Genomic DNA, 57671 nt, shown 5'->3' on the forward strand with positions numbered 1-57671 from the left:
TGGCCGGCCTGACGAAGCAGCTCGGCGATTCGCTCAAGCCGATCCCGATCGGCGCGGGCCTGCTGGTCTATCTCGACCAGTCCAAGCGCCTCGAATTCCTCAAGCAATGGCAACAGTCGATCAAGCGTTAAGCACGCGCATCTGACCAACATGTCCGCGCCGCCACGCGCGGGCGGACACAAAACCTTCCTTCACGACCTTTCGATATGCGGCTTATCTGCCGCAGGGGGACACTCATGCTTTCCACAAGCGCAACCGGACACCGCGACGCCCCGTTGCTCGCGGCCGACGGCGGCTCCATCGGCGCGCTTCCGCGCGGCGGTCTGCAGCCGTTCGCGGGGCTGCTGCGCTGGCTCGTCGTCGCGGTGCTGACCATCGCGGTGGCGCTGCCGCTCGGCTTCATCCTGTTTCAGAGCGTGTTGAACGCACCGTTCTTCGACGCCAAACGCACGCTCGGTCTCACCGGCTTCGAATTCATTTTCAGCGATCCCGACTTCTGGTCCGCGCTGAAAAACTCGTTCGTGATCGCCGCCGGCATGCTGTTCATTTCGATTCCGCTCGGCGGCGTTCTCGCGTTCCTGATGGTGCGTACCGATCTGCCCGGCCGCCGCTGGCTCGAACCGCTGCTGCTCACCCCCGTGTTCGTCTCGCCGATGGTGCTCGCATTCGGCTACGTGGTCGCGGCCGGTCCGGTCGGTTTCTACTCGGTGTGGTGGAAAGAACTGTTCGGCACCGCCGAAGCGCCGTGGTCCGTCTACTCGATTCTCGCGATCACGGTGATCGTCGGCTTGACGCATGTGCCGCACGTGTACCTGTATTCGTCGGCGGCGCTGCGCAATCTCGGCTCGGACGTCGAGGAAGCGGCACGCGTCGCCGGCGCGCGGCCGTTTCGCGTCGCGCTCGACGTGAGCCTGCCGATGACATTGCCCGCACTGCTGTTCGCCGGCGTCCTCGTGTTCTTTCTCGGCTTCGAAGTGTTCGGCCTGCCGCTCGTGCTGGGCGACCCCGAAGGGCACCTCGTGCTGGCCACCTATCTGTACAAGCTCACCAACAAACTCGGCGTGCCGTCGTATCACCTGATGGCCGCGGTCGCGGTGTGCATTGTCGCGATCACGTTCCCGCTGGTGCTGCTGCAACGGCGCTTGCTGAAGAGCGCGAATCGCTTCGTCACCGTCAAAGGTAAGGCGGGACGTCAGACCGTGTTGCCGCTCGGCGCGTGGCGCTGGGTCGCATTGGCGATCGTCGCGCTGTGGCTGATGCTGACCGTGTTCGTGCCGCTCTCCGGCATCACGTTGCGCGCGTTCGTCACCAACTGGGGCGAAGGCGTGCATCTCGCCGACGTGCTGACGCTCGCCAACTTCACCGAACTGTTCGAGCAGGACAACCTGGTCCGCGCGATTCTGAACACGCTCGGCATGGGTGTGCTCGGCGGCGCGCTGGCGGTGGGCTTCTATTCGCTGGTCGCGTTCGCGGGGCATCGCCGCAACGATTGGGCGACACGTCTGCTCGATTACCTCGTGCTGCTGCCGCGCGCGGTGCCGGGCTTGCTCGCCGGTCTCGCGTTCCTGTGGATCTTTCTGTTCGTGCCCGGCCTGAAGGAACTGAAGAACTCCATGTGGAGCATCTGGATCGCGTACACGGTCGTGTGGCTCGCATACGGCATGCGTCTGATTCAAAGCGCGCTGCTCCAGGTCGGCCCCGAACTCGAGGAAGCCGGACGCAGCGTCGGCGCCACGCGTGCGCGCGTCAGCCTCGACGTCACGCTGCCGCTCGTGCGATTCGGTCTGCTCGCGGCGTGGCTGCTGATTTTCATGATTTTCGAGCGCGAATACTCGACCGCCGTCTATCTGCTCTCGCCCGGCACCGAAGTGATCGGCGCGCTGCTGGTGTCGCTGTGGGCGACCGGCGCGGTCGATCAGGTCGCCGCGCTTTCTGTCATCAACATCGCGATGGTCGGCGTCGGACTCGGCGTCGCTCTGCGCTTCGGAGTGAAATTGCATGGATAAGCTCTCGGTCGACAACCTCTTTCTGAGCTATGGCGACAACCCGATTCTGAAGGGCGTGTCGTTCGATCTGAACCCCGGCGAAGTGGTTTGCCTGCTGGGTGCATCGGGCAGCGGCAAGACCACGTTGCTGCGCGCGGTGGCCGGTCTCGAACAACCGTCGTCGGGACGTATCGAACTCGACGGCAAAACGTTTTTCGACGGCGCGAAGCATGTCGATCTGCCGGTCGAGCAGCGCTCGCTCGGGCTCGTGTTTCAGTCTTACGCGCTGTGGCCGCATCGCACGGTGGCGGATAACGTCGGCTATGGATTGAAGCTGCGGCGCGTGTCCGGCGCGGAGCAGAAAAAGCGCGTGCAGGCCGCGCTCGATCAACTCGGCCTCGGCGATCTTGCAGCGCGCTATCCGTATCAACTGTCGGGCGGTCAGCAGCAGCGTGTGGCAATTGCACGCGCGCTGGTCTACAACCCGCCGGTGATTCTGCTCGACGAGCCGCTGTCGAATCTCGACGCCAAGCTGCGCGAAGAAGCGCGCGCGTGGCTGCGTGAACTGATCGTGTCGCTGGGGCTTTCCGCGCTGTGCGTGACGCACGACCAGACCGAAGCGATGGCCATGTCCGATCGCATCCTGCTGTTGCGCAACGGCCGTATCGAGCAGGAAGGCACGCCCGCCGAACTGTATGGCGCGCCCCGCTCGCTCTACACGGCGGAGTTCATGGGCAGCAACAACCGCATCGATGCGCGCGTGGCGTCCGTGGACGGCGAACGCGTGACGCTCACCGGCGACGGCTGGCAATTGCAGGCGCAAGCGCGCGAAGCGCTCACCACGGGACAGAACGCGCAGGCTGTGATTCGCCTCGAACGCGTGCAAGTTGCCGATGGTCCCGGCGCGAATCGCCTCGAAGCCGATCTGATTACGTCGATGTATCTCGGCGACCGTTGGGAATACCTGTTCCATTGCGGCGATCTGCGTCTGCGCGCGTTCGGTTCCGTGCCGCGCGCGGCGGGCCGTCACTGGATCGAATTTCCCGCTAACGATTGCTGGGCGTTCGCCCAGGCGAGTTGACGCGCGCGCGTCGCTCACGAAAAGCAGCAACCGAAGCAAAAAAACCAACCACCGGAGACAGTAGATGAAGTGGAGCATGAAGAAGGCGACCCTCGGCGTGACCTGCGCCGGCCTCGCGGGATTGGCAGGATTTGCCGGGTTCGCGACCAGCGCCCAGGCGCAATCGAGCGTGACGTTGTACGGCATTGTCGATGCGGGTATCGAATACGTGAACCACGCGAGTGCGGACGGCAGCGCGACGCGTCTCGTGTCGGGCGGCAAGAACACCTCGCGCTGGGGCTTGCGCGGCGTCGAGGATCTGGGCAGCGGGCTGAAGGCGATCTTCCAGTTGGAAAGCGGCATCAACATCGCGAACGGCCAGTTCGACGACAGTACCGGCGCGATCTTCGACCGTCGTGCGACCATCGGCCTGAAGAACCGCTTCGGGCAAATCACGGTGGGCCGCAATTTCACGACCACGTACGACTACATGCTTCAGTTCGACCCGATGGGTTACGCGCCGAACTACTCGTGGGCGAGTTCATCGACCGCGACGGGCGGCCGCAAGGACGGTCTGTTTTCGCGTTCGTCCAATGCAGTGCGTTACGACGGCATGTTCTCGGGCGTCAAGATCGGTGCGATGTACGGCTTCGGCAATGTGCCGGGCAGTCTGAAATCGAGCTCGAAGTACGACTTCGGCCTCGGCTACGAAACGGGTCCGTTCGCCGCGGTCGTGACTTTCGACCGGCAGAATGGCGCGTACGACAGCGTCACGCCGATCGACAGCACCAACTACATTCAAGGCATCCACGCCGGTTTGAGCTACGACTTCGGCGCGGTGAAGGCGATGGCGGGTTACCGGAATTACCGGCGTACGTTCCATACCTCCGCGCCGACGCAGCGCAGCGATATGGTTTGGGTCGGCGGGCAGTACGATGTGACGCCGTTCGTCTCGGTGTTCGCGGCGGTCTACCATCAGGACATCAAGGACGCGAGCGACGCCGATCCGACGCTATTCTCGCTGCGCGCGCAGTACGCGTTGTCGAAGCGCACGGTGCTGTATATGGCGGGGGGTTATGCGATGGCGAAGCATGACAAGGCGGTGAGTCTGTCGCGCGATCTGACGGGTGCCGCGGATACGCAGACGGGGGTGACGGCGGGGATTCAGCACCGGTTTTAAGTCGGCGGTCAGCTTGGATAGTCACTAAAGCGTACGAGGCGTGCCGGGAGTTTTATCGCCCGGCACGCCTCGTCCCTTGCTAAAGGCTTTTCCGCTTAGAAATTGAAGTTGTCGATATTGCTCGAATCAAACGTGGTCGGCGGTCCGAGAATGATTTCGCCTTTCGGTCCGATCGTCCGCTTACCGAGCTTGCCGGCGTCGAACGACTCGCCTTCCTTACCCGTGATCGTGCCCGACGCCAGCGCTGCCGCCGCATAAGCCGCCAGATAGCCCAACTGGTTCGGATCCCACAACTGGAACGCCTTCACCGTGCCGTTCTTCACGAACGCGCGCATCTGGTTCGGCGTGCCCAAGCCCGTCACCGCGACCTTGCCCTTGCTCGACGACGACGAGATATAACGCGCCGCCGCCGCGATACCCACCGTGGTCGGCGCGACGATTGCCTTCAGATTCGGATACGCCTGCAACAAACCCTGCGTCTCGGTGAACGACTTCTGATCGTCGTCGTTGCCGTAGGCGATCTTGACGAGCTTGATCTTCGCGTACTCAGGCTTCTTCAGTTCCTCCTGCATCCACTTGATCCACGTGTTCTGATTGGTCGCGTTCGGCGTGGCCGACAGCACCGCGAACTCGCCCTCGCCGCCCATCAGTTTGGCAACCAGTTGGACCTGACTGCGCCCAATCCCTTCCGCGTTCGCCTGGTTGACGAACAACTGGCGGCCTTCCGGCGCCGTGTCCGAGTCGAAGGTCACGACCTTGATGCCTTGCGACATCGCTTTCTTCAGATACGGCACCACCGCATTCGCGTCGTTGGCGGCGATCACGATCGCGTCCTGCCGTTGCGTGATCAACGTGTTGATGTATTGCACCTGCGACGACGCGCCCGCGTCCGACGGCCCTACTACCTTGCCTACGCCGCCGAATTCCTTGATCGCGGCGAGGCCGCCGTTGTCGGCAGTCACTTCGTACGGGTTGTTGATCTGCTTCGGCACGAAAGCGATTTTCAGGCCGCTTTTCAGATCCGCGGCGGACACCGCGCAACTGATCGCGAGCAACGCGACGCAAAGCGCGGCCGCGCCGGTGTGACGTAGAGGTTTGAACATGAAGTGTCTCCTGCTTGTTGTTGGACGTGTTGGTGTCCGGGTTATCGGTCGTTGGACTTTCTCTTCGTGCACAGGGATAAAAACGTCATACGGAAGACGCGGACTTCGCGATGAAACGCCGGTCGCGCGCCGCGCGCCAGCGGGCCACCAGATTCGGAATCAGCACCGAGGCCAGCAGCAGCACGCCGGTGACGATGGTCAGCGTTTCGCTGGAGACGTCGTCGAGCGTCAGCGCGTTTTTCAGCACGCCGATAATCAGCAGCGACAGCAGCACGCCGATCATCGAGCCGCGTCCACCGAAAATGCTCACGCCGCCGAACAGCACTGCGGCAATCACCGACAACTCGAAGCCTTCGCCGTTGTCGCCGCGCGCACTGGTGAAGCGCAGCGTGTAGACCACGCCCGCCAACGCGCTCATTGCGCCGGACAACACGAACAAACGCAGCCTGAGTTTCGCCACTTCGATGCCGGAGAACGCAGCAGCGGTCGGATTCGCGCCGATCCCGTAAAGACTGCGGCCGAATGCGGTGGATTGCAGCAACACGGTGAACAACACCGCGCCGACGATCACGATCACGAACGGCAACGGAATGAAACTCGCGCCGAGCGTGTCCATGCCGAACGCCGTATAGCCCGCCGGAAAATCCGCCACGGCCTGATCGCCGAGCAGCACATAGGCCAGCCCGCGAAACAGCGCCAGCGTGCCGATCGTGACCGCGAGCGAAGGCAGATTGAGCTTGACGATCACGAGGCCGTTCAACAAACCGGCCAGCGCGCCGGCAATCACCACGAGCACGATCACGACGGGCATCGGCAAGCCCATATGCCACAGCACGCCCATCAACGCGCTGGAAGCGCCGAGCACGGACGCCACCGACAGATCGATTTCGGCGGCGACGATGATCAGCGTCATCGGCAGCGCCATCAACGCGATCTCGGTCAGATCGGCGAGCACGTTGCTCAGATTCGCGCCGCTCAGGAACACCGGCGACAACGCGCGGCCGAGTATCAGCGACGCAATCAGCACGATCACCAGCAACACTTCCCATTGCAGCGGCGTTTCGCGTTTGCGCGTGAGCAGCGCGGAATCGGGTTTAGCCATGATCGCGTTTCCTCATCATGCGTTTGGCGACGGAGCGGGCCAGCAAGGTATCCGCGGTGATGGCGGCGACGATCAGCGCGCCTTGAATCGCCTGCTCCCAGAACGGCGACACGTGCAGCACGACCAGCGCGATGCTGATCACGCCGAGCACCAGCGCGCCGAGTGTGGCGCCGAGAATCGTGCCGACGCCGCCGGTAATCGCGACGCTACCCACCACGGCAGCGGCGACGACCTGCAGTTCGATGCCCTTCGCGGTACTCGCGTCGACGGTGCCGAAACGGGCCAGCCACAACGCGCCGGCAAAACCGGCAATCGCGCCGGAGAGGAGAAAACCTGCCATCACGCGACGCTCGACGTTCACGCCGGCGAGTCGCGCGGCTTCGGGATTCGAACCGATCGCGTAGTGCTCGCGGCCGCCGCGAAACTGCTTCAGATACACGGCAAGGCCAAGCAGCACCACGAAGGCGATCAGCGCGAGCGTCGGAATGCCGAGCAGCGTGCCGGTCGCGAGCCGCGAATACGCGTCGGGCAAACTGGTCGCGTTGATCTGGCCGCCGTGCACCCACGCGTAATCCGCGCCACGAAAGATGTACAGCGTGGAGAGCGTCGCCACCAGCGACGGCACGCGCCCCACCGCGACCAGCAGCGCGTTGATGCTGCCCGCCACGAGACCGATCGCGAGCCCCGCCACCAACGCGACAAGCACGGGCATATGGGGAAACGCGACATACAGACTGCCGACCGCATACGCGCTGATGCCGACCGTCGAGCCCACCGAGAGATCGATGTGCCGCATCAGGATCACCACCGTCATACCGGCGGTCAGCAAACTGATGATCGACACGTTGAGCAGCACGTCGCGCAGATTCTGCAGATTCAGGAACTGGGGCTTCGCGAGTCCCGTACCGACGATCAACAGAATCAGCACGACGAACAGCGTGGTTTCCCGGCTCTTCGCGATGCCCGCCACAAAACCGCCGGGCGTGCCCGCATTGCGCTTCGACAGCGGCGGCTGAACCGGCGCGGGATGAGTGGAAGAATGGCGCATCATGCTGCGTTCCCCAACGGTGGAATCGGTTGGCCGAGTGCCGCCGCCATGATGCGTTCCTCGTCGGCTTCGGCGCGTGCGATATCCGCGCTGATCCGCCCTTCGTGCATCACCAGTACGCGGTCTGCCATGCCGAGCACTTCCGGCAATTCACTCGAAATCATCAGCACGGCCATGCCGTCGCGCACCAGTTCGGCGAGCGCGCTGTACACCTCCGCTTTAGCGCCGACGTCTATGCCGCGCGTGGGTTCGTCGATGATCAGCACTTTCGGGCCGGTGGCCAGCCATTTACCGAGCACGACCTTCTGCTGATTGCCGCCCGACAGCGTGCCGACCGGCGCATTTGGATCGCCCGCTTTGAGGCGTAGCCGCGTGCCCCATTGATTGGCGAGTTGCGTCTCGCTACGGGTCGAAATCAGACCGTGTTTGACGAGCCGCCCGAGTACCGTCATCGACGCATTGCGCGCGATGCTCAACTCCAACGCCAGCCCCTGCTGCCGACGATCTTCCGGCACCAGCGCAAGCCCCGCTCGCACGGCGGCGGCCGGCCGGCCCGCCGTCAAACGCTCGCCTGCAATCCAGATCTCGCCCGAGTCGAGCGGGTCGATACCGAAGATCGCCCGCGCCACTTCGCTGCGCCCCGCGCCCACCAGACCGGCCAGCGCGACGATCTCGCCCGCGCGCACGTCGAACGAAATGTCCTTGAATACGCCGACGCGCGTGAGCTTGCGCACCGATAGCCGCACGTCGCCCGGTGGCCGCTCGGCCTTCGGATAGAAGGTCTCCAGATCGCGGCCGACCATCTTTGCGACGATCGACTCCGTGCTGAGATCGGCGGTCAAACCGTCGAACACTTTGGCGCCGTCGCGCATGATCGTGACGCGCTGTGTCAGCGTGAACACTTCGTCGAGCCGGTGCGTGATGAACAGAATCGCCACGTCGCGCTCGCGCAGCTTGCGTACGATCGCGAAGAGCCGTTCCACTTCGGGCAGCGACAAGGCCGCCGTGGGTTCGTCCATGATCAGCACGTTCGCGTTCAGCGACAAGGCCTTGGCGATTTCGATCACCTGCTGGTCCGCGATCGACAAACCGCGCACCAGTTGATCGGCGCGCAGATCGACACCGAGCGACGCGAGCAGGCCGTCCACCTCGCGACGCATCGCGTCGTACTGAATGCGGCCGATGCGGTCGACCGGCTGCCGTCCCATGAAGATGTTCTCCGCGATCGAGAGGTCGAAGAACAGCGTCGGTTCCTGATAGATCACCGCGAGCCCGGCGTCGCGTGCTTCGGCGGGTGTCGCGAAGCGGCGCGCCACGCCGTCCACCAGCAACTCGCCGGTATCGGGTTGATGCACGCCGGCGAGAATCTTCACGAGTGTCGATTTGCCCGCGCCGTTTTCGCCGAGCAACGCATGCACCTCCCCCGGCCACAGCGAGAGATCGCCTTCCGAGAGCGCGCGGACCCGGCCGAACGATTTGCTTGCATGCCGCAATTCAAGCCTCGGCACGGCGGATGTGGATTGCTGCACTGCGTGTCTCCTTCCTGTTTCTCATGGCCGACCGTACGGGATGCATTGACTACATTTGAATGCATTTAAATCCGGTAACAACGTTCTGCATTGCGGCGAAACAACGCCTCTTTTTCCGCGACACTCGCGCCGTCGACAATCGACGCATACGCGTGCCACAAGTCCGCGTAAGAACCAAACAACCGATCGACCGGGAAGTTCGACGCGAACATCGCCCGCTCCACGCCGAACGTATCGATCGTTTCGAGCACGTAGGGCCGCAGGCTTTCAACGCTCCACTGGTGATCGAACATGGCGAGTCCGCTGATCTTCACGGCGATATTCCTGCAACCGGCAAGCAAGCGCATGCCGTCGCGCCATGCGCGATAACCGGCCACGCTGTCGCGGTCTACGAACATGCCCGCATGGTTGATGATAAACAGCGTGTCGCCATGCGCGCGTGCCAGCGCTGCCGCGTCTTCCATCTGTGACGGATACAGTTGCAGATCGAACGACAGGTCGTAACGGCGCAGCAGCGCAAAATGTTCACGCCACTGCGGTTCGCGCATGTAATGGCGGCCGACGTAATCGAACAGCTTGTTGTCATGCACGTTCAGAATCTGACGGATGCCGCGCGTATTGGCGAATGCCGCGTGTGCTTCGAGCAGCGCCGGTGCGTTCGGCGCGGACAGATCCACCGCCGCGACGATCGCGTTCGGCATGCCGCGCGATTCTGTGCGGTCCGCGATGGACTGCAACCAGCGCGTCTCTTCGACCGGATCGGCGGGATCGTGATTCGCCTCGACGTGCACCAGTTTCAGCACGTCGATGTCGCCCGCTTCGCCTAACAGATCGTCGAGCAGGTAGTCGTGTTTCAACTCGCGCGCGTCGCCGACGAACGACACGCCCGGGTTCTCCAGCCACGGATAGCGATGCGTTTTCAGATCCCACAAATGGATATGCGAATCGACCACCTGCATGCGAGTTTCTCCGTGCGCTGTTGATCGTGGCGAACCTGCTGAGAGAGGCGCGTTCATCGGATCACGTCAAGCTCAGCGAGTTCAGATGAAAGACCGGTTCGAGCGGCTGCTGAAACGGCGTGTGATCGGGCGCGGTTTGCATGATGTCGGCCATGTAATCCCACCATTTGCGCATCACGTCGAGTCGCGGCAGGTCGTCCATGGTGTGATGCGTGGTGCGCGTCAGGATGGCGAACAGATGGTTCGTGTCCGCGTCGAAGAAAATCCGGTACTCGCGCACGCCGCCGTTGTGCAACGCATCAACCAGCTCGGGCCAGATTTGCGCGTGACGTCGCTCGTATTCTTCGCGCATGCCGGGGTTGAGCACCATCCGGAAAGCGATTGTCTCCATTGCGGCTTGTCTCCCGTCGTATTCGGGCGCTTGTCCGGCGATGCGGCTCAGCGTCTGATGCGACTATAATTCCTGCGTCGATAGCATCTCAATCCGTTCTTGGGATTGGGCGATCCACAAACCGAATCGCACAGAGCCATGAGCCAACACTCCGCTGCCGTCGCACTCGTCAATCGGCTCAAGTTCAAACATCTCGCGCTGCTCGTCGCGCTCGACGACGCCCGCAACCTCCATCAGGCCGCCGAGGCCATCAACGTCGCGCAGCCGAGCGCGAGCCGCATGCTCGGCGATATCGAAGAAGCGTTCGGCTTTCTGCTGTTCGAGCGCAACGCGCGCGGCATGACGCCCACGCCGCTCGGTGTCGTGACGCTCGCTTACGCGCGGCGCGCACTGGCCGAGTTGACCCGCTTCGCCGAAGACCTCGAGGTCAAACGGCGTGGCGGACATGGACAGTTGACCGTCGGCGCGATCATGGGCGCCGCGCCCGATCTGCTCGCCATGTCGGTCGCCGCTTTGAAAACCGAAAGCCCACTGCTGAACGTGCGGATTCTCGGCGAAACCAGCGACCAGGTCGTGCAATTGCTGCATCGCCGCGAAGTCGATCTGGCGCTCGGGCGTCTGACCAATCCTCTCCAGCACAACGATTTCAGCTTCGAACCGCTGGCACGCGAAACCTTGCTGTTGGTGGTGCGCGCGGTGCATCCGCTGGCCGAGCGCTCGCGCATCACGCTGAGCGAACTGATCGACTGGCCGTGGGTCGCGCAACCCGTCACCAGCCCGGCGCGCGTGCTGTTCGAAGAAGAACTCGCGCGGGCGGGACTGGCCACGCCGGTCAACCTGACCGAATGCGCGTCGATCTTCGCGACACTGCAATTGCTCGAGAATTACGACGCGGTGGCCATGTTGCCGGAGTCGGTGGTGCGCGATCATTTGCGCGGCAAGCTGCTGGTCGCGTTGCCGCTCGAAATCGGCAAGAGTCTCGCGGGCTTCGGCATTCTCACGCGCAAGGAAGAACCGCTCGCCGAACCGGCGCTGCGTTTCATCGACCTGCTGCGCGGTTTCTCGCGCAAGCTCGCGCGCGACGATGTCGATAGCGTGCCCGCGCCGCCCTCCGCGACCGCTTCGGTTCCGGTGCATTGACGGCGGCGGCATCGGTATCGGCATCGGCATCGGCATCGCGCGTTACTGCAGGTTGACGAACAGGCCGCCGTCCACCAGCAACGCGGCGCCGGTCACGTAGCGCGCGCGGTCGGAGGCGAGGAACACCACGCAATCGGCCACGTCTTCCGGGCGGCCCAGGCGGCCCAGCGGAATGCGCTTTTCGAAGTAGGCTTTCTTTGCTTCGTCGGCGAGATCTTCTGCGTTCAGGTCGGTGGCGATGGTGCCGGGCATCACCGAATTGCAGCGAATGCCGTACGGTCCCAACGCGACCGCGCATGATTGCATCAGCGAATGCACGCCGGCTTTGGTCGGCGTGTAGTGCGTCTGCATGCCGCCGCCCACCAGCGCGCTGATCGAACTGGTTGCAACGATCGCGCCGCCCGTGCCCTGCGCTTTCATTTGCTGCGCGGCGGCTTGCGTGACGTAGAACGCGCCATTCAGATTGACCGCTACCGTCGACTCCAGAATTTCCGCCGGCATGTCGAGAAACGCGTGAAACGGACAGATGCCGGCATTGCTGGCGAGCACGTCGACCTTGCCGAACGCTTCGACCGTATGACGCACCAGCTCCTGGCCGGTTTCGCGCGCGGCGACGTTGCCCTCGATCGCGATCACGCGCCGCCCCAGCGCCTCGATTTCCTCGACGACCTCCGCGACCGCCGAACGGCGGCCGTACGATGCGTCGTTATCGCCCCAGTAGTTGATCGCCACGTCCGCGCCTTCGGTTGCGCACGCAACCGCTATCGCGCGGCCGATGCCTCGGGAACCGCCGGTGACGATCACGACCTTGTCCTTGAGCAGCACGTCATTCTCCTTTTCGATTTCAGCGCACAGCACGCACTCTGCGTGCGTTCAACGCGGATACGGCCGCACCAGCGCGCATTCCGGATTCAGTCTCACGCCGAAGCCCGGCGTGTCCGGTACTTTCATGCGTCCATTCACGGGCACCGGTTCGTCGAGCAACAGCGGCGTGAACATCGGCACGACTTCGTCGGCTTTGGGCGCCATCATCAGAAACTCGGCGAACGGCGAGTTGTGCCGCGTGACGACGAAGTGATAGCTGTACACCGACGAACCGTGCGGCACCACCATCACATTGTGCGCATCGGCCAGCGCGGAAATCTTGATCAGTTCGGTCATGCCGCCGCACCAGCCGACATCGGGTTGAATCAGATCGCAGCATTGCATCTCCAGCAACATGCGAAAACCCCAACGCGTCGCTTCATGCTCGCCGGTCGTCACCATCATGCCGCGCGGCACGTTGCGGCGCAGTTCGGCGTAACCCCAGTAGTCGTCGGGCGGCAGCGCTTCTTCGATCCACTTGAGGCCATACTCGTGCGCCCCGTCCGCGAGCCGCTTGGCGTACGGCACGTCGAGACTCATCCAGCAGTCGTACATCAGCCAGAAGTCGTCGCCGACGCGGCTGCGCATTTCGGCGAGCTTGTCGAGATTCTGCTTGAGACCCGCTTCGCCTTCGGCGGGTCCATGTTGCAACGGCAGCTTGCCGCCGATGAACCCCATCTCCTTCGCGAGGTCCGGACGCGCGCCGGTCGCGTAGAACACGAGTTCGTCGCGCACCGGTCCGCCCAATAGTTGGTACACCGGTTCCTTGCGCACCTTCGCGAGCAGATCCCACAGTGCGAGATCGACGCCTGAAATGGTATTGAGCACCACGCCCTTGCGGCCGTAATACAAAGTCGAAAAGTACATCTGATCCCACATCTTCTCGATATCGGTCACGAGTTGCCCTTCGAGAAAACGCGCGAGATGTTTCTCGACGATAAACGCGCCGATCTCCCCACCCGTGGTCACGGCGAAGCCGACGGTGCCGTCACTGGCTTCGATCTCCACGACCAGTGTGCCGAGTACATTGATCCCGAACGACTGGCGGCTCTGCCGGTACTCCGGATAACGCGCCATCGGCGTGGAAATATGATCGTCGATCCAATGTCCGCCGGGTTGGTCGTGATAGTCCGCTCCGCCGCCGCGAACAGTGAAGGCACGCACGTGCCGGATAGTGGGCATGGCCATGAGAGAGGCTCCGTTATAAGTGCGTCGACGAACCGGCCGACAATGCGCCTAGCGGGCGCGATGCAATAAGGTTTGGAAAGAATCGTTCGCCCCGCTCGCGTCGCGGCGCAACAGCGTGCCGATCAGCAGCGCGGCGAGCAGACTGGAGACGCCTAGCACCACCAGTCCCGCCGACGTCGACGAAAACGCGCGTTCCGCCGCAGTCCGCAAGCTCGGCGCAAAGAAGCCGCCGAGTCCACCGAGCGAATTGATCAACGCGATGCCGCCGGCAGCAGCAGCGCCCGTTAGATGGCGAGTGGGGAATGTCCAGAACAGCGGTTGCGCCGCGATGAAGCCGCTCGCCGCACAGGACAAGGCGATCAACCCGAGCACGGGGTTGTGCGCGAGTCCCGACGCAGCAATGCCGAGCCCGGCAAGCACCAGCAATGCGACGGCCCAACGCCGATGTCCGCCTGTGCGATCCGCGCGGCGCGGCACGTACCAGGTGACAGCCAGCGCGCACAACCACGGCAGCGCGGCGACGAGACCCACGCGCAAACCGACGGTTGTCCCGAGCAAAGCGGCGACCTGTTGCGGCAGATAGAAGATCACGCCGTACACGCTCATTTGAATCAGCAGATAGATCGCCGACAGCAGCAACACGCGACGATCCACTAGCGCAGCGAGAATGCGATGCGGTCCATGCGCCGACGCGGCGCGCGCATCGTCTTCGAGTGCGGCACGCAGACTGGCGCGCTCTTGCGGATCGAGCCATTGCGCGTCGTCGGGACGGTTGTCGAGATACCAGAACGCCCACACGCCCACCGCCGACGCCAACACGCCTTCCACCAGAAAGAGCCATTGCCAGCCGGCGAGACCCCACGCGCCATGCAATTCGAGCAGCGAACCCGACAACGGACTGCCGAAAATAAACGCCAGCGGCGCACCGAAATAAAACACGCCGACCGCCCGCGCTCGCGCGCGTTGCGGAAACCAGTGAGTCAGGTAATAGATCACGCCGGGAAAGAAACCCGCTTCGGCGACGCCGAGCAGAAAGCGCAGCGCGTAGAACGTGGTGGCCGAGTGCGCCAGACACATCGAGGCTGAGACGAGCCCCCACGTGACCATGATCCGGCACATCCACACCCGCGCGCCGAAGCGATGCAAGAGCAGATTGCTCGGCACCTCGAACAGCGCATAGCCGACGAAAAACACGCCCGCGCCAAACGCGAACGCCGCGTTCGACAGACCCGTATCGTGCTGCAATGCCTTCTGCGCAAAACCGATATTGGCGCGGTCGAGAAACGCCAGCACGTACATGAGCAGGAGAAACGGCAACAGCCGGCGCATGACCTTGCTGTTGATCGCCTCCAGCGAACTGTTCGCCTGCGGGTCCATGTCGTCTCCTTCGCGAAGCTCGCCGACGGGCGGCGGCTATGCGCTTTTATCTTGAGTACGGCGAGTCATGCGGCTAGTACGGGTAATGCGTGTATGGCGACCGTCGCCATGTTGCCGCGGCTCAGTAAGTCGCGCGGCCGCCGGACAGATCGAACACGGAGCCTGTGCTGAACGCGCAGTCTTCCGACGACAGCCACAGAATCAGCGAGGCCGCTTCTTCCGGCAACAGGAAACGGTTCATTGGGATCTTCGACAACATGTAGTCGATATGTTGTTGCGACATCGAATCGAAGATTTCGGTTTTGGCCGCGGCGGGCGTGACGGCATTGACGAGAATGTTCTTCGTCGCGAGTTCCTTGCCGAGCGATTTGGTCAGGCCGATGAGCCCCGCCTTGGAGGCGCTGTAGTGCGAGGCGTTGGGATTGCCTTCCTTGCCGGCCACCGAGGCGATATTGACGATGCGTCCGTAGCCCTGCTTGAGCATTTGCGGCACGACCGCGCGGCAGGTGAGATACGGGCCGATCAGGTTCACGTCGATCACGCGGCGCCACACGTCGGGCTCCAGTTCCCACGTCGCGCCGTTGCCGCCGGTGATGCCGGCGCAATTGATCAGCACGTCGATCGCGCCGTGCGCGGCGACGGTTTGCGCGACCGCTTCAGCAACGGCGGCTTCCTGCGTGAGTTCGACACTGACGGCGGTGACTTTGCCGAGTTCGCTCAACTCGCGCTGGCTGCGCGCGAGGCGGTCCGCGTCGATGTCCCAGAGCGCGACGGACGCGCCCGAGTTCAGCGCCCGTTGCGCCACCGCGTAGCCGATACCGCGCGCGCCGCCGGTAATGGCGACCACGCGTCCGTCCAGATCGATCCGATTCATCGCTGTGCTCCTGGGCAGGCCGGGCGGCTTGCCGTTGTGTTTTTGTCTATGTCTATGGGCTGGGCGAGCTTGCTGCTCACTGTCCGGCCAATATACGAGCGGGGCGATGTGCTAACAATCCGAGTATTGGAGGGGGTGATAACAAAAGTGGATCGGGGGCTCCGTCGTTCTATGGGGCGCGGAATTCTCTAACCGTTCGCTGCAAGCGAAATCTGGCAGCACGGAAACAACGCCGTCCAGCCAGCCTGCGGCCGCCCCACCCCATGCCTCATAGGCATGCCACCCCGCTTATAAAGTCTTTTTAAATTTTCCAGGCCAGGCCTAAATTACCCATCAGACGGCAGCGACGCGTCGCTCCACCCCGCAACACGGAGCACCCCCCACTCTTCGGCCATGCATTCGATCTATCGCCAGGTTTTGAAATGGGGGCAACGCGGATCGCATTCTGTTACTCACTTCACCGCAAAGGAAACGATCATGGCCCGCTTGTTCGCTCCGATCACCGTCGGCGCTTACCCCCTCTCGCATCGCGTTGCGCTGGCGCCGATGACGCGCCTGCGCACCATTCAACCCGGCGACATTCCGAGCCCGATGATGGCCGACTTCTACGGCCAGCGCGCCTCCGAAGGCGGACTCGAAATCATCGAAGGCGTCAGCATCTCCGTCACCGCCCGCTCCTATCTCGGCGCGGCGAGCTTCTACCACGACGGCCAGACGGCCGGCTGGAAAGCGATCGCCAATGCCGTTCACGCCAAAGGCGGCCGCGTATTCATGCAACTGATTCACGGCGGACGTCAAAGCCACGTTGAAATGACAGGTGGCGTGGACCCGGTTGCACCGTCGGTGGTTCCGTTCGACGGCGTCGCGTTGACGAAGGATGGCTTCGTGCCCGCGTCCCCGCACCGCGCACTCGCTATCGACGAGATTCCCGGCGTCATCGAGGAATTCCGGGTTACGGCACAACGCGCGCTCGATGCCGGCTTCGACGGCGTGGAACTGCATGGCGCGAACGGTTATCTGGTCGACCAGTTCATTCAGGACGGCACCAACCAACGCAGGGACGCTTACGGCGGCCCGATCGAAAACCGTGTTCGCTTTCTGCGTGAAGCAGTCGAAGCGCTGATCTCGGTGTGGGGTGCGGATCGGGTCGGCGTGCGCATTTCGCCATCGGGTGAATGGGGCGGCATTTCGGACAGCAATCCCGAAGCCACCTTCAGCCATGTCGCCAAAGTGCTCGACGAGTACAAGATCGCTTACCTGCATGTGATCGAACCGCGCATCAAGGGCGACGAGACGCTGCACGAAGGTCATCCGCCGGTTGCGGTGAAGTATCTTCGTCCGCACTTTTCCGGGCCGATCATCGCAGCGGGTGGCTTTGACGGCGATAGCGCCGAAGCCATCGTTGCAAGCGGTGACGCGGACCTGGTCGCTTTTGGCCGCCATTTCTCGTCCAACCCGGATTTGCCGTATCGTCTGAAGCACAAGCTGCCGCTCACGCCGTACGTCCGCGCCGCATTCTGGGGCGGCGATGAAACGCACTACTCCGATTTTCCCGCCTATCAGCCTGTCGCAGAAGCCGAAGCGACCGTCTGAGTCGATTCGTGTTTCGTTATCCATCAACGTAGGAGGTTTTCATGTCACGCACTATCAAGTTCGCCCAGGCCGGCGGGCCGGAAGTTCTCGAATTCGTCGACACAGCGACACCCGAACCGGGTCCGAGCGAGATTCGTATCAAGGTGAAAGCGATCGGCATCAATCGCGCGGAAGCGATGTGGCGCATCGACCAGTACATCGAACCGGTGAAGTTTCCGGCGGGTCTCGGTTATGAAGCCGCCGGGATTGTCGATGCGGTCGGCAAAGACGTCAGCGGCTTCGCGGCCGGCGACGAGGTCAACGTGATCCCGTCGTTCTCGATGAATCAGTACGGCACCTATGGCGAAGTGATCGTCGTGCCGGACTATGCTGTCGTCAAACATCCGCCGTCGCTGTCGCATGCCGAGGCAGCCTCGGTGTGGATGATGTTCGTGACGGCGTACGGCGCGCTGATCGAAGATGCGAAGGTGCAGAAAGGCGACTTCGTGATCGTGCCGGCGGCGTCGAGCAGTGTTGGACTCGCGGCGATCCAGCTTGCGAATTACGCCGGTGCGACTTCTATTGCGCTGACGCGTGGTGCGGCCAAACGTCAGCAGTTGCTCGACGCGGGCGCCGCTCACGTGGTGGTGACGGACGAAACCGATCTGCTCGACGAAGTGATGCGAATCACGGACGGCAAGGGTGCACGCGTGGTGTTCGATCCGGTCGGCGGGCCGAACTTTGCGAAACTGATTTCGGCGCTGTCGTTTCAGGGCATTGCGTATATCTACGGTGCGCTTAGCGATGAAGTCACGCCGCTGCCGGTGCTCGAGATGATCGCGAAGATGATCACCGTCAAGGCGCACAACATCTGGTTGACGAGTGGGGATGAGACGCGTCGTAAGGCGGCGGTGGATTATGTTCTCAAAGGGTTGGCGAGTGGCGCGCTCAAGCCGGTGATCGATCGCACGTTCTCGTTCGATGAGATGGTCGAGGTGCACCGGTATCTGGAGACTAATGGTCAGTTTGGGAAGATCGTTGTGACGGTGTGAACGGCTGAGTGAGTGTGACTGAGACGTTCGCCGGGGAGTGGCGAACGTCCTGGCGTGGCTGAAGGTAGCTGGGGATACGCATTCGGCGCCCGAATGCCAACGCACCAGCTACCCTAACCTTCTTTCCGATATCGAGTGTGAAGGTTGGCGATTCGAGCATCGAACGCATTAGTCAGACACGGCATATCGGTACATTGCTTCGTTACCTGATCGAGCCAGTTCTGCTGTTCGATGCGGACCCCAACGTCCTTGCCCCCTATACGGCTCTGCGCCGCCTCGTACTCTTTGATTTCCTGATCGTAGGCGGCTGCTAGCGTCGCGCTCCTGCAAATGTTGGCACCAAAAAAAGTCCCGTCGTCAGAGCAACTGACAGCCTCTGAGGTCGCCTGCGTCGAGGCGCTTTGAATCTGGACAGGAGGGGCATCTGGAACCGGATTCGGAACCGTCGCCACCGGGTCAGCAGCGACAACCCTCTCGTTTGATCCGAGCGCGGATCCACTGTCCGGCTTCTGCTCGGCTTGCTGTGGGTCAAGCGCGACAACCGGATTCGATACCGTTGCAGCAGAGGTAACGGTAGCGTCCTGTGGCGAACTCACCGTATTAACCGGCGCCACTTCCGATGAAGGTCGGGATGGCGAGGTCAACTGGTTAACCGCGGCGCCCGCAATGCATATCCCAATGCCGCACAAAATGCGCTTCCCTGAGCGACCAAAGTCTCTGGTATCAGGTTCGTTGTTCTTGTAGCCCGTCTTAAAGCGACGGTCGACCTTGCGAGTATCGAAGAAACCGCCTATCCCCACCAGCCCGGTGACAACGCCCAGAAAAACTAGCACTACCCCGATATTGTCCATGTCTTTTTACTTTTATTTAATCTGAAAAAGATCGCGGAATCACAACGCCGACAGTCGGCTAGCCGCAAATCCTTCGTAGCACTGAAATCGCTCTTGAGATATCACCGGGTACTTTTCGCATTCACTAGCGGTCATTTGCTCAAAAGACTGCTCGGAGGACACGAGTTCGGGTGCTCCCGCTGCGCCACCGGCCGCCTTCAGCCGCTTCAAATACAAGGCATGCTCGGTTCCCTGCGCGCTACCGCGCTTATATTCACCGGACACGTTGAGTTTAAGCAATGAAGAGACAATCTTCTGAGACCCCGCCAAAGATTGTGCTTCGTCCGTTGCACAGTACAGAAGCGTGGTCGGCTTATTTGCGGCGAGGAAGAATGCATACACGCACGATTGTGAGGCAGTAGCGGAAAACGACGAGGGTGCCGCCGCGGCGCCTCGAATACCGACAGCACCCGGCAAGTCGACAGGTGAAAGAAGTGCGGCATTCGTGAAACCGGCCTTGGACACGCGGTTCGCCTCGTTACCCAACTGACGCGTCAGCACGTCAGGCGGCAAAACACGTAACGCTTGAATGGCGCTATCGAACCATGATATCGGTACATACCTGTCGCGCTGGCTCACTGTCCGGATTTGCCAAATGGAGGTATCCGTCGTTCCCACTGACGGCTGACACATCGCAACTTCGTCGTCCGCGGGACCAGGAAGCATGCATTTTGCATTGACGCCGTACGATGGAAGGCTTGCTTTCAAACGAAGGCTTCCTAAATTTAGCGTCTGCGACTTCCATTCAATCACTGGAACGGGTGGCGACTCGGCAGGCGAAGACGCTACCGTTGCCGATGTACTCGGGACGTCCAGTTGCGCGCTTGCATCAGGCTTCGAACTCCTGTTCGCGCCGGACAGCAAAACCCCGATTGCCACCGCGCAAACCAAAGCAAAATAAGCGGGCGCTTTACTTGTCCACATGATCATGGTCTATTATCGAAGGCTCAAATACTAACGCGCGGATCCGAGCTTAGCCAGCGCCGCATAGCGAGAAGACCATGACTGAGAACAACGACTTCGCTACGCAAGTAGCATTCGGCACGGACAATTTCGCCGAAAATCCTGAGCAACGCTGTCCATGCGTGCTTCTTCTGGATCGTTCAGGCTCCATGGCCGGTGAGCCAATCGCTCTGTTGAACGCGGGGCTGACAACGTTTAAAGACGAACTTGCGGCTGACTCGCTCGCCATGAAACGAGTCGACACGGCGATTGTGAGTTTCGGGCCTCCCGCTCTTGAAATGCCCTTTCACACAGCACCGAATTTCTTCCCGCCCACGCTGACCGCCCAAGGCGATACGCCAATGGGCGCGGCGATCAATCTGGCGCTCGACACACTCGATGCGCGCAAGGCGGAGTACAAAGCCAACGGCATCTCATACTACCGCCCGTGGGTCTTTCTTATTACCGACGGCGGCCCGACCGATGCCTGGCAATCGGCCGCGGCTCGAATCCGCGAAGGCGAAGCCTCCAAGAAATTTGCGTTCTTTGCCGTTGGTGTGAAAGGCGCAAATATGGACACGCTCGGCCAGATTTCGACTGCTCGCCAACCACTGGAACTGCAAGGCTTGAAATTCCGCGAGCTTTTCCAATGGCTATCCGCCTCTATGGCGGCGGTCTCGCGCTCGACGCCGGGCACGGAGGTGCCTCTTACAGCTCCCACAGGTTGGGCTTCGGTGTGAGCTGGCGAGTCATCGGCGCTTCCGTTGTCGGCAGTTCACATCTTCAAACATCCGCGCCCTGCCAGGACAGTTGCTTTTACCATGTCGCGACCGACGCCGAAGGAGCCAGTTATCTGGTCGCCCTCGCATCCGACGGGGCGGGCAGCGCGCAGTTCGGAGAAGTCGGCGCGGAGATAGCGTGCGAAGCTGGCGGCAAACTCCTGCTCGCAGCGGTCGAAGCGTCTGGCGAAGCTGGGCTAACTGTCGAACTGGCTGGCGAGTTGCTCCAGCGCGTTCGTGCCGACATTTCGGAGGCTGCGAACGCGCTGGACGTCGCAACGCGCGCTCTTGCCTGCACGCTGCTCGGTGCGGTCATCGGGCCGACGCAGGCCCTCTATTTTCAGGTAGGTGATGGTGCGATCGTCACGCGGAATGAAGACGGACTCGCGCCTGTCTTCTGGCCGGAATCTGGCGAATACGCAAACATGACGTTCTTCGTCACGGACGCCGACGCCCAGGACCATCTTCGCGCCGAAGTTCGAAACACGACCGAAGAGGCCGCCCTGTTCAGCGATGGCCTGCAGCGCCTTGCCCTTGTGTTCTCCAATGAAACAGCGCACGAACCGTTCTTCGAGCCTATGTTCAAGGCGCTGCGCACTTCAACGGATGAACAGACCGACTCATTATGCTCAGCGCTTGAGCGGTTTCTGGGGAGCAACGCAATCAACGAACGAACTGACGACGACAAGACGCTGATTCTTGCCACCCGTGCGCTGGGAGTGGTCGATGTCAGTGGCATTTGACGAATCTGGAAACCCGTTGAACCTGGGCAAAAAGCTTGGCGAGGGCGGCGAAGGCGCCGTCTTCGACGCCATGCACAACGGCGAAAATGTTGCCGCGAAGATATATTCTCATGCGCTTCCGCCGGAGCGACAAGCCAAACTGCGCGCCATGGCACAGGTCGGCGACACCTATCTGAAGCAGATTGCAGCATGGCCAATCAGCGTATTGCTGGCGCATAAGCCCGGGCCAGTCGCCGGGTTCACGATGCCGAAGTTCTCCGGCTACGAACCCGTCCATCAGCTTTATGGGGTGGCAAGCAGACGCCAGACCTTTCCCAAGGTCGATTTTTCGTTCCTGGTGGGAACCGCACGAAACATCGCCGCCGCTTTCGATGCCATACACGCGCACGGGCACGCGATTGGCGACGTCAACGAAAACAACATCATCGTCAGCCATCAAGGGACAATCAAATTACTCGATTGCGACTCGTTCCATGTGAATACCGCGACGACCAGCTTTCCATGCACCGTCGGCGTTCCCCACTACACTCCGCCCGAACTGCAGGGGCTTGGATCGTTTCACGGCGTGACCCGCACTGCGAATCATGACAATTTCGGCCTTGCCGTCCTTGTTTTCCAACTCCTGTTTATGGCGCGCCATCCGTTTTCGGGGGTGCCGAAATTAACCGGCGACTTGCCGCTGGATCGGGCCATCAAGGAATTCCGCTTCGCGTATGGCGCTGACCGGCTTGCGCGGTTGATCGATATGCCGCCTAGAGCTTTGGGCCTCGACTACTTGCCACCGGCAATGGGTGACCTCTTCTGGCGTGCATTCACCGAATCCGGCGCGCAATACGGTCGCCCCAAAGCAAAAGAATGGGTTGCAGCGCTCGACGGCCTGTTGCACTCATTGAGGTCATGCAGCACCGAGCCTCGTCACAAATATCCGGGCCACCTCAAGTCCTGCGTGTGGTGTGAACGCGACAAGCTCGGAACGCCATACTTCACCCCGGCATCCGCGACCGGACCAACCATCAACTTTCAGGTTGCCGGGGCGAACATCGGCGCGCTCTGGTCGCAGATTCAGGCGCTAAGCGCCCTGCCGCCGTTACCCGCTTACAGCCCACAGTCTTTCAACGTTAGTGGGCGGCCCGCGCCGGCATCCGTCGGCAAGGGCATCACCAAAACACGGCTGACCTACGCGGCCATCTGTTTCTTTGCGTTCCTCGCGGCGCTCGTTGTCCCCACGCTCTGGCCTCTATGGTTCCTGATTGGCGCCTTTGCCATCTACGGCGTAAAGGTACCGATACCCGTCGAACTCGTCACACGGAAAAGCGTTGCCGACAGCACAAAGCGTGCATATGAGCAGGCATTGGCCAACTACGAGAGTCTGAGAACCGACCGAAGGCTCTCGGATAAAGCGCGCGAACTTGGGCAAATCAAGGCCCAACTCGACGGCTTACCGCAGGTCCTGGCTCAGGAGCTGAAACAACTGCAAGCATCTCTGGTAGCTCGCCAGTTGCACGATTTCCTGGATCGTCACTTCATTCACGCCGCAAAAATCGCTGGCGTCGGCGAGCAGCGCAAGCAGACTCTGGTCTCGTTCGGTATCGAATCGGCCGCGGATGTTACTGCGTCCGCCATCGCTGTGATTCCCGGCTTCGGCGCTGGGCTTACAGCAAATCTTATGACATGGAGACGCGGAATCGAACAGCGCTTCGCTCCCGTTGCTAGCGCCGCTCCAACGCCTCAAGACATTAGCGCAGCGCACAGCAGAGTTGCGTCGATGCGAGCCAGACTGGAACAACAACTCAAGGATGGCGCGGCCCGGCTGCAAGAAATCCGCAACGATACTGTCGCAAGACAGAACGGCGCCAGGAGTGCGCTTGAGGCAACCTCGCATGCACTCGCGCAGGCAGAAGCCGACGTCGCCATTATGCAGGCGCGGAAATGACGAGGCCCATTGAGTTGAAAAGTAAAATACTCATTGCGTGGTGCTTCAGTATTGTTCTCGGTTTGAACACCATTCCAGCTCACGCACAGGATGCATCCAACCAGGTTGACCAGTTTCTCAACGCTTTCCGCGGCAAGCCTGTTGGGCCGATCTCGCCGCCTCCCGCGGCTATCGCATCGACAGAGCCGCAAACCCCGAGTCCAGCCCAAGCCCAAATGGCCGGGACAAGTCAAAGCGCTCGCACAGATTGTCCTGCCGGGATGGGGCCAGGCCCGTACGGCTGCGTGCCGACAGCGATGCCGCCAAACGCGCATCGCGTATCCCCGGATGGCCAGTGGCAATGTGACGACGGTTATCTGCGATTCGGCGCGGTGTGCATGTCAATGCAGACGCCGCCGAATGCGCATCTGACAGGCACAGGCAGCAACTGGGAATGCAACACGGGGTATCGACGTCTTGGGAACGTTTGCGTCGCCATCAATATGCCGCCAAACGCGCATCTTGCCGACACTTTGAACGGATGGACATGCGACTCGGGTCATCGGTCAATCGGCAATCTGTGCGTCGCACAATAGGGATCAGAAACGCCAGGTTTCTATCGGGCTTCTACAGGAAATCACTTTCGCGTGGGCCATCCCGCTTTAGCGCTACGGAACACCGCGGAAGCCTCTTGCACCTGCCAGATTGCGTCAACTCCAGGCGCGTAAACGACAACGGCCCACGGGGTTAGCCGTGGGCCGGTCGCACCTGAAAGCAGGTGAAAAATGCAATTTGCGTTAAAGGCTCAGAGTAGTCTAACGACTATTCACTCATGTCTAATGATGGAATTTCCACGGTCGGGGGGCAATGCCACGCCATGCCGTACCGTCTAGTCTTCCCATCAAGCCTACTTGGGCGCAAATCCCGAAGTTGGCTACTCGCGAGGTGCATCGCCGGTTTCTTGAAGAAACAAGGTAAGCACACATGGAACCCATGGCGCACCATATTGGTGCCAACCCAAAGACTATAGCACATGCCGTCAATCGCGCTGACAGTTTCAATTTGCCTCGATCGTATGAGCCGCCCTGCGATCACGACCCAGGTCGCAATCGGCGCAGAAGCATGCCTTGGCGACGAAGGTCCGAGCGGATAAAGCGTCCTTTCGAAGGCGCAGCACACGCGGCGCTTAACCCATCTCAGCTTGAAAGACGAATGTTATCGTTAGGCGCAATGTTGATATGTTTTTTGACCGACAGCGCTTCCCTCTTGTTTTCATGGCAATCAAAAAACAGTGCGCTAAAAGGTTCGCCCTTCTGGCAGTCGTAGTGAAGCGTCGGATTGTAGGCTGCGCCCAAACGCCTCTTTGCACTGATGTAGCAGATTTCGTTATGCTCGCCGCTCGGATGATGCAGGCCATGTAGTTCATGTCCTGGCGGTTTGAACTGAATTCCGCGTGCATCGACAAAGTAGCGTCTGCCTGCCTTATGCCCCTCCTGAATCTTTTGCGGCGGGTGAAGATGCCGGAACTTTGCCACGGCCTGTTCAATGATCGTAAACTTGTCGCTCTTCGCCAGCAGCGATGACTGCACGTATTTCAGATGACCGAGGAGATGTCTGGATTCAAAATTTCTATAAGGCAACAGAAGCGGCGTTCGCTGCGCGCCTTCACTGAACTCCCGCTTGATGGCGGGCAGTGCCTTTCGCACCTCAGTGCAAACGAGTCGAAGCTTTTGAACCAATTCGTTCTTCGACTGACCAACCCCATGCTTATCCGCTTTCGTCATCGACCAGTCGATCGGAACCATAAAAACATGGGGGAAAAGCGCCGCCTCCAGCACATCCGCATTCATACCGTCGCGCTGTACGTAGAAAAGTGCGATGGATGCATCAGGTTTTACAGATGGCACCTTGGCTTTGAGATGTTCGGCGAACTGGTTCGTCGTTCTGGTCAGATGTTTATGCTGATACGGTGTGCCATTGGGTCCGTGTTGCACGGTAAAGAACCCCGCGCTCTGACCGACGATTGATTGTCGTTCCTTTCTCACGCCGTCCAGAACTTCATCCGGAATACCGGCAAAGCCAAATACGAAGTCCATCGTCTAGAAACGATTAAGAAGTTTTTCGACGATATCAAGAGGTAACTGGACTCGCTTGAGATCCTGCTCCGAAAGTGTCTCGATGATCTGCTCGAGCAACGACTTTCTACCTGGTCGCTCGGACACCCTAGGCTTAGGCGAGATTGTTCCTGGTTCAAGTTCCGACTGGGCTCGCCATTCTTTGATATTGGCGATGAGTTGTGCAGTAGCCTGAGCGGGATCAGCAACCCCTGAAGGATCGACAATGAGATCTCGTGCGATTGGCTTGGCAGACGCCGGAATTTCCGCATCAAGGTCGATATCATCAAAGCGGACTTTCGGCGTCAAATGAACCACACGTTGTTTGTCCGCAGCCAGCGGGCGGGAAAAAGCCGTAAGAATTGCACCGCTAACCCCAGTTGCAGCGGCAGCCTTCTTCGTTGGATCTGCGTGCGGGAAAAGCAAAACCGGGTCACCTGCCACACCAACTTCCGCGGGAATCGCAACGCGGACAATCGGATTATCTGGAGATACAAAAATTCTCAGTTCGTCCTGTAGTTCCTCTTCCAGATAACTTGTGAGCTTCCTGCTCCCCATTTCGGCCCTGGCAAGTTCGGGATGGCCGCTAACAAGCGAGCCAATCTGTGAAAGCAGCACGCCGACGCGCTTCTCATTCCATGTCGCTCGAACGAGAGCAACGATCATCGATCTGATCGAGTCAGTCTGGGCGTCTTTATTAGCTTCCATTGTTCCTCGGGACGACGGACTGTGAGAGTTGGAGAGTTTAGAACAACTTGCCGGAGGAAAACCCTGTCTCAAGATAATTTAGAAGCCCTACAAGGCACAAGTCTCATCTGTGAAGGTCGCTCGCCGGTCTCACTACCGTCTGCCTCCCAGCATCCCCGCCATCGCGGACAACCCCGCTATCCCCGCGGTAGCCGCGGCGCGCACCGGCATCGAAGTCGCCAGAGACGTCATCACCGCTGCGCCCGCCACCGCTCGGACCGCACCGATTCCCGCTCCGGTCCATGTTCCGCCCAACTGCATGTTCTGCACGAACTGCCGCGTGCCGCCGACGATCGACGAAGCGCCCGAGCCATGCCAAAGCGCCGTGCCGGCCATGCCGGATATCTGCCCCATTGCCTCCCACGCACGGCTTCGGGGAGGCGTAGCGACCGGCGGCAAGGCGTGTGTCGATCCCGATACCGACGACGACGCAACGACCGGCGCCATGGTGAAAGATGTCGGCGCCGTCGGCACAGGAACCGGTGGCAGCACGGCGGGAATATGGGCGGAGTTCTGTAGAACAGGGTTCTTCGAACTCGCCCCGATCCAGTCGGCGCCGTTGATCATCTTGTCCTTACTCACCACCTTTTCCGAGAGCATGGTGCGCTTGCCCTCCTCAACCCGGACGACCGAGCCCACCGAAGCATTCGATGTCGGGTCGACAGCCGCCTGCTTGTTATCGCGCGTATGGATACGGATAACGAAAGGGGTCGTGCTACCTGTCTGAGGCACGGAGAAATTTCGTCCCGTGCGTATCTGCTGGCGGCCTTGTCTCTTATTCGGGTCCCAAGGGACCTCGGTCGACGGATGGAGCAGTCCCATCAACGCGTTCGCATCGATCGAACCACCGTGCCGCACGCCTTCCAGTTGAGCCCTGGAGACGTGCGTCGCCGTCCCGGTCGGTTGCAACGCGTGAATCTCGTGCGCCTGAGTGATCGAGTTCCGTCGCTGCAAGCCACCGTTGAAAGCAACCGCGGCCGTATGTTCGGCCGAGCCCGTGCCGCCGTTTCCGTGATGCATGGTGAGCTTCCCCGTTGTACGTCTATCGTTGATGTGATTTCAGATCGGCGTGTCCTTGTCGTGGCATGTCACGCTGCTTCGGCGGCGAGTTCGACCGGCGCATCGATCGCCTCGCATAAATTCGTGAAGCGCGCGATCGTGTCCTGTAACGACACGTGCGCCGCGGCGCCGGCCACCGCAGTACAAAGATGGAAGAAGCCGACCTCGGGCTCAGTCGCCGGGCGCACCGGCAGACGGTTGAAACCGAGTCGCCGCAACGCGGCGTGCGAGCGCGCATTTTCCGCATACGACGCCGTGAAAATATCCGCGATGCCATCCGCTCGCGCCTGCTCGAACAACAATTGCGCCGCGCGCGTGCCGAAGCCCTGCCCTTGCGCGTGAACATCGATCCAGAAGTAGAAGTGCGCGGCGTCGCCCGCACGGCACAGACTCACGACACCGATGAAGCCGCACCGCGCGTCCATCACCGCGTAACTCATGCGGCCCGCTTCGGTGGCGTCTGCTTCGAGCCACTTCTGCACGTCTTGCGGTTCGTTCAGCGACGGCAGATTTGCCAGCGCGGCGAGATGCGGATCGGTGAAGGCCGCGAGCAGCGCGTCGGCATGTTCGACGCCGAGCGGCTCGATCGACAGTGCGGCGTCGCGTGCGAGGTCGGGGCGATACCACGGTAGCGCGCGTCGCCGAGTCGCGCGTGCTTCGAGTTCAATTTGCCACGCGTGCACGTCCGGGTCGTCGGGATCGAGCATGTGTGCGTGCTCGACGTGCGTGCAGGCCGCTGGAAGCTCGCCGCTCGATGCCAGACAATGCGCGAGATGCAGGTGGACGCAAGCGCGCCAGCGAGCATGGTGTTGTTCGTTTGCTTCGTGGGTTGCTTGCGTCTCGTTCGCTGCTTGCGCGCCGAACGTTGCCTTCGCATCGTTCACTGTCTGCGCTTCGTTCGCGCCATTCACTTCGCTCCAACGCCGCAATTCACCCGCATCTCCCACGCTCCCCAGGCGCGCGTTCTCATCGACCGCCAACACGCTGCGCCAGATCTCCTTCGCGAGTTGCCAATCGCCTGACGCGGCCGCTGCGCTCGCCAGTTGCGCATCGAACTGCACGGTCTGCGTGTCGGGCAAATGATGCCGCCACGTTTGCGCGAACGCGTGCCGCCACAACTGCACCGTCTGATTCGACGCACCCGACAGTTGCGCGGCGCGCGCCGGCCAATGCGGCAGCATGGCGGCCAGCACGGCCGGGTCATAAGCGGAGGCGCGCAACAGCGTGGCCAGGGTATCGAGCGGCGCGTGTTCCGCAACCGACTCGGCAACCTGCGCAAGTCGTCGCGCGTCGCACGGCTCGCATCGTTCGATAATGTCTGTCAGCTTCAGCCGTGCCGTCATCGGCGGTTCGCTGCCGGCACGCGACCAGCCTGCCTGAACCGCCAGATCGTGCGCGTCGGTCTGGCGCTGCACCACCCATGCGGACGGTTGCCGCCAGGCAAGCGCGTGAAAGTTGACGGGCGCCCTCGTGTCGCCGGGCAGCCACGTGTCGGGCGCGCTCAGCGCACCGTCGCGCAAGTCCGCTTCGCTCGATGCGCCAATGTCGCACGCGAGCATCAGATAGCGCTCGCCGCTCAATCGTCGCAAGGCATCCGCCAGCGCCATCGCGCCGGTCGGCAGCAGCACGCTGGCACTGACGAGACTTGCGACATAACGTTCGGCGAGCGGCCCCCACAGTGGCGCAAGATCATCCGTCGACGCCGGCTGCCATCGATAGGACAGCGTGTATGCGGCGGCGTCTGCCGAGACGTCGATGTCCGCTTCTACGTAGGCCTCAAGCCATTGCCCGTAATGCGCCGCATACAGGTCGGCAGGCTGCCGCGAAAACCAGCCGGCCGCGACGGCGACAACTGGGTTAACGAGTCGTTCGATCACGGTTTGCTGGCCATCGGGTCGTAACGCGCCATCGGTGAAGAGTGACCAGCTCGCTGTGTCGAGACGTCCCGTTTCGATCAGTGAAGCGAAGCGGGAATGCGTGCGCAGATGCTGCAGCGTTTCGTGCACTGGACTCGCTGTCGCAACAGCATTCACCTCACCCGCTTCACGCCCTTCGTCACATCCTTCATCACAGACGAGATAACGCCAATCGACTCCCGCCACATCACTCGAAGACAGACGATCTTCGATCGCCTGCACCAGCAACCACGCCAGCACCCCGCGTCCTGGCGAGACATCGAGCACATAAAGCGACTGGTCCGAATCGAGCGTGCCGAGCGCGGACTCCGTTTCCCAGAAACAGACGATCGCATCAGCCCACGCATTGGCCCATCGCGGTCCCGCCAGCATATCGGCGAGCGGCCCGGCCACCGGCAGCGTCGCGCAAACGTCGGCGAAACGCAGGCCGGTGTGCGCAACTTGCGTGTCGTTACCATCATCGCCGCCGTCAACACCACGCGCCAACTTGTCCTCGACCCGCAGATCCGTGTCCCTCATGCCGCCCTCCTCACCCCGTTATTTTTCCGTGCTGCTGGTCAACTTCAGCCCAGTCGTGGTGGTCGTGAAAATACCTGAGCGGTAGTTGCCGCCTCCGCCCTGCACCTTCTGTGCGGTCTCCATCGACGGCATGCCGAACGTCAGGTTCGCCTGATACAGCCGTTCGCCGCGCGCGGTCGGCGTCATGCTGCTGGTCAACGGCACATCGAGGCCGGTGCTGACACGGCCATTACCGGTGCCGTGCCCGAGCCGCAGATTGCCGAACGAATCGAAGGTGTTCTTCAGGTAGCTCTTGTAGCCGCCGAAGCGCTTGTCCGGTGTGTTCCCCTGAAATGCGGTCAGCACGTTTTTCATCATCGTGTCGCGCTTCACCAGATGCTCATCGCGAGCCGAACCGCTGGCGCCGCCCGGGTTGCCGCTCACCGCTCTGGCAAATGGGCCCTGCGGCGCTTCCTCGCTCTGGATCGCACGGCCGATGCCGGTCATCCGGCCGACCGCCGCCGCCTGCTCCGCGATGCCGTTAAGCATGCCGCCCTGGTCCTTGCCGAACTTCGCGGTGCCGAAACGCGAAACGCCTTGATGGAACTGCAACGTCATCTGGTTCATCAGGTTCTGACCGGTCCCGCTCGCGATCACATGATTGATGCTGGTGGGACCGGGGGCGATGCCTTGGCTGACGTCGTACTCCTGGTGAGTGAGCGGACGGCCGGCCTCGTTCGCCGCGCGGACATAGTGCTCGCGGTTCGATGAATACTGCGACAAACGCGGCCTGGTTTTATCGCCGTAGTGCGTATCGAGCCCGCTTTGATCGACCGATTCGATGCCGGCGCCTGGGCCGTACTTCACCTGATGCTCGAGCTTCACGCCGCCTTTGTCGTAGAGAAAATTGCTGAGTTCCGGCGACGGCCGGTTGACTGGCGCGGGCAGGCCCATCACGTCGCGGCGACGCTCGGTCGCCGAGGTCTCGCTGAATTTGGCCCAGGTTTTCTGCGGCATGCCGAGCGTCTGCTCGGGCGTCGGCGGCAGCGCCAGTTGCGGCGCGTGCGGTTGCGCGTGGGCCTGCGGCAGATGCATCGGCGACAACGGCGCGCTCGACGGCGCACTGTGCGGCGTCATCTCGACATCCATCGCCGACGACGGGTGCGGTGATTGCAGCAGCGGTTGATGCGACGGCTGCGGCATGGAGAACGGCGATGGCGACGTCATGCTGTGCTGTGGCATCGAGAACGGCGACGGCGGAAACGGCGAATGGGATGTCACGGGGTTCGGCGCAACAGGCGCTGAGTAACGTCGCGCGTTGATCAACTCCTGCCGTCGGTCCGACGAGCGCTGGACCGCCTGCTTGAACCGCTCCGCCCGCCTGTCCGCAGCCGATGGTAACTGCTTGATCGGCATGCGAGACGGCTTCGAACCTTTGCGCGATCCATTCATGATGTATGCGTCTCCGGAAGCTGATGCGTTGAATGCTTGTGCGTGTGTTTCAAAATGTTCCGGTCGAGTGGCTCCGCGTCGATCACGCTCGCCAAGCGGCACGTCACTGTCTATGATTGAGGCCGCTGTTCTAACGAACCTCTTGCCCGCTTATTGCGCTACCAGAATGCTTAAAGTCTTCTTTCTGCTGTTGCTGGTTGCCTTCGGCGCCGTGATGTTCGCCGCCGGCACCCTCGCGCCTTCGAACCTCAAAGCGCCGATCGAGCGGCTCGCCGCGCAGGCCGCCGCGCTGCTGCCTGGTGAGTCTTCGAAAGCGGCGGCTACGTCGTCTTCAGCGTCGTCTTCCAACGGCGGCTCGACCGTCGCGGGCGGTGCGGTGATCGCGAAGAGCGCCACGCCCGCGGGCGCCGCCAATCCTGCCAGCCCGGTCGTTGCCGCATCGACGCCGATCGCCAGTCTGCTGGTGCCGGCACCGCCTCCCGCGCATGGCCATTACGCGTTGCAAGCCGCGACTTTCACGTCGAGCGACGCCGCCTCGCTGTTCGCCGGTTCGGTCAGCGAGCAGGGCTACAAGGCGACCATCGTGCCGATCACTGATAGCGGCCAGCCGCTGATCGTTGCGGTCGGCGACTACCCGTCGCCGGAAGCCGCCAGCGCCGATCAACTGGTGGTCGGCCGGCAGTTGAAGTCGACTGCGTTGCCGCCGGTTGTCCTGTTGCCGCCGCCAGCGCGTTGAGCGCGGAGAGTCGTCCATCGCCCATTGCGCACCGTGCCCCTCCGTCAGCCTCAGCCCGCACCGCACTCGCATCGCCCGTAGCACGCCCATAACACACCCAACTCACCGCCCGAGCCGCCCTCTCCACCGATGCGGCCGGTCATGCACCCAGCCCGCTTCGCCGCGCGTCGGCACGAAACACCTTCAATTGCGCGAATCCTTCGCTGCAGAAGAACACGATGACATTCGCGCTCTGCCGCTGCGGCGTGATGAACCACAGCGCATCGCCGACCGCCAACCCGTAACTGCCGACGCGATTCACCAGCAGATCCGCGCGTCCTCGATCGGTGACCAGCGCCACGCGCAGATCCGCTTCGCCCATCGTCTCAGCCTGGTAGATACGCGCCATCAGCGGCTCCTTGCAGTTCGCGCCGGCGCTGCAAGGATCGTCGTCACGATGCCTGCTCCTCGGTTTGCGGCACGCCGAGCCCGAGCAGATCGAAGACGTTCAGTTGCCCGCGTCCCTGAATGAACAGTTCGTCGTAGAGTTGTGCGGTATTGAGCGTGCCCCACTCGACCGCCTTGCGAATCAGATACGGCACCGGACTATGCGGTTCGAGTTCGGCCAGCGCGGCGGCAGCATCGGCCAGTTGCGCGTACGCACGCTTGCGCGCGCTGACCGAATGCGGCAATGCGCTGGCTTCGTCGCGAAGCGTCGGTGTCGCCGCGTGGTCCGGTGCGTGATGACCGGCCGCCTGCGTACCGCTGTCGACGTTCGCCGCAGCCGCCGGGTGCGTGCTGGTATCCGCGTATCCGACCGCCGCCGAATGTGCCCCGCCATCGGCGTATGACGTCGTGGCCGAATACGCCCCGCCATTTCCATTCGCAGCAGTCGCAGCCGAATACGCCCCGCCATCCACGTTGACTGGCGCCGCCATCGACACCGCCACGGAAATCGTCTCGGTCAACGGTACGACACCCGCTTCGGCATGCGACCCATAGCCATGTCCTTGCTCCGGCGTCGGCGCTGCAGCGACCACACTCGCCACACGCGTGGCGACGCCGAACGGCATACCCCGCTGCACCAGTTGCGCGCTGACAAAAGCATGAATCTGTTCGAGCACGCCGCGCAGCGCGCCGACGCCCGGCGGGTCGCCGTCGAAGCATTGATCGAGCGTCCCGCCCAGCTTGGCCAGCGCCGCGAGGGCCTGGCTCAGTGCCGCGTGATGACCGATGAACACTTCCGTCGATGTCGCCGCGAGGGCTTTATCGAAGTCGGCGGCATCGACGCCACCCTCGTCGTCGCCGCCACGCGAGCCGCTCTGTGGCGACTGTTGCTGGCGTCGCAGTTGTTCGCAATCGGTCCAGGCATAAAGCCGTTCCGGCTCGCCCATCGGCGACTGCTGCTGCGCTCCGCCCGGCCACTCCGCAGACGCGAACCCCGCACCATTCGCAGCAAGAGCCGCAGAACCCACCACCGTCAGCGGCACCAGCCTCACCGGCGCAATCAACTTCTCATTGAGCCAGCGAAACAGATTCGCCCGATGCTCAAAATCGCCGTCCGCCGCACCCGGATACAGCACGTCCCAATAGCGCTCGCACAACGCATCGACAACGGCGACACCCGCCGCGAGTCCCGCGAAACCGTGCTCATGCAGCAACGCTTCCGTAAGCCAGACCGCCAGATGCAGATCCTTGCTGCGATACGCGAGCGCATCGAGCGAACCCGACGCGACTTCACCCCAGTTCGCGCGCTTGAGCTGCCGCACCCACGCGCCGAGCGGCAGCGACGCGTCATCGGCTTCGCGCGCGCGACGAATCGCTTGCCACAGCGGCGTGCCGCGCAGCGTCTCGCCCTGCGGCTGCGCGATGCTGACCGGCGCGAGCAGCGTCGCGAAGGTCATGCCGTACGCCGCACTCAAAAAACCGTTCGCATAATCGAGTGGATGCTCCATGTCTAACTCCTTCACGTTCAGTGGCTGCCTGGGGACATTGCCGCGGCGTTGGCGACCGGCGCGGGGCCATCCATGCCCGGCGGCAGCGGCGGGATCGACGGAATGGTCGAAATCTGCGCACTCGCCGCGCCGCCGCGCGACGTCCGCGACGACGCCGGCAGCGCGGGTGAACCGGTCGGGAACGCCGGGAGTTTCAGCGGCGCAGCCGCATGACTCACCGGATCGATGCCCTGCAATTGCAGATTGATCAACAACTGCGCGGTGCTGGCCGACGACAGCGGCGGCGTCGCGGCACGCGCCGCGCCCGCACTCGTCGCAGCACCCGAAGTACCCGATGTACCCGACGCCCCCGCTACCCCCGCGCCCGCCGTCGCCACCGAAGCCGCAGCCGCCACGCTCGCCGCACTCGCGACCGGCACGCTGAAGCGCAACGTGATGCCATCGGCGGCCGCCGCGCCGCGCTCCATTGCGTGTTGCTGGACCAGCCGCATCAGCGCCCACGTGCCGCCCGCGCCGAAGGTCGCCGTGCGGCCTTCCACATCCGGCGAATTCGGCACGGCCGGATTGACGTACGGCGCCCAGCGCGACAGTTCGGCCCACGTCAGATCCAGCGCGAGCGGCTGGCCGGCGACCCAGTCGATGCCGGTCTGCCCGTTCGGATACGCGGCCGACTGATTCGCCGAACTGAGCATCCAGCCGACCAGTTGATCGGCGCCGCGTTCAACGCTCTGCCGCACGTTGAAGGCGACATTCAGATGCACGCCGAGACTGCCGTCGGCGCGCAGCGTCTGCGCAAAAAACTTCTGATCGTCGTCGAGCTGGCCGAGGAACGCACTCGCCGCCGTGCGCTGCGTTTTCGGCAGCCGGGTCAACTGCGCGCGCAGCGCCGCGCTCTGTTGCGCATAGACGGAGAAAAAGTCGCGCACCGCGAGCGGCGACGCTTCCGGCGCGCCCGCGAGACCGAACGGATAACGGCCGCCTAACGTCGCGTCGAACAGCGAGAACAGGTTCTGGAACGCCACGGCGTCGCTACCCTGACACAGCGATTGCGCCACCTTGACCAGGTCGCGGCGACGCGCGGCGAACAGATCGTTGGCGCCGTCGTCGGTGGAGCTGGCGGGGTCCTGCAGACGCGCGTTGCAATTCTGCGTCGTCATGCCGTTCAGCCGGTCGACGAACAGCGACGCCAGTTGTCCCATCTGGCTGGCCGGATCGGCCGACGGCACGTAGCGATTCACTTCGGCGATCGAATTGCCCCAGTACGCGGCGGTCTGCACGTTCGGACTGTTGGCGGGCGCATTGCCGGAGTTTTGCGCAAGCGTCGCGAACGGCGCGGCGTACGCGGCCAACACCTGGGAGCGTGCGACCTGGCGCGCGAGATAATCGCGCGTCACCGGCACCGTGCCGAGATCGAAAAATTCGCCGCCGGTCGTGTCGCTCTGCGGCTGGTACAACTGGCTCTGCACCGCGAGACTGCCGACCGTGGACAAGCGGTCCGCCGCATACTGCTGCAGGCAGCCGGACAACGCACTGAAGCCCTTGCTGAAGCCGAACTCGCTGTACGCGCGCTCCACCTGGATCAACGGCCCGAGCGTGCGCGACAGATCGCGGCTGGCCTGCGCGAGCGCCTGTTCGTCGAACGGCACCGCACTCAACGCGTTCGACGTCGTCGCGGCCGGCCACACATCCGGGCCCGGCGGCAGCGGACTTTGCGCTTCGAGCAACGCGTCGTTGAGCGCGTTTTCCAACTGCGTGGCGGCGATCTGCGCATACAGCGGACGCGGCCCCGCTGAAGACGTCCCACCCGACGACGTCGGCACCTTGGCCGGCTGAAATCCAAACCGCTGCGCGAAGCGCCGGTATTCGTCGATGTAGGTGGCGGCATCGCCGAGCGGGCCGGCATTCCAGCTACGCGCGCCAGTAGCGCCCGCGCCGTTGATCGAGCACGCGAATGCCGTGCGGCGCTTCGTGACCTGCATGAAATGCAGTTGCGACAGCGCGGCAAGACCGGCGAATTCCTGCATGAACGACGCATTGAACGCGCGCCGACCCTGGTCCCGCACGATCAGCGGGTTATACGGCGGCACCGAAAGCGCGTCGAGCTTCTGATAGACCTCGTCGTCGCATTCGGCCGCGGAGAAGGTGCTCGCGGTCGTCTCCAGCAGTGCGGCGTAGGGTGACGCGCGCGCGGCATCCGTCGCGGTGGTGCCCGGCACATAGCGTCCCGACGACGCATCGACCAGTACCAGTTGACGGATCTGTTGACGCAGGTCGGTGCGAATCTGCCCGCACAGATTGCGTTGCGCTTCCTGCTCGACCGCGCCGAGCCAGTTGTCGCGCGTCCACGCGAGCCACGCGACCAGTTGGCGCGTCTGCGCGGCGGGGTCGCCGTGGCCGGTCTGCAGATTGACCAGCAGTTGCTGGCCGGAGCCGGCCTGCGTTACTAGCGCGTCGCGCAGATCCGTTTCCATCTGCGCAAGCTGGTTCCGGTAGCCGGCGGCAAGATTCTCCGGCAGATCGGGCCGGTAATCGGTCGAGGCCGAACTGAGCGACGCGGCCAGCAACCCGCTGTCGCCGTCGCGCATCACGAGCGACACCGGCAGTCCGTACGCGAAGTTGACGAGCCTCGCGAAGCGCACCACATCCTGTTCGGTCGAGGCGCCGGAAAACGGCTCGGCGATCTTGTAGAAGGTGCCGAGCCCGGCTTCGAGATCGGTCACCTCGCGCAGTTGCCGGTTCAGGCGGCTGCGCGCGTTGCGGGCGTCTTCGCCGGGGTCGCCGGTCATGCGGGGCGCGTCCGTGCCGCGCAAACTCAACGCTTTGGCGCGAACCGCCAACTGGCAACCGAGCCCCGGCAGCACCAGGCCCGCGAAAACGCGCCCTGCCACCACCTGCGCCGCACCGTCGCGCAACGGATGCCAGAACCACGGCCAGGACCACGGATTGGCGAGGTCGAATGAGCGCGTATTGAGTTCGTGTACCGACATCAGCACCGTCGAGATTTCGCTCGCACTTGGACACACGCCGCCGCTGTATGGGCGGATGGTTTGCAACTGGACCAGCGCGCGATCAAGCTGGCCGACCGTCGTGTAAAGCCGCGCGCCGGCAAAACCCAGCGCGATCGTGAGCGCGGCAGCCACGCCGAGCGCGGCGACCTGGAAGCCCCGCAGATAGCGATTGCGCGACCACGCCGAGGCGCGCACCACTCGCGCGTTGCCGCGCTCGGCGAACACCTTGTCGTCGAGCAGGCCGGCCACGAACGAGACGTTCGTGCTCGCGCCGACCCCGGCGCCGTCGAGGTCGCCGGTGAAATAGACGCCGCGGCACAGGTGGCCGGGCCGGTCGAGCGTCGCACGGAACGCGCCCGCGAGCCATTGCGCGAGCGGCGTGCGCAGTTGTTCGAGACGGGCGGGAAACAGCAGCATGCCGTCGCGGTCAACGTCGTTCGCGACCGCTTGCACGCTGGCCGCGGTCGAAATCTGCAACGCGCGCAATTGTTCGATCACCACCCGGAACGCTTCATGACACCAGTCCTGCGGCGTGTCGTTGCTGGCCAGCACCGGCGCGGACCAGCCGAGCATCTGCTGGCGCAGCGCGTCGGGCTGCGCACGCCAGAACGGCGCAAAGCCGTCGATCCGGTCGCATTGCGTGACCACCACGCTGACCGGCTGCACGAAGCGGAACGCGTCCTGTACGTCGCACAACTGGCGGTAGGCGTCCGCGGCAAGTCGTTCCCGTTGATCGGGCGTGGCGCTCAGCAGGCTGCGCGCCGATACCGTCAGCACGATGCCGTCGGCCGGCCGTTCGGGACGCAGATCGACGAGCGTGCGCAGCAGCGTCTCCCAGCGCGAACGTGCTTTCTTCGCGTTTCGGGTGGTGACGGGCGGGGTTGGCGATGCGCTCGCGGCGGGGCTTGCGGGCCGGCTTGCTGGCGTGCTCGGGGAGGCGGTGGCGGCGACGTTTGCAGCGGATGCGCCTGAGGCGGCGCTTAAGGTGGCGCCCGCGCTTGCCTGGCCCGTTGCCGCAACGCTCGTCGCCACCGCCGCATGCGCGCCCTCGGACGACACGCTGCCGTCGATATCGATCAGCACGCCGCGATTCATCACCGACACCGCGCTGCCCGGAATGCGCAGCGACGCGTAGCGCCGGTCCGGATTCGACTGCGCGAGCCGCACCGCCGCCGACAGCGCGAAGCTGGTCTTGCCCGCATCGCGTTCGCCGAGCATCAGGATCCACGGCATGCGATAGCGCCACTCGCGACGCGTGCGCGCGTAATCGATCGCAGCAAGCGCGGTGCTGATCCAGCCAGGCGCGACGCTATTGTCCGCATCCGCCGACGACGCGGCGGCGGCCGTGCGCGGCGCATTGCGCGCGCGCCAGATCAGCAGCGCGGCGATCACGCCGAGCACAAGGCCGATAACCAGCAAGATTTTGAATACCGCACTCACAACACATCTCCCCGTGGCGTAGGCTTCGACGCCGCCGCGTTTGCACCCACACTTGCACCCGCATTCGCACTCCCCGGCGCCGCGCTGATCGCGCCCGACGTCTCGGTCGGACTGGACCCGGCTTCGCCATCCGCCACCGCCGCTTTACCGATCTGCTGTTCGGCGCGCACGCGCTGCGCGGTAGGGTCGTCGGCGACCAGTTGTGTGAACGGACGCATCACGATGAACCAGATCGCCGCCGACACCAGCAGATACGCGACCAGCGCAAGCCGCGCCGCGTTGAACCACGGCGACAGCGGCGCGAGCCGGCAACTCGCCGGCTCGGGATCCTGCGGGCCGATGGTGTGTTCGTAGGCCTGCTCGAACGCGTGGCCGCCGGCGTCGTCGCCGCGCACGTCGGTGACGAACTTGACCAGTTCGTCACGGCGGGCCGACAACGCGGCCGCTTCATGATCGCCGCGCAGCGCGCCGCGAAAACCCACTTCGAGCGCGCCGAGCAGCACCAGTCCCAACTCGGCGTGCGCCTGCGTCGGCAGCGCCACGACCAGCAAACTATCGATCAACCGATAGAACCGCACGCCCGCATTGCGCGTGTCGAACAGCGTGCTTTCGAGCATCAGGTTGAGCCATTCGCCGCTGCCGGCCCAGCTGACTTCGAGCAGCAGTTGCTCGTCGGCGAGCGCGGCCATTGCGTATTCGGCGTCGCGATAAATCTGCAGCAGATCCGGCGTGCAATCGCGCTGCACCGTGCTGGTTTGCTCGCGCAAACATTCCACGAGGCGTGCGTGGACCACCGCCGCCGTCAGTTCCACGGGCACGGCATGGCCGGCCGGCAATGCCGCCAGCCCATGCTTGATCTCCACCAGCAGCCCGTAGAAATCGCAGAAATAGGTGTAGAGCGGCAGCCGCGTGCGCAGCGCTTCGCGCTCAGTTGTGTGCATGCCCCGCATCCTCGCCGTTGCCGGTTGCCCTTGGCGGCTGCGGCTGGCCTTGCTGCCCTTGCTGCGCCGGTTGCGCCATCTGCCGCGCCGGGTCGTTGTGCGTGCCGTGCGTACCGTGCCCGCCATGGCGCCCTTCGCGACCGCCCCGCGCGTCGTGGCTCGCCTGCGCGCCGCCCGGCTCGCGATACAGCACGATCCCGCCCGGCGCATGCGTGGCCGCATAGCGGCCACCGCCGCGGATCGTCAGCGTCTCGCCCGGCGTAAACATGTTGCGCATCACGTTGTCGAAATCGAACGCGGCGTTGCGGATCTCGTAGTACAGCCCCGCCGGATTCAGGCCCTTGCGGCGCGTGTCCGACGACTTCACCGACGCCCCCGGCATGCGCCGGCTGTCGAGCGGATCGAGCAGTTGCGGCTGGCTGATCGTGCAGCTCTCGAGCCAGCGTTCGAGGTCGGCGCGGCTCTGCGCGGCCGACGGCACCACTTCGACCAGCAGGATATCGCCCGCGTCGAGCGGCAGGCGCAGCGAAAATTCGCCGCCGTCGTCGCGCAGGAACGGCAAGCGCTCGAAACTTGGACGGATCGCCTTCACGTGATCTTCGACAAAGCTGAGCGCGGCGTCGAACCCCGGCCGGCAGTCGAAATGATCGTACGGCGGCAGCACCGGCGGATCCGGCAGCGGATCGAGCGCGGCCATCTCGCCGGCCGCGCGCGCGAGCGACAGATACAGCGCGCGCGGCGCGACGTCGGTGCCGAGCCCGAGCACGTCGAGATCCGGCAGGATCGCCGCGAGCCGGCGCGCGGCCAGCGCCAGAAAAGCGTCGCCGATCGCGGCGTTCAGAAACGCGCCCTCGCCGACCTGCGCGATCTCGCGCAGCTTCATGCGCACGCTGTCGCGCAGCGCGCCGACCCGGCGCTGCAAGCTCCTGTCGCGCAAGAATTCCGCAGCGCCGAGCGACGCCATGGGCGGCAGATAGTCGGTGCAGCGATAGGTGCCGAGCGACGTGCGTTCGAGCTGGAACAGCGGGCAGCCGGCCAGCAGATTGGTGCCGCGCGTCCAGCCGGTGTCGAGCCGCAGCGCCGGCTTCAGCCGCGGCACCAGCACCGGCACGCGGCCGGTGTTTTCATCGACGGCGGCCGTGCCCGGCACCGACTCGTAGCGCCGGTTCAGGCTTCCCGTGGTGGCTGCCGTGTCGCCGCGCAGCGGCAGCACGAGGGCGATCTGCGCGCGGTCGCCGGTGGTGGTCAGCGTGCCGCTCACGTCGAGTTCGAGCGCGTGGTCGCGGGTCTTGTCGAGCACGATCGGCGTGCCGTCGTCGAGCACGCATTCGAGCGCGCGCACCGTCACGCGTCCCTTGCCAAGCAAGCCCTCGTCGAGTTCGAGATGCCGCACGCCGACGAAATCCGGATTGGCGCGCTCGATCAGATAGCGCAGTTGCGCATGCCAGAAGCGATCGTTCTGTTGCAGATGCTGCGGAGACAGCAACAGCCCTTCCGACCATTGGATGCCATACGGCAGGTCTACGGGCGAGCTCGACTGGGTCATCATTTCCTCGATACGGCAAGTGCTGCGACGATGTTCATTATGGGCGGTTCAGCGGTTCACCATTCCAACGGCGCGAGGCGCGCAATCACTGCGCGCCGTCATACGTGACGGCCTGCGGACCCAGCGTAATCACCACGCGCTTGTACTGCGTCAGATCGGCGACGCCCTGGCCCGCGGGCGCCACGAAATTCACATAGCAATAGACCACCAGCGCCTTCCTGTAACGCGCCGGCAACGGCACCGGCGCGCTGCTCTGGTTCGGCGGCAGTTGCACCGACACGGCGTCGACCTTCGGACCGAGCGAGGTCAACAGCGCCGCGCGATGCGCGAACCAGTCCGGCCCGGTACGCGGCAGCAGGGCGGCGCTGGTCGCGTCGTACACGAAAACGAAGTCGAGCGCGGTGGCGCTGGCGTTGTTCGCGCCGTTCTGCGCGATCACCGTCACGCCGCGCAATGCGGTCTTCGTCGGACCGAACCAGCTACAGCCGGCCGCGAACAGCAGGCACGAACAGACCAGCAGGCGGACCATCGGCCACCCGTTCGCGCGCGGCGTCCACCGGCGCTTCATGACAGCAGGATCACGCGAAACTGCGCCGGCGTGATCGACATGCCGACCGCGTTCGGCGGCATGCCGTTCTGCATCGTCATGGTGGTGAGGCGGGTCGCGAACATCACCCCGACCATCACCTTGAAGCTGCCGAGCAGCGGCCGGTCCGGGCCCATTTCGATCTGCGACACCACGCCGCCCGCCGAGATGTCGCCGAGGCTCAGGGTGCCTTGCGTCATCAGATTTTCCGCGAGACCCCCGCCGAAGATCACGTTGAACACCGACGGAATATGCGTGAACGACAGCGCGAAATTCGGAAACGGAAACGGGATCGGAATGGGCAGCAGTTTGCACACGTCCGGGAACGCAAAATTCAGCACGCCGAGATTGGTATTGGCGAACATGGCATCAACCCATCGAAATGCGGTCGGCGTCGACCTTGACGTCTTTTTCCGCGGTGACCATCACCTGCTTGCCGTGCTGGCGCAGCAGTTGATCGACGTCGAGCAGATAGTGTTCGCCGTGGCCCACGTAGTCCTTGAACGCGTCCACCACGCTCTGCGCGACGCTGCGGAACAGGTCGTTCGCGGTGACGCTCAGCTTGCCGGTGGCGGCCACGATGTCGGCGTCTTTCATCGAGCGCAACGCGGCCCGCTCGGTCGCGACGATATCGATCGACGCCTGCGCGATGGTCAACTTCCGCGCGCCCGGCACGCTCAGCGTCGCTTCGCTTTCCGCCGAGCCCGCTTCCGCGTTGCGCGCGAGAATGTGCACGATGTAGCGGCTCGTATCCGCGCGCTCGACCACCAGCACGGCATCGCCGACCCGCGGTTCGATCAGGCAGGTGAGCGCGGTCGACGCGATCCGTCCGTCGTCGAGCAGCACGCGTCCGCTGTCGAGTTCGACCGCGACCGCCGCCTCCTGCAGATGCGGTGCGAGCGGCGCCGCCGGCCGGTGTTTCAGCAACTCGTCGTTCATCTAAGGGTCTCCAGTTGCAACGTAGGGCGCTCGGCATCGAGCAGCGCCGTATCGGTCGACTTCATCCGGTACGTATGCGCGCCCGCGAACGACGCCTGCTCGAAGCACGCGTCGTGCAGGCTCGCGTGTTCGAGCCACGCGCGCTCGAACGAGACGCGCGCGCCGCGCGCATGATCGAATTGCGCGTACGAGAGCCGCGCGTCGTCGAAACTCACGTCGATCAGGCGGCTGTTGTGCCACACCGTCTGTTCGAGTTGCGCGCCGTTCAGACGCACTCGCGTGAGCTGCGCCTTCGCGAGCATCGCGCCAGTGAGCGTGGTATGCGACAGATCGACGTCGCTCAGTTGCGCGTCGAGCAGCAGCGCACGTTCCGCACGCAAACCGTCCACCCGCGTGCGCGCGAAAATCGCCTGACGGCAATTCGCCTCGGTCAGCGTGGCCTCGCGCAAATCGGCGTCGGTGAAATTGCAGCCTTGCAGCGTGCAGCGCACCAGACTGATCGCGGGCAACGCGAGGCCCGAGAAGTCGCAGTCCATCAGCACGGAGGTTTCCGCACTCAGACCGCTCAGGGTCACGGCGCGCAGATCGGTTTTCGCGAGCGCCGCCTGATCGAGCCGCGCGCCGCTGAAATTCGCGCCCCCGACCTTGCAGTCGAACAGCACGCTGCGCAGCAGCATCGTGCCGTCGAAGCGCGCGCCGGTCAGCGTGGTGGCGGATAGCGTCGACTGTTGCAGGGTCGCGCCGCGCCAGTCGGACGCGGACGCGTCGCATTGCATCAGCGTCAGGTACTGCGCGCTGGCGCCAGCCATCTCCAGCGCCGCGCAATCGCAGCCGATCAGCGCGGTGCGCATCAGCGTCGCCGTACCGAGCCGCGCGCCGGACAGATCGCAGTCCAGGAACCTGGCGGCGCTCAGGTTTGCGCCGCTCAGGTCGGCCCGGGCAAGGCAGACGTTCTTGAACACCAGGCCGGACCAGTCCACGCCGCGCAGATCGGCGCGCGTGAGATCGAGGTCGGTCACCGGACGGCCGAGCGAGCGCTGCTTCGCGATCGCGGCGAAGGCGACTGCAAGCGCGGCGGCCGACATCGGCGCGCCAATTGGCAACGGCTGTGCGCTCATGCGATCGCCCTCCTGCCCGCTTCGAGTTGGACGTCGCGTAAATCGGCGCGGGTGAACAGCGCGTCGCTGGTGTCGGCCTGATAGAGACAGGCGCCGACCAGCGACGCATCGGTGAAATTCACCTCGCGGCACACGGCGCGAAACAGGTTCGCGCGCTCGGCACGCGCGCCCGTCAGCGTCGCCGCGGTGAACAGACAGCCGCTGAACTGGCCGTCCGACAGTTGCGCGCCGGACAGATCGGTGCGACCCAGATCGCACGTGGCGAGCGTTGCACCGCGCCAGTCGCTGCCGCGCAGCGTCGCCCGTTGCCAACTGCAATGTTCGGCGCGCAGACCGGCCATGCGTACGTTCGACCAATCGGCGTCGGCGCCGCCCGCCGGCACGTCGACGAGCGTCGCGCCTTCGAACGACGCATCGACCAGCTTCGCATCCATCAGCACGGTTTTGCGCAGCGTCGCTTTGGCGAAGCTCGCGCCGCTCAGGTCCGCGCGCATCAGCACCGTAGCCGCCAGTTGCGCGGCCTGCCAGTCGCTGGACGGCGCGTTCGCATTGAGCAGCACCGCCTGGGTCGCCGTCACGCGTTGCAGCCGTGCACCGGCGAGACCGATGCCCGAGGCGAGGCAATGATCGAGACAGGCGTCGCTCAGATCGGCTTGCGGCCATTGTGCGTCGAGCGCCCACGCGCGCGTCAGATCCGCGCCGCCGAAACCGATCCGCGCGCCGCTGCTATGACACAGGTTCGCGTCGGCGAGCGTGGCGCGGGTGAAGTCCGCGCCGTCGAGTTGCGCGCCGCTCAACACCGCGCGGTCGAGGCGTGCGCCGTTCAGCCGCGTATTGCGCAGATCGGTGTTTTCCAGTTGCACCTCGCGCAGATCCGCGTTGGACAGATCGAGACCCGACAGGTCGATGCCGGCCAGGTCGCGGCCCGCGAGCAGCACGCCGGCGCGATGCCATTGCTCGACCTGCATGCCGAGCCAGCGCGCGAGGTCGGGCGGCAACGGACCGTCGGGATCGGTGTAGCGCAAGCTCGCGCGGCGTGCGGCGCGCGCTTGCGCGGGTTGTGCCGCGAGCGCGGCGTCGAGTTGCGGGACGCCGGTGCTTTCCGGTGCGGCGGCGGCAAGCGGAACCGGGGACGCTGCGTTGCGGCTCGGCGGTGTGAGGCCGATCACGGGATCGAGCGGCACGAGGTCGACGGCCGCGACGCTGACTCGCGCCCAGGCGGCTTCACGGCGCGCAGCGGGGTCCTGCGTGGCGGTGGTCATTGTGGGCAGTTCCGGTAGCGAAGCCCGCAGGCAGTCCGCTTGCGCGCGTGCTTCGGCAATCATGGTCCGCGCGCCGTCCAGCATCGGCGCAAGGTCGAAATCCGATTCGGCTATCGCGACGCTGTCGAGGCGCGGCAGACGGGTCGGCTTGGCGGGCGAGGTTGGGGCGGCGGTGGCGGCGATCGTCGTGGCCGTGGTGGTCATCGTGGCCGTGGTGGCCGTGGTGGCCGTGGCAGTTGCCGCGCCCGTCGCAGCCGTCCCGGCCGTAGCCTTCGCCACGATCGCAGCCGTCGGCGTGATCCCACTCACCGCGTGAAACTCAGCGAGTTGCGCATCGAGCTGCGCCTGTTCCGCCGCGGCAGCCTGGTCCGCGCGCGCGGCGCTCGCCGCAGCACGCGCGATACGGGTCGGCGCATCAAAATCCGCGGCCAGATCCGACTCATTGAACAGATGCGCGGCGGCCGTCGCCGGATCGGTGCGCCGCGCGAACACCTCGGCGTAATGCGCGAACGAACGCGGCCGGTCGCGATGCTCGTAACCGACCATCACCGCATCGATATCGAAACCGAGCGAATGCGCGTGCGCCGTCTCGCCGTGATACATCGCCACGCCGGTCAGCAGATCGGGAAAGAACCACACCGTGTCGAACCTGAGCGCGACTTCTTCGAGCGACGCCGCGCCGCTGCGCTGAATAAAACCCCGCGCGACCAGCGGCGGCACCTGCCCTTCGATCACCGCGCGCTGCGGATGCATGCCGCACAAACGGTACGGCTCGCCGCCTTGCAGATACGCGGCCAGCCACTGGTCCACCGGTGCGCGCTGGAACAAGGCCGGCGTCGCGCTCGACGAAAACCCCGGCGCTTCCTGCGCTAGCCACTTCGCGCCGTAGCGCCCGGCGTGACGCGAACGCGCCTGCCAGTCGAATGCGAGCGGACCGAAGCCGGCCGGCGCATAGCGAACCCAGTGACGCCGCACCGGCGTGCCCGGCAGTTCCAGGTTCGGCATCGGCCGTGTATTGACGCCCGCCAGCGCGGCGAAGCGGTTGCGCTCGTAGCCGCAGCCCACCGGATTGTCCGGATGGTGCGCGCCACCGAACGCCTGCGTGTACGCGAGGGGCATCGACACGAACGGCTTCGGCGCGTCGATCCGCAACCACGGCGCGTAACGCCACACCCGCTCGCCGATCACGTCGAGTGTCTTGTCGACGCCGGCCGCGCTCAGGCTCACCTGCATCCGATCAACCGGCTTACCTTGCGACGCATACGCATTGCCGCACAGCAGCAGTTCCGCGCGCGACTTCGGCAGCACTTCGTCGAGCGGCTGCGTGACGCCCTGCGTGGCCAGGGTCTTCAGCACGCCGGGCCATTGTTCGTTTTCCATCGCGAACCGCTGGACCGCTGCGTCGCCGAGCGGGAAAAAGCCCAGCGCCGACACGACGAAACGCCGCTCGCCGCCGATCTGATACGAGCGGGTCAGCGTGCCGAGGCTTAACGGTTTGACGATTTTCATCGGCGGCTCACAGGTAGATCTGGATCACGCCGACGATCGTGATCGTCGCATTCGACATCTTGATCTCGGGCACGGCGGCCTCCTCGGAGATCCGCAAGCCCGGACCGGCCAGCGAAATCGTGTGGCTCTCCGATGAGATCGTCACCTGGCTCTGAATGCCGGCCAGCGTCACGTCCGACGTCACGCCGGACATGTTGATGCGGCTCGACGCGCCGACCATGCTCACCGAGTTCACCGCGCCCTGCATGTCGACCGAGTTCGACACGCCGACCATGTTGGTCGACGTTTGCACGCCAGTCATCGACATCGACGACGAGATGCCCGTCACGTTGGTGGTGTCCGACATGCCGGTCACGCTCGTGCTGTTCTGGCTGCCGGTCAGCGAACTGGTGTGCGATTTGCCGGTGGTCGAATTCTCGGTCGATGAACCGACCACGTTGGTGCCGTGCGATTCGCCCGTGGTATTGCTGTTGATCGAGACGCCGGTGGTGTTGCTGCTGGTCGACTTGCCGGTGAGCGAGGTCGACTGGTTTTCCGTGATCGTCGACTTCGACGCGCTAATGCCCGTCACCGTACTCTCGGACGATGAATTGCCGGTCACGGTACTCAGATTCGTCACGTTGCCGGTGCTGGACGAACTGCCGTAGGTGTCGCCGAACACGTCGTTCACGCTGACGCTGACCGCCCCCGGATCGGGCGACGGCGACGGCTGCACGGCATCCGGACTCGACTTGCCCACCACGCTCTGGTTATACGTGCTGCCGACCGCCGAAAAATTCTGCTGCTGCAACGCCCAGCTATGTCCGTAGCTGCTGCCGTAGGAATACGACTGGCTCAGCAGGCCCCGCTCTTTTTTCTCGGAAGTCGCATGGCTGTAGCTCGCGCCTTGCGAGAAGCTCGCGTCGCGATACTGCCCGCTCGCATACGCGCTCGTGACCGTATCGATCGCGGTGTCGAGCGTGCTGTCCGTCACATCCGACGACGCCCCGAAACGAATGCTTTTGCTGTCGCTGTACGAGGTCGAATAATTGTTGCCGACCGAGGTGTTCGCGGTCCAGCCCGACGGCGTGACCACGCGCGAACCGTTCGCGTGCACGATGCTCTGGATCTCCGGCAACTCGGACTCGTCCTGCGCGCGCGCCACCACCACGGTAACGCCCACTTCCGGCACGGTCTGCATATGGCCGGCGAGTTTCACCCACACCGGCTGGGTGGACGCGTTGACCGCGCGGTCGGTCGCGAAGTTCACGTAGACGCCCTTCGCGTTCAGCGTCGATGGGCTCGCATCGCGATCGGTCTGATTGCTCGTGACCATCTCGAAGTTCTGCTTCGTGTAGTAGCGCCAGTCTTTCGGCGCGGTGCTGCCGTCCGCGTCCACCACGATCGCGAGCAGCGAACCCTGCTGCGTCTGTTCGATCGAGAACGGCGTGATCAGACTCGACGGATCGGTCGCGCTGAAGGTGTTCTGATAGTCGCCGTCGAGGCTCGCTTCGTGCGACACCTGGGTCAGCACGAAGCGTTGTTCGTCGAGCGACGGCTGGATCGTCATGCCAGCCGCGCCGCCCTTCGGCATCTGCAGCGTGAAGCCGTGGCCCACGCGCATTTGCGCGCAACTGCTGGTGCCCGAAAAACGCTCGGCGGAACCGCGCCGCGATGCTTCCGACAGACCCTGCGTCTCGCGCGCCTGCCAGTCGCTCACGCCGTACTGGAACTGACGGTATTGCGTGAACGGCAATGCGCCCGGCTCGGTGGCGCCGGCCGCAAAGGTCTGGAAGGTCGGAATCGCGTCGACGTCCCACGATTCCTGCTGGCGCGCGAGCACACACTCGACGCCGGTCGTGACCAGCGACTGCTCGTACGTGTATTGCGACACCACGTCCGCTTGCGCGAGACCGAGCGCGCTGGTGTCGGTCGACGTGTAGCGCAGCGGCCGGTCAAACGGAATCGACGGATATTGCGCGCGGTTCGAGAACACCACCGTGTGGCTGTTGCCGGTGTGCGTGAAGCAGTAGTAAATCTGCGCCTTGCCCATCAGGCGCTGCAATAGCGCGTAGTCCGATTCGCCGGCCTGCATCCAGTCCTGCAGGCGAATCTGCGCGAGGTTGTGATTGCCGCCGATCCCGTTCAGCGAAAACGTCACGTCGTGCTCGCGCATCAAGGTTTCGATCGCTTGCGCGACGCTCTGCTGCACCAGCATCCGGTAGCGGTTGGTGAGCGTGAGTTTCCACAGCGCGGGTTTGATGCCGGCCTTGTAGACGCCGGGCTCGCTCATCGAGAACGACGTGACGATGCCGTTGAACAGCGACAGCGTCGGGTCCGGCGCGCCGCCGTCGAGCGCCGCGGCGAAGCGTTCGTTCGAGGCGCCGGTCAGCGCTTCGAGTGTGCTGTCGGGTGTGCTGTCGGGTGTGCTGTCGTTAGGGAGCCGAAAATCCGGCCGGTCGATGCCGACCGTCACCGGCCGCCCGATCAACTGATCGAAGCGCATGATCGGTGCACCCGACGCTTCCGTATTCGCGCGCAGGTCTAGCTGGAATTCGAACGGCTGCGACACCTGTTCCTGGCCGCTGATTTTCGTCGCGCGAAAGGTTTCCGCGCCGACGGTGTAGCCGCCGGGCAGGAAGATCGCGACGTGCAGGAAGACGGCCGGCGCGGGCCGCTCGACCTTATCGATACGCGTGACGCCGATCGTGTCGAGCGTGCTCATTGCAGGGGTCCTTGCGGGTCGCCCGCGATCGCGTAGCTCACGGTGCGCAGGTCTGGGTTTGAGTCTGACGTTGCGTCGGTCCCCGCGTCGCCGTTCGCCTCCGAGCGCACTGCCAGCCATGCGGTCTGACCGAGACGCAGGCCACGATAGCGCACGCCCGGCGGCAACGCGGCGGTCACGAGCGGAATCGCCGGCGCCGTGACGCCGCTGCCGGGCGTGGCGCTCAGCAGCGACTCCGGCAGATTCGCCGCGGCAATGCTCAGGTCGACGGTGCAGTCGACGCGGCGGTCGAACAGCAGTCGCACCATATCGGCGAGACCGGTGTAACCGTTGAGCGGCGCGTCGTTGTCGGCGGCTGCCTCGGCGGCGCTCTGGTGGTGATGCGGATGGGTTGGCGCGGTCTGGTTGAACGGACCATGCGGCGTTTCCGGCTGCCACGGCGGCGGCAGCAGATTGCACAACCGCTCGTAATCGACAGCGGGCACGGTCAGGCGCACCCCGGCCATCTGATTCCACACCTGCGTGCCGAGCACCGCATCGCTGCCAAGCGTGCCCTGCTTGCCGAGCCCCGACCATTGCGCGGACGACAACGGCCGCCAGTCGCCCACCAGTTGTTCGAGTTGCGTGTCCGGCATGCCGAGGTACTGGCGCAACGCGGCGAGCGCTGCGGTGGCGCTGCGGCGCGGATCGGCCAGCGTCGCAGTCATGCCGAGCCATGCGCGGCGCGGCAGCACGATCTGCGCCTCCGCGTCGAGCGACGCCATGCCGGCGATGCTCGCCAGAAAATCGGCCTGCAACGTGTCTTGCGGCAACGCGTAGTCGAGCGCGACGTCCTGGGTCGCCTTCAACTGATGCCGCAGCACGTTGATGCGATGATTGAACACGTCGAGAAACGCGGCGAAAGTCCGGTCGTCGTCGCGCAAACGGTCACGCACCCACTCCAGAAACGGCTCCGGCAGCGGCCCGAGTTCGCTCGCCACGCTGTAGTTCGGCGTGCGGATCTCGACCACCTCGCCGTTCTCGACGCTGGTCAGCGCCGTGGTCAACGCGGCGCCGAGCGTCGCGGCGAGCGGCGCGTTGATCGCTGCGTTCACCGGCGCGTTCAGCAGCGCATGCATGGCGCCATCCGGCAAATGACGCATCGCGGCCCGGCCGCCCGGCGTATCCAGCAGATCGGCGGCGTCGAGGCGGCGACAACCCGTCACCTCGACACCCGGAAACGCCGGCGACAGATCGGCGGTAAAACGCAAGCGGCGCGCGAAGCCGGCGAAACTGCGCGTGTCAGCCTCGCCGCTCATGAGCCGCCACGTCAACAACACCTTGAGGCGTTGCTTCACCGACGGCCGCGACGAATCGCGCACGCGCAACAGGCGGACGAGTTGAAACACGTCGATACGTTCGGGCCGATCGAATAGCAGTTCTTCTACAGAACCGGCTGGAGGCCGACTAGCTGAGGCCATTCGCGCAAAATTCCCTTGATATCGTTGACGCTGATCCGCAGCGCGACCCCGGCGTTGACCGCACCGTACAACGCGAAGAAATGCCGCAGCACTTCACCGAACAGAATCACGCTGCCTTCCGCGAAGCTCGCGCGATCGAGCCATAGATCGACCCGCAAACCGTCGACGAAACCGCGCCATGCATCGTCGCCACGGCGCACCATCACGCGCGCGGTGCGCATGTCGCGGATGCCGTCGATCTGTTTGAAGCCGCTTTCGCCCCGCATGCCGACGTGCTGCTTGAGCAGATCTTTCAAGGCCGGCAGTGCGTGCTGGCCATCGGCGAGCGACAGCCGGTTCAACGCGAGTTGCGCGGCAAGCGCCCAGGGCCGCGCGCCGATCAGCCGCGGGGTCTGATGCGAGCTCACCTGCCCCACGATCGACGCGCCCGAGATCGGCCCAGCGCCTTCGAGCCGCAACAGATCGCCCTGACGCAACTGCTCCGGCAGATTGCGGTTGGTGCAGAGCGCCGAGCCGCCGAGCGTTTCGTCCGCGGGTCGTGCGAGATTGAAGGTAGCGTCCAGAAACGACACATACAACTCGGTGCCCTGCACGTCGCCCAATTGCGCTTCCTCGCGGCGCGTCATGTAGAAATAGTGCTGCGATTGCAGCCGCTGGAAATCGTCCATCGAGAAATACGGCGCCAGCGTGCGCGGCGGTTCGCCGGGCCGCGTCGAGTACAACTCGGTCAGCGAGTACACCTCGCAATAACGGTGATCCCCGGCGTTGCCTTGCAAGCGGTATTCGTAACGCGTGTGATCCAGTGCAATCGGTTCGAGGCGTTGCGGATACAGGTTGATCAACGGGACGCAGTTCAGGCGTAACAGATCGCGCGGCAGCGTGGCGACCACGTCGAGCGGCTGCGTGCCGATGAACATCAGTTCGAAGGCGGTCGCGCCGCTCGTGAAGGCGAGACCTTCCACGTCGAAGAACAGGAATTTCTCGGGAAAAGCGAAGTATTCCTGCAGCAGCCGGTAGCCCGGGTGCGTATTGGCGCTGACCTGCAACATCGCTTCGTCCTGCGCGAAGCCGCGCCAGGTCAACGCGCTCAACGGCACATCCAGGCGCGCGCCGGACGGTTTGTTGTCAGCGTCGAGCGGTTGCGCGACGATCTTCGCCAGACCGAGCGCGAGCATCTCGTAGAAGGTGTGCAGGTCGTTCGGCGCGCAGTTCAGATAGAAGCGCAGCGTGCCCAGTTGCAGCTCGCTCAATGTGCCGGTGCCGGTGCGCCGGAGCGTCACGCTCAGCACCGAGCGCAGATTCGGGTTCTTCCAGTCGGCCGGATCGAGCGAGCGGCTGCTCGGCGCCACCAGATCGATGTGCATGACCTCGAGCGGCACGAGCGGCGTGTCGTAACAGGTCATGAAGCGGCACGCGACCGGATTGCCGCGCATGTCGCGGCCTTTCGCGGTCATCAGGCGCTTTCGTTCGAGCACCTGGCGCTTGGAGAAATTCGCGCCGTCGGCCTTGACGTCGAGCGCGGCAATCGCCATGGACGGCAACGGTGCCGACAGATGCGGATACAGGTGATCGGTCAGTGCGTTGGGCAGCGACGCCTGGCCGAGATCGAGCTGATAGCGCAGACGTCCGGCAAGAAACGCGAACGACTGCACCAGCAACTCCACCTGCGGATCGGTGGAACGGCCCTGACTCAAACCGAGCGCGCCCGCCGCCGCCGGAAAACTGCGCGAGAAGATCGCCGCGTCGCCGCGCAGCGCCGCCAGCTCCGCATTGAAGTAATCGGCCAGCGTGGTATTGGCAAGCTTCATCGCAGCATCACCTCCAGCGCGGCGCCGGTGGCGGCATCGAGCAGCACGCGAAACGGCTGTGCGTCGGCGCTGCGCAACACGCCCGACACGCGCAGCCGGTTCGGCATCAGCGGATTCGCGTCGGGCACGAGCGTCACCTCCACGTTCGCGAGGCGCGGCTCGAAGCGCTCGATCATCCGCTTCAGACGCGCGGCGTAGCGGGTCAGGCCGACCCCGCCGTTAGCCGACACATCCACCACGTTGAGCATGCCGAAGCCGAGCAGATCGCTCGCGTCGCCGGCGCTGCGCGGACGCGTCGCGACCATGCGCTGAATCTGCTCGGCGACGGCCACGCCCAGATCCACGGGCCGGGCATGCGCCGCCGAGGTGGGCGTCGCGTCGGCGAGACGTTCGAACAGATAGCGCATGAAGCGTGAACCTCGTATGAAGCGGAAGCTGACAGGCGGTGCGGCTGCGTTCAGTCGGTAAACTGACCGATCGGGCGGTTGCGCGCGATCGACCAGCCGGTCGCGAGGTTACCGGCCGGCATGGTGTCCGCGCGCTGCACCGTGTACGTCCACAGAATTTCGGTGAAGTTGAGCTTGAACTGCTCGGTCGGCATGTCGTCCGGATGCGACTGGAACTGGATTTCGCTGATGATCGCGTCGCGCAGCTGGAAGGTCAGAATGTTGCCGGTCAGCTCGCCCGAGTTGCGTGCGATATACAGCTTGGTCGGCTGCGCCTTGCCCTTGCCGAGCGGTTGTGCGCGCAAGCAATACTCGTAGAACTTCACCGAGGTCTTGTCGACGTACTTGGTGCAGGTGAACTCGGTGATGATCGGACGACCCGAGGTCCGCGCCGAATTGCTGACGTCGGTGGTGATCTGCTGTTTCATGCCCTGGTGAACCGACACGAGCTCGATACATTCGCCGAGCGCGAGCACCTTGTCGCGCCAAGTGTCGTCGATCAGGCTGCCGCCGTTGTCCCAGTTGTTCGGGCCGCCGAATACGTCGGAGTCGCCCGGCTGCAACAGAATGAGGTCCATCGTTGTTCCTTAACGTTATGAGCGATCAGCCTGCCTTGGGCAGGTCGGCCACGAGCCGGATCGAGGTGGTCAGTTCTTCGAGCTGGAAATGCGGCTTCAGGAACATGGTTGCCTTGTACGAGCCGGGCGCGCCCGGCACTTCGGTCACCACGATGCTCGCCGAGCGCAGCGGATAGCTGGCCTTGATTTCCTGGGTCGCGTTGTCGTCGAGCAGCACGTATTGCGCGATCCAGGTGTTCAGATACGCTTCGAGCGTCGCGCGATTCTGGAAACCGCCCACCTTTTTTCGCACCAGCACCTTCACGTAATGCGCGAAGCGCGACGCCGCCAGCATGTACGGCAAACGCGCGGACAGTTGCGCATTCGCGTTGGCTTCGTCGGACAGGTACGTGATCGGCTGGTTGACCGTCTGGCCGCCAAAGAACACCGCGTTCGACGAACCCTTGCTATGGCACAGCGCGATAAAACCGAGGTCGCTCAATTCTTTCTCGCGACGGTCGGTGATCGCGACTTCGGTCGGGCAGAACAGCACCTGCGAACCGCGATCGGTGCGGTACTGGTAGAGCGGCAAACCGTCGACCAGACCGCCACCCTCTTCGCCGCGAATCGCCGCGGTCCACTGATACAGCGCGAACGCGTTGGTGATGCGCTGCGCCAGCGCGTAGGCCGCGTTGCCCCACAGGAACTTGCTGTCCGAGTCGATATCGGCGAACTTCACGCCGTTCTGATCGGCGTTCACGTTGGTCGGATCGGTGCTCGGGCGCTGGCCGTCGCTGGAGATGTCTTCGATGTAATTGAAGCCGACCGGCGCGACGGTGTAGTCGTACGGCAGGCGCAACAACAGACGCGGCAGCACCAGCGTGGCGTAGCGCGAATCTTCGGTCTGACGGAATGCGTTGAACGAAATCCAGTCGTTGCCTTCGAAGATTTTCGCGAGGTCGCGCGGCTTGCCGAGTTGCGAATAGTCGTCGAGGCCGAACATCGAAGGCTGCGCGCCGGCGATCAGCGGCGCGTGCGCCGCGGCGGCCACCTGCGTGACCTTGCTGAGGAACTCGATGTCGAGGAAGGTCTTGCCGATCGGGTAGTCCATGATCAGCACGCTGAACGGATTGCCGCCCAGGGTGCCGTATTCCGCTTCGTACGTGAGCTTGAACATCAGGCTCTGATCGAACTCGACGGCAGTCTCCAGATCGTTCGACAGTTCGTCGCGGCGCGTGTTGAAGACCTTCAGCTTCAGCATCGTGCCGGTCTCGGTGTTCGCCACCAGGTTCGCGATGCTGCGCCAAGTCGCTTCGAGCGTCTGGAACGAATCCGAGTGCAGGATCGCGTCGATGTTCGCGCTAAGCTTGCCGTCGATATCGACGACGGCGGCGTCGATCCACTGCGCCGCGTGCATCACCGGGGCGGGTTGCGGTTGCGGTTGCGTTTGGCTTTGCTGTTGCGCCGGCGGGGCGTCGACTGCGCTGAGCACCACGTCGTTGAAGTAGCCGAGCAAGGCGAGTGCGTCGCCCCAGTCGGGCGGGGTTTCGGCGGGGGGGCGGTGCCGGTGGTGCCGGTGGTTCCGGTGGTTCCGGTGGTTCCGGTGGTTCCGGTGGTTCCGGTGGTGCCGGTGGTGCCGGTGGTTCCGGTGGTGCCGGTGGTGCCGGTGGTTCCGGTGGTGCCGGTGGTGCCGGTGGTTCCGGTGGTGCCGGTGGTGCCGGTGGTTCCGGTGGTGCCGGTGGTGCCGGTGGTTCCGGTGGTGCCGGTGGTGCCGGTGGTTCCGGTGGTGCCGGTGGCTTGCGTGTTGGCGCCTTGGCCGTTGTCCGCGCCGCCTTGTGCGTTGTCACCGCCCTGGCCGCCCGCTTCGCCACCTTGCGTACCGGTGGTTTGCGTGGCGCCTTGTGTGTTGTTGCCGCCTTGCGTGCCGCCGCTGTTGCTGGTCGGAGCAGGCGGTTGCGTCGTCACCAGATGGCCGAGCAATTGCGACAGCACGTTGTCCGGTGTCAACTGGGTAGGCGGCAAGAGCGGCTTGGCGGCCGGCGTTACGCCGAGCGTGCGCCATGCGTCGGACGGCGATGCCTGGGCCGTCCCGGTTGTCCCGGTTGTCCCGGTTGTCCCGGTTGTCCCGGTTGTCCCGGTTGTGCCGGTTGTGCCGGTTGTGCCGGTTGTGCCGGTTGTGCCGGTTGTGCCGGTTGTGCCGGTTGTGCCGGTTGTGCCGGTTGTGCCGGTTGTGCCGGTTGTGCCGGTTGTGCCATTGGCGCCGTTCGCACCATTAGCACCGCTTGAGCTATTCGCACCGCTGGCACCCGCCGTTTGCGCCGACTTGTACTTATCCGCGATCGCCTTGCGCAACGGCACCTGATCCGGCGCACAAGTCCGATCGAGCGCTGCGGCCAGCGCGTCGTCGATCTCGGCGCGCGCCTGCAGCATCCGCACATTGGCGCGCGCCGCATTCCGCGCGGCCAGCCGGCCCACTTTTTTAACCACCGAAATCGGCTTGAAGTCGTCGAGCGTCTCGAACGTCAGCTTGGTCGGATCGTGCTCGACGTCCCCGCCGGGCGTCGTCGGCGGCAACGCCACCTTCGACAGATCGACCATCGCGCCGGCCGCTTTCATGATGTCGAAAATGTTGTCGCGATCGATCTCGATGAACTCGCGCTGCTTGTACGGTATCGGCAGATCCGCACTGCCCGCATCGCCGGAAAGATTCGCGAAGATGCCGACGATGAACGGCAATTGCGTCGCCCGTTGCGCGCCGCCGGTCTCCACCTCGTAGGTGATCTTGACGCGCGGTGGTCGCACGCGCGTCAGCTTTTGCTGGACGTTGTCGTCCTCTATAAACCCCATGTGCTCGCCTCGCTTCAATCGGTTAAGAAAGAGAAGGCGAACCAGACCCAGCCTGATCGGATGCTTCTCTCGTCCATTCTTCATACAAGCTTTGTGCCAGCTTGCGGATGATATGACGCGAGCCTTGCTGCGTGGGGCTCACGGCCACGTGAGGCGGCCGCCGACCGCGTCGCGCGATGAGTACGAATTCACCCACAACGATGGCAAGCACGAGTGCGAAAAAACCCGCTTCGGCACCGTGACGCCTGATCGATCCGGCGGGTTTTCGACCTACAACGTGGTGGGATAAATTCACCTCGCTGTGGGTCGAATCGAACCCTGCGGCAATCGCGAACAGGCGAGCGTCGAGAACGGACGAGCGTGCTCCCCGCGCTAGCGCTCGATCAGCAAAGTGGAGTCGATGTAATGACCGAACGAACGCTGAAGCATTGCTTCGCGTCGAGGGGAAATCGGAAGAAGAAGATGACGAAGTGGGCGACCGTGGCCGCTCCAAACGCGTAGTGATAGCGCCAGGCTCAGCTCAACCCAACGCGCCTGAATCGCGCTGTGCGCGCCACAACAGGCGGTTGCCGATCGGCACGCACGCCACCAGCCCTTGCTCGAACAGCAACTCGAGCGCGGCCTGCGTGATATCGGGCGAATTCGCCGCGGCGTCCGTGCCGATCCAGACGAAGTGCACGCCTTCGACAGTATCGGCCGCTGCCGGATGATCGAGCAGATAGCGAAGGATTTGCAGCGCGGCGATTCGCGTCAGATCTCCGATCACGATGCGATCCGTCGATCACTGCGCCGACAGCGCCGGATGGGCCTGTCCGTCAATTCGAGCGGTCACGGGCCAGGCCGTGTTTGCGAACCAGCTTACCGAACGCGCTGCGCTCCTCGCCGGCGAGCCGCGCCGCGAGCGACAGATTGCCGTTCGACTCCTCCAGCAGGCGGCGCAGATAGTTGACCTCGAAGCTGGCAATCGCCGCGGCCTTTTCTGTCTTGAACCCGCGCGGCACGTCGGCGCCACCGTCGGCCGAACTCGCCAAAGCCGCAATCGCAGCCGCTGCCGCTGCTGACGCCGTTGCCGGGCCGAGCGACACGAGATGACTGTCGGCGAGCAGAAACGCGCGATGGACCGCGTTCTCCAGTTCGCGAACATTGCCCGGCCACGAATGCGCGTGAAGATACGCCAGCGACTCGGCGTCGAAGCGCATTTCCTGCCGCGAATAGCGGCTGCGCAAGCGGTCGAGAAAGACTTGCGCGAGTTCGACCATGTCGTCCCCGCGTTCGCGCAGCGGCGGAATGCGCAGCGTGACGACGTCGAGCCGGTACAGCAGATCGCGCCGGAATTGACGCGCCTCGACCAGTT

At 63.9% G+C, this 57671-nt stretch carries 47 protein-coding genes (2 of these 47 cut by a window edge); 11 read left to right on the plus strand and 36 right to left on the minus strand.

What is annotated here, in order from left to right; translation table 11 throughout:
• The 4 genes from FA94_RS29370 to FA94_RS29385 form a co-directional block, all read left to right on the plus strand.
• Positions 1 to 131, plus strand: the end of a protein-coding gene (locus FA94_RS29370; protein ID WP_035558000.1) for an ABC transporter substrate-binding protein. 958 nt of this gene lie to the left of the window's left edge; the window shows 131 of its 1089 coding nt (coding positions 959-1089); its start codon lies off the left edge, out of view; the stop codon is at positions 129 to 131.
• 105 nt (positions 132 to 236) lie between these two features.
• A complete protein-coding gene (locus FA94_RS29375; protein WP_035558004.1) occupies positions 237 to 2006 on the plus strand; it encodes an ABC transporter permease in 1770 nt (589 codons plus the stop codon).
• The gene (locus tag FA94_RS29380) at positions 1999 to 3066 is read left to right on the plus strand and encodes an ABC transporter ATP-binding protein (RefSeq protein ID WP_035558007.1); all 1068 of its coding nucleotides are present in this window, start codon (positions 1999 to 2001) and stop codon (positions 3064 to 3066) included. Before FA94_RS29375 ends, FA94_RS29380 begins: the two co-directional genes overlap by 8 nt.
• Before the next feature lie 76 nt (positions 3067 to 3142).
• Positions 3143 to 4225: a porin gene (locus FA94_RS29385; RefSeq protein ID WP_035563400.1), complete on the plus strand. Its 1083-nt coding sequence runs from the start codon at positions 3143 to 3145 to the stop codon at positions 4223 to 4225.
• 95 nt (positions 4226 to 4320) lie between these two features.
• Here the strand turns inward: FA94_RS29385 and rhaS are convergent, their stop codons facing one another.
• The 6 genes from rhaS to rhaM form a co-directional block, all read right to left on the minus strand.
• Positions 4321 to 5328, minus strand: coding sequence for a rhamnose ABC transporter substrate-binding protein (gene rhaS / locus FA94_RS29390; RefSeq protein ID WP_035558010.1), 1008 nt, complete (start codon positions 5326 to 5328; stop codon positions 4321 to 4323).
• A gap of 85 nt (positions 5329 to 5413) precedes the next feature.
• Positions 5414 to 6430, minus strand: coding sequence for an ABC transporter permease (locus tag FA94_RS29395; RefSeq protein ID WP_035558013.1), 1017 nt, complete (start codon positions 6428 to 6430; stop codon positions 5414 to 5416).
• The gene (locus FA94_RS29400; protein ID WP_035558016.1) at positions 6423 to 7481 is read right to left on the minus strand and encodes an ABC transporter permease; all 1059 of its coding nucleotides are present in this window, start codon (positions 7479 to 7481) and stop codon (positions 6423 to 6425) included. The genes FA94_RS29395 and FA94_RS29400 overlap by 8 nt, the downstream gene beginning before the upstream one ends.
• Entirely contained in the window at positions 7478 to 9007 is a 1530-nt protein-coding gene (locus FA94_RS29405; RefSeq protein WP_035558018.1) for a sugar ABC transporter ATP-binding protein, read from the minus strand. The genes FA94_RS29400 and FA94_RS29405 overlap by 4 nt, the downstream gene beginning before the upstream one ends.
• A 65-nt stretch (positions 9008 to 9072) precedes the next feature.
• Positions 9073 to 9966, minus strand: coding sequence for an amidohydrolase family protein (locus FA94_RS29410; protein ID WP_035558020.1), 894 nt, complete (start codon positions 9964 to 9966; stop codon positions 9073 to 9075).
• Positions 9967 to 10027: 61 nt separating this feature from the next.
• A complete protein-coding gene (gene rhaM / locus FA94_RS29415; RefSeq protein ID WP_035558021.1) occupies positions 10028 to 10357 on the minus strand; it encodes an L-rhamnose mutarotase in 330 nt (109 codons plus the stop codon).
• A 138-nt stretch (positions 10358 to 10495) separates the two neighbouring features.
• On the opposite strand from rhaM, the gene FA94_RS29420 reads away from it, so the two are divergent.
• Positions 10496 to 11497: a LysR family transcriptional regulator gene (locus FA94_RS29420; protein WP_035558023.1), complete on the plus strand. Its 1002-nt coding sequence runs from the start codon at positions 10496 to 10498 to the stop codon at positions 11495 to 11497.
• Between the two features lie 42 nt (positions 11498 to 11539).
• Here the strand turns inward: FA94_RS29420 and lra1 are convergent, their stop codons facing one another.
• The 4 genes from lra1 to FA94_RS29440 form a co-directional block, all read right to left on the minus strand.
• The gene (gene lra1 / locus FA94_RS29425) at positions 11540 to 12322 is read right to left on the minus strand and encodes an L-rhamnose 1-dehydrogenase Lra1 (RefSeq protein WP_035563404.1); all 783 of its coding nucleotides are present in this window, start codon (positions 12320 to 12322) and stop codon (positions 11540 to 11542) included.
• A gap of 48 nt (positions 12323 to 12370) precedes the next feature.
• Entirely contained in the window at positions 12371 to 13549 is a 1179-nt protein-coding gene (gene rhmD, locus FA94_RS29430) for an L-rhamnonate dehydratase (protein WP_035558025.1), read from the minus strand.
• A gap of 48 nt (positions 13550 to 13597) precedes the next feature.
• Positions 13598 to 14926, minus strand: coding sequence for an MFS transporter (locus FA94_RS29435; RefSeq protein ID WP_035558027.1), 1329 nt, complete (start codon positions 14924 to 14926; stop codon positions 13598 to 13600).
• A 121-nt stretch (positions 14927 to 15047) separates the two neighbouring features.
• Complete coding sequence (locus FA94_RS29440; RefSeq protein ID WP_035558029.1) at positions 15048 to 15800, minus strand: SDR family NAD(P)-dependent oxidoreductase; 753 nt, start codon at positions 15798 to 15800, stop codon at positions 15048 to 15050.
• A gap of 477 nt (positions 15801 to 16277) precedes the next feature.
• Here FA94_RS29440 and FA94_RS29445 point away from each other — a divergent pair, with 477 nt between their 5' ends.
• Both FA94_RS29445 and FA94_RS29450 read left to right on the plus strand, forming a co-directional pair.
• A complete protein-coding gene (locus FA94_RS29445; RefSeq protein WP_035558031.1) occupies positions 16278 to 17393 on the plus strand; it encodes an alkene reductase in 1116 nt (371 codons plus the stop codon).
• A 41-nt stretch (positions 17394 to 17434) separates the two neighbouring features.
• Positions 17435 to 18424, plus strand: coding sequence for a zinc-dependent alcohol dehydrogenase family protein (locus FA94_RS29450; RefSeq protein ID WP_035558033.1), 990 nt, complete (start codon positions 17435 to 17437; stop codon positions 18422 to 18424).
• A gap of 113 nt (positions 18425 to 18537) precedes the next feature.
• Here FA94_RS29450 and FA94_RS37430 read toward each other — a convergent pair whose 3' ends face one another.
• Complete coding sequence (locus tag FA94_RS37430; RefSeq protein WP_051980859.1) at positions 18538 to 19275, minus strand: lysozyme inhibitor LprI family protein; 738 nt, start codon at positions 19273 to 19275, stop codon at positions 18538 to 18540.
• A 39-nt stretch (positions 19276 to 19314) separates the two neighbouring features.
• Complete coding sequence (locus FA94_RS29460) at positions 19315 to 20238, minus strand: hypothetical protein (RefSeq protein ID WP_035563408.1); 924 nt, start codon at positions 20236 to 20238, stop codon at positions 19315 to 19317.
• 77 nt (positions 20239 to 20315) lie between these two features.
• Between FA94_RS29460 and FA94_RS29465 the strand changes: the two genes are divergently transcribed.
• From FA94_RS29465 to FA94_RS29475, 3 genes are read left to right on the plus strand one after another with little or no spacing between them, the layout of a single operon-like run.
• Positions 20316 to 20996 (plus strand): vWA domain-containing protein, encoded by a 681-nt coding sequence (locus FA94_RS29465; RefSeq protein ID WP_035558036.1) that lies wholly within the window; start codon positions 20316 to 20318, stop codon positions 20994 to 20996.
• Positions 20906 to 21778: a PP2C family serine/threonine-protein phosphatase gene (locus FA94_RS29470; protein WP_231585055.1), complete on the plus strand. Its 873-nt coding sequence runs from the start codon at positions 20906 to 20908 to the stop codon at positions 21776 to 21778. The genes FA94_RS29465 and FA94_RS29470 overlap by 91 nt, the downstream gene beginning before the upstream one ends.
• Positions 21762 to 23711 carry a hypothetical protein gene (locus FA94_RS29475; RefSeq protein ID WP_035558039.1) on the plus strand — a complete coding sequence of 650 codons (1950 nt, stop codon included), beginning with the start codon at positions 21762 to 21764 and terminating at the stop codon, positions 23709 to 23711. The genes FA94_RS29470 and FA94_RS29475 overlap by 17 nt, the downstream gene beginning before the upstream one ends.
• Positions 23712 to 24886: 1175 nt before the next feature.
• Here FA94_RS29475 and FA94_RS29480 read toward each other — a convergent pair.
• The 5 genes from FA94_RS29480 to FA94_RS29500 all read right to left on the minus strand — a co-directional run bounded on the left by FA94_RS29480 (position 24887) and on the right by FA94_RS29500 (position 31305).
• Positions 24887 to 25786, minus strand: coding sequence for a hypothetical protein (locus FA94_RS29480; protein ID WP_035558042.1), 900 nt, complete (start codon positions 25784 to 25786; stop codon positions 24887 to 24889).
• A gap of 3 nt (positions 25787 to 25789) precedes the next feature.
• Entirely contained in the window at positions 25790 to 26512 is a 723-nt protein-coding gene (locus tag FA94_RS29485) for a hypothetical protein (RefSeq protein WP_035558045.1), read from the minus strand.
• 132 nt (positions 26513 to 26644) lie between these two features.
• Positions 26645 to 27571 carry a hypothetical protein gene (locus FA94_RS29490; RefSeq protein WP_035558048.1) on the minus strand — a complete coding sequence of 309 codons (927 nt, stop codon included), beginning with the start codon at positions 27569 to 27571 and terminating at the stop codon, positions 26645 to 26647.
• A gap of 68 nt (positions 27572 to 27639) precedes the next feature.
• Positions 27640 to 30045 carry a GNAT family N-acetyltransferase gene (locus FA94_RS37435; RefSeq protein WP_051980862.1) on the minus strand — a complete coding sequence of 802 codons (2406 nt, stop codon included), beginning with the start codon at positions 30043 to 30045 and terminating at the stop codon, positions 27640 to 27642.
• A gap of 18 nt (positions 30046 to 30063) precedes the next feature.
• The gene (locus FA94_RS29500; protein ID WP_156126731.1) at positions 30064 to 31305 is read right to left on the minus strand and encodes a hypothetical protein; all 1242 of its coding nucleotides are present in this window, start codon (positions 31303 to 31305) and stop codon (positions 30064 to 30066) included.
• A gap of 337 nt (positions 31306 to 31642) precedes the next feature.
• On the opposite strand from FA94_RS29500, the gene FA94_RS29505 reads away from it, so the two are divergent.
• Positions 31643 to 32212, plus strand: a complete 570-nt coding sequence (locus FA94_RS29505) for an SPOR domain-containing protein (RefSeq protein ID WP_035558054.1) — start codon at positions 31643 to 31645, stop codon at positions 32210 to 32212.
• Positions 32213 to 32351: 139 nt separating this feature from the next.
• On the opposite strand, the gene FA94_RS29510 is transcribed toward FA94_RS29505, so the two are convergent.
• The 19 genes from FA94_RS29510 to FA94_RS29600 all read right to left on the minus strand — a co-directional run.
• Positions 32352 to 32600, minus strand: coding sequence for a 7(1) septoil knot domain-containing protein (locus tag FA94_RS29510; protein WP_231585056.1), 249 nt, complete (start codon positions 32598 to 32600; stop codon positions 32352 to 32354).
• 43 nt (positions 32601 to 32643) lie between these two features.
• The gene (locus FA94_RS37440) at positions 32644 to 34146 is read right to left on the minus strand and encodes a type VI secretion system ImpA family N-terminal domain-containing protein (protein WP_051980864.1); all 1503 of its coding nucleotides are present in this window, start codon (positions 34144 to 34146) and stop codon (positions 32644 to 32646) included.
• Between the two features lie 17 nt (positions 34147 to 34163).
• Complete coding sequence (locus FA94_RS29520) at positions 34164 to 38594, minus strand: type VI secretion system protein (protein WP_035558057.1); 4431 nt, start codon at positions 38592 to 38594, stop codon at positions 34164 to 34166.
• Entirely contained in the window at positions 38591 to 39535 is a 945-nt protein-coding gene (locus FA94_RS37445) for a DotU family type IV/VI secretion system protein (protein ID WP_051980866.1), read from the minus strand. The genes FA94_RS29520 and FA94_RS37445 overlap by 4 nt, the downstream gene beginning before the upstream one ends.
• Positions 39522 to 41081 (minus strand): type VI secretion system baseplate subunit TssK, encoded by a 1560-nt coding sequence (tssK, locus tag FA94_RS29530; RefSeq protein ID WP_035558058.1) that lies wholly within the window; start codon positions 41079 to 41081, stop codon positions 39522 to 39524. The genes FA94_RS37445 and tssK overlap by 14 nt, the downstream gene beginning before the upstream one ends.
• A gap of 85 nt (positions 41082 to 41166) precedes the next feature.
• Entirely contained in the window at positions 41167 to 41649 is a 483-nt protein-coding gene (locus FA94_RS29535) for a hypothetical protein (protein WP_051980868.1), read from the minus strand.
• Positions 41646 to 42032, minus strand: a complete 387-nt coding sequence (locus FA94_RS29540; protein WP_035558061.1) for a PAAR-like domain-containing protein — start codon at positions 42030 to 42032, stop codon at positions 41646 to 41648. Before FA94_RS29540 ends, FA94_RS29535 begins: the two co-directional genes overlap by 4 nt.
• Positions 42033 to 42036: 4 nt before the next feature.
• Positions 42037 to 42606: a DUF3540 domain-containing protein gene (locus FA94_RS29545; protein ID WP_051980870.1), complete on the minus strand. Its 570-nt coding sequence runs from the start codon at positions 42604 to 42606 to the stop codon at positions 42037 to 42039.
• Complete coding sequence (locus FA94_RS29550) at positions 42603 to 43724, minus strand: pentapeptide repeat-containing protein (protein WP_035558064.1); 1122 nt, start codon at positions 43722 to 43724, stop codon at positions 42603 to 42605. The genes FA94_RS29545 and FA94_RS29550 overlap by 4 nt, the downstream gene beginning before the upstream one ends.
• A complete protein-coding gene (locus FA94_RS29555; protein WP_051980872.1) occupies positions 43721 to 46495 on the minus strand; it encodes a DUF2169 family type VI secretion system accessory protein in 2775 nt (924 codons plus the stop codon). The genes FA94_RS29550 and FA94_RS29555 overlap by 4 nt, the downstream gene beginning before the upstream one ends.
• Before the next feature lie 7 nt (positions 46496 to 46502).
• Complete coding sequence (locus FA94_RS29560) at positions 46503 to 49199, minus strand: contractile injection system protein, VgrG/Pvc8 family (RefSeq protein WP_035558066.1); 2697 nt, start codon at positions 49197 to 49199, stop codon at positions 46503 to 46505.
• Positions 49196 to 50659 carry a type VI secretion system baseplate subunit TssG gene (locus FA94_RS29565; protein ID WP_081936232.1) on the minus strand — a complete coding sequence of 488 codons (1464 nt, stop codon included), beginning with the start codon at positions 50657 to 50659 and terminating at the stop codon, positions 49196 to 49198. Before FA94_RS29565 ends, FA94_RS29560 begins: the two co-directional genes overlap by 4 nt.
• Complete coding sequence (gene tssF, locus FA94_RS29570; protein ID WP_035558072.1) at positions 50623 to 52467, minus strand: type VI secretion system baseplate subunit TssF; 1845 nt, start codon at positions 52465 to 52467, stop codon at positions 50623 to 50625. Before tssF ends, FA94_RS29565 begins: the two co-directional genes overlap by 37 nt.
• A complete protein-coding gene (tssE, locus tag FA94_RS29575) occupies positions 52464 to 52874 on the minus strand; it encodes a type VI secretion system baseplate subunit TssE (RefSeq protein ID WP_051980875.1) in 411 nt (136 codons plus the stop codon). The genes tssF and tssE overlap by 4 nt, the downstream gene beginning before the upstream one ends.
• 50 nt (positions 52875 to 52924) lie before the next feature.
• Entirely contained in the window at positions 52925 to 53491 is a 567-nt protein-coding gene (locus tag FA94_RS29580; RefSeq protein ID WP_035558075.1) for an Hcp family type VI secretion system effector, read from the minus strand.
• A gap of 25 nt (positions 53492 to 53516) precedes the next feature.
• Positions 53517 to 54986, minus strand: a complete 1470-nt coding sequence (gene tssC / locus FA94_RS29585) for a type VI secretion system contractile sheath large subunit (RefSeq protein WP_051980876.1) — start codon at positions 54984 to 54986, stop codon at positions 53517 to 53519.
• Positions 54887 to 56317: a type VI secretion system contractile sheath small subunit gene (locus FA94_RS37450; RefSeq protein WP_051980878.1), complete on the minus strand. Its 1431-nt coding sequence runs from the start codon at positions 56315 to 56317 to the stop codon at positions 54887 to 54889. The genes tssC and FA94_RS37450 overlap by 100 nt, the downstream gene beginning before the upstream one ends.
• 520 nt (positions 56318 to 56837) lie before the next feature.
• On the minus strand, positions 56838 to 57083 hold the full coding sequence (locus tag FA94_RS29595) for a hypothetical protein (RefSeq protein ID WP_156126733.1): 246 nt from the start codon (positions 57081 to 57083) through the stop codon (positions 56838 to 56840).
• 49 nt (positions 57084 to 57132) lie between these two features.
• On the minus strand, positions 57133 to 57671 hold the 3' portion of the coding sequence (locus FA94_RS29600) for a sigma 54-interacting transcriptional regulator (protein WP_035558078.1). 463 nt of this gene lie beyond the right edge of the window; the window shows 539 of its 1002 coding nt (coding positions 464-1002); its start codon lies off the right edge, out of view — the gene reads right to left on this strand; it ends in the stop codon at positions 57133 to 57135.

The organism is Burkholderia sp. 9120, from assembly GCF_000745015.1.
GTDB lineage: Bacteria > Pseudomonadota > Gammaproteobacteria > Burkholderiales > Burkholderiaceae > Paraburkholderia.

What these genes read in the sequence shown, in the direction of transcription:
- FA94_RS29375 (WP_035558004.1), top strand. Translation starts at nt 237, where the DNA reads ATGCTTTCCACAAGCGCAACCGGACACCGCGACGCCCCGTTGCTCGCG.
- FA94_RS29380 (WP_035558007.1), top strand. Translation starts at nt 1,999, where the DNA reads ATGGATAAGCTCTCGGTCGACAACCTCTTTCTGAGCTATGGCGACAAC.
- FA94_RS29385 (WP_035563400.1), top strand. Translation starts at nt 3,143, where the DNA reads ATGAAGAAGGCGACCCTCGGCGTGACCTGCGCCGGCCTCGCGGGATTG.
- rhaS (WP_035558010.1), bottom strand. Translation starts at nt 5,328, where the DNA reads ATGTTCAAACCTCTACGTCACACCGGCGCGGCCGCGCTTTGCGTCGCG.
- FA94_RS29395 (WP_035558013.1), bottom strand. Translation starts at nt 6,430, where the DNA reads ATGGCTAAACCCGATTCCGCGCTGCTCACGCGCAAACGCGAAACGCCG.
- FA94_RS29400 (WP_035558016.1), bottom strand. Translation starts at nt 7,481, where the DNA reads ATGATGCGCCATTCTTCCACTCATCCCGCGCCGGTTCAGCCGCCGCTG.
- FA94_RS29410 (WP_035558020.1), bottom strand. Translation starts at nt 9,966, where the DNA reads ATGCAGGTGGTCGATTCGCATATCCATTTGTGGGATCTGAAAACGCAT.
- rhaM (WP_035558021.1), bottom strand. Translation starts at nt 10,357, where the DNA reads ATGGAGACAATCGCTTTCCGGATGGTGCTCAACCCCGGCATGCGCGAA.
- FA94_RS29420 (WP_035558023.1), top strand. Translation starts at nt 10,496, where the DNA reads ATGAGCCAACACTCCGCTGCCGTCGCACTCGTCAATCGGCTCAAGTTC.
- rhmD (WP_035558025.1), bottom strand. Translation starts at nt 13,549, where the DNA reads ATGGCCATGCCCACTATCCGGCACGTGCGTGCCTTCACTGTTCGCGGC.
- FA94_RS29435 (WP_035558027.1), bottom strand. Translation starts at nt 14,926, where the DNA reads ATGGACCCGCAGGCGAACAGTTCGCTGGAGGCGATCAACAGCAAGGTC.
- FA94_RS29440 (WP_035558029.1), bottom strand. Translation starts at nt 15,800, where the DNA reads ATGAATCGGATCGATCTGGACGGACGCGTGGTCGCCATTACCGGCGGC.
- FA94_RS29445 (WP_035558031.1), top strand. Translation starts at nt 16,278, where the DNA reads ATGGCCCGCTTGTTCGCTCCGATCACCGTCGGCGCTTACCCCCTCTCG.
- FA94_RS29450 (WP_035558033.1), top strand. Translation starts at nt 17,435, where the DNA reads ATGTCACGCACTATCAAGTTCGCCCAGGCCGGCGGGCCGGAAGTTCTC.
- FA94_RS37430 (WP_051980859.1), bottom strand. Translation starts at nt 19,275, where the DNA reads ATGGACAATATCGGGGTAGTGCTAGTTTTTCTGGGCGTTGTCACCGGG.
- FA94_RS29460 (WP_035563408.1), bottom strand. Translation starts at nt 20,238, where the DNA reads ATGTGGACAAGTAAAGCGCCCGCTTATTTTGCTTTGGTTTGCGCGGTG.
- FA94_RS29465 (WP_035558036.1), top strand. Translation starts at nt 20,316, where the DNA reads ATGACTGAGAACAACGACTTCGCTACGCAAGTAGCATTCGGCACGGAC.
- FA94_RS29470 (WP_231585055.1), top strand. Translation starts at nt 20,906, where the DNA reads ATGGCTATCCGCCTCTATGGCGGCGGTCTCGCGCTCGACGCCGGGCAC.
- FA94_RS29475 (WP_035558039.1), top strand. Translation starts at nt 21,762, where the DNA reads ATGTCAGTGGCATTTGACGAATCTGGAAACCCGTTGAACCTGGGCAAA.
- FA94_RS29480 (WP_035558042.1), bottom strand. Translation starts at nt 25,786, where the DNA reads ATGGACTTCGTATTTGGCTTTGCCGGTATTCCGGATGAAGTTCTGGAC.
- FA94_RS29485 (WP_035558045.1), bottom strand. Translation starts at nt 26,512, where the DNA reads ATGGAAGCTAATAAAGACGCCCAGACTGACTCGATCAGATCGATGATC.
- FA94_RS29490 (WP_035558048.1), bottom strand. Translation starts at nt 27,571, where the DNA reads ATGCATCACGGAAACGGCGGCACGGGCTCGGCCGAACATACGGCCGCG.
- FA94_RS37435 (WP_051980862.1), bottom strand. Translation starts at nt 30,045, where the DNA reads ATGAGGGACACGGATCTGCGGGTCGAGGACAAGTTGGCGCGTGGTGTT.
- FA94_RS29505 (WP_035558054.1), top strand. Translation starts at nt 31,643, where the DNA reads ATGCTTAAAGTCTTCTTTCTGCTGTTGCTGGTTGCCTTCGGCGCCGTG.
- FA94_RS29510 (WP_231585056.1), bottom strand. Translation starts at nt 32,600, where the DNA reads ATGGCGCGTATCTACCAGGCTGAGACGATGGGCGAAGCGGATCTGCGC.
- FA94_RS37440 (WP_051980864.1), bottom strand. Translation starts at nt 34,146, where the DNA reads ATGGAGCATCCACTCGATTATGCGAACGGTTTTTTGAGTGCGGCGTAC.
- FA94_RS37445 (WP_051980866.1), bottom strand. Translation starts at nt 39,535, where the DNA reads ATGCACACAACTGAGCGCGAAGCGCTGCGCACGCGGCTGCCGCTCTAC.
- tssK (WP_035558058.1), bottom strand. Translation starts at nt 41,081, where the DNA reads ATGACCCAGTCGAGCTCGCCCGTAGACCTGCCGTATGGCATCCAATGG.
- FA94_RS29535 (WP_051980868.1), bottom strand. Translation starts at nt 41,649, where the DNA reads ATGAAGCGCCGGTGGACGCCGCGCGCGAACGGGTGGCCGATGGTCCGC.
- FA94_RS29540 (WP_035558061.1), bottom strand. Translation starts at nt 42,032, where the DNA reads ATGTTCGCCAATACCAATCTCGGCGTGCTGAATTTTGCGTTCCCGGAC.
- FA94_RS29545 (WP_051980870.1), bottom strand. Translation starts at nt 42,606, where the DNA reads ATGAACGACGAGTTGCTGAAACACCGGCCGGCGGCGCCGCTCGCACCG.
- FA94_RS29550 (WP_035558064.1), bottom strand. Translation starts at nt 43,724, where the DNA reads ATGAGCGCACAGCCGTTGCCAATTGGCGCGCCGATGTCGGCCGCCGCG.
- FA94_RS29555 (WP_051980872.1), bottom strand. Translation starts at nt 46,495, where the DNA reads ATGAAAATCGTCAAACCGTTAAGCCTCGGCACGCTGACCCGCTCGTAT.
- FA94_RS29560 (WP_035558066.1), bottom strand. Translation starts at nt 49,199, where the DNA reads ATGAGCACGCTCGACACGATCGGCGTCACGCGTATCGATAAGGTCGAG.
- FA94_RS29565 (WP_081936232.1), bottom strand. Translation starts at nt 50,659, where the DNA reads ATGGCCTCAGCTAGTCGGCCTCCAGCCGGTTCTGTAGAAGAACTGCTA.
- tssF (WP_035558072.1), bottom strand. Translation starts at nt 52,467, where the DNA reads ATGAAGCTTGCCAATACCACGCTGGCCGATTACTTCAATGCGGAGCTG.
- tssE (WP_051980875.1), bottom strand. Translation starts at nt 52,874, where the DNA reads ATGCGCTATCTGTTCGAACGTCTCGCCGACGCGACGCCCACCTCGGCG.
- FA94_RS29580 (WP_035558075.1), bottom strand. Translation starts at nt 53,491, where the DNA reads ATGGACCTCATTCTGTTGCAGCCGGGCGACTCCGACGTATTCGGCGGC.
- FA94_RS37450 (WP_051980878.1), bottom strand. Translation starts at nt 56,317, where the DNA reads ATGGGGTTTATAGAGGACGACAACGTCCAGCAAAAGCTGACGCGCGTG.